The following is a 57,671-nucleotide window of genomic DNA, read 5'->3' as shown; positions in this document are numbered from 1 at the left end:
CCGCCACCGCCGTCCCCGGCCGGTCCTGTCACCGGTATCGGTGGCAAGTGCGTCGACGTCGCCGGGGCCGGCACCGCCGACGGCACCGCCATCCAGCTCTGGGACTGCAACGGCACCGCGGCCCAGCAGTGGACCGTGGCCACCGACGGGTCCCTGCGCGCCCTCGGCAAGTGCATGGACGTCACTGGCGCCGGGACAGCCGACGGCACCAGGATCCAGCTGTACTCGTGCAACGGCACCGGTGCTCAGCAGTGGAAGCCCCAGGCGAACGGCACGCTGGTGAACTCCGCGTCCGGAAAGTGCCTGGACGCCACCGGTCAGAGTTCCGCCAACGGCACCCGATTGCAGATCTGGACCTGCGCCGGCACCCCCAATCAGCTGTGGACGCTGCCGACATGAGCTGACGCGGCCGCGTGACCGGCGCGAGCCCACTTCGCGAGGAAGGGCGCCCAAGATTCCAAAGTGATGGTCGGCAGACGACGTCACAGGGGAGGATTGCCGACATGACGGATGAAGGCTCCTCCATCGACCCCACCAAGCCCAGTATCGCCCGCGTCTACGACTACCTGCTCGGCGGCAAGGACAACTACGCCGTGGACCGGGAGATCGGCGACGTGTTCAAACGTGACCTTCCCGGTTCGGTGGCAATCGCCTTCGCCAACCGAGCAGCCCTGATCCGGGCGGTCGGGGAGATCGCGACGACCACCGACGTACGGCAGTTCATCGACCTGGGCAGTGGTCTTCCGACCGCCGACAACGTCCACCAGGTCGCACAACGGCACGCTCCGGAGTCCCGGGTCGTGTACGTGGACATCGACCCCCAAGTGCTCGTCCACGGCCGAGCACTGTTGGAGGAGAACGACCGGACCCGGTTCGTCCCGGCCGACGTACGCAACCCCGAAGACGTCCGTACCCACCCGGACACCCTGGAACTGATCGACTTCGATCGCCCCGTCGCCGTCATGTTCAGCGCGATCCTTCACCACGTCAACGACGAGGAGGACCCAGCCGCAATCGTCCGCTACTGGCGCGACCACGTGCCGTCCGGCAGCTACTTCTTCGTCAGCCACTTCCGTTCCGGCAACAACCCGGAGACAGCGGAGGCCGAGGCAGTCCTCCAGCGGACTTTCGGCCGCGGCCGGTGGCGCACCGACGAGGAGATCGAATCCCTGCTGGACGGCCTGGAGGTCCTCGACCCCGGGATCGTCCCCGCGTCCCTGTGGCGTCCTGACGTGGTCGACAACCCGTGGAACAGCAGCGGCGAACGGGAGCTCACCGTCTGGGAACGTCTCATCGCCGCCGGACTGGCCCGGAAGGCCTAGTGCCGCAACAGGCGACGTTTGCGTCGCAGTACTCGGGCCCTATGGACCGACGGAACTCGGTGCGCTGACGACGAACACCCGCCCCGGCCCGGAGCCGGAAGCGGGTGCCGGTTTCCCCTGCGCGTCGCTCCTTCAGGCCTGAGCGAGCGGTTCGACATGTGCCACGGCGCCGGGCGCAGCACCCTGTAGCCGGGTGAGGTGTTCGATGACGCAGATCGCCAGCACCGCCGCGCCGATGGTGAGCGTCTCCGCCACCACGACGAAGGCGATCGCGGATGCCTGTCCCACCGCGAACGCCACTGCGCCCGTCACAAGATGCGCGACCCAGACCGCCCACCAGGCGTTCACCAAAGTCGCTTTGCTCGCCTTCTGCGACACGCCGGCACTCGCGCGCTCGACGTCCAGCACGAACCGGCGGGGGAACCACCAGTTGAGCACGGGGATGAACCACGCCACGACAGACCAGACACCGGACGCCCCGACAGTTGCACCGGTGAGAATCTGCGCGTTACGCCGACAACGTGCCAGCCACACAAGGAACAACACGGCTGCCGCCGTCATCGCGTAGACGAAGACCATCGACGCGAACCCCGACTCCTTCAGCGACGCGTCCGTGGCATGCACGACGTGAGCCCTGACGGCCGTGGCTCGGTACACGTCCGCCACGGCCGCCACCGCTATCGCGCACTGCGCGAAGCCGGCGTAGAGCCGGGGTGACTTCGCATCGGGTGTTGTCATGGTGGACATCCTTCTTCTCGTGGCGCCGACTGTGTGACAGTCGAGGAAGCGGACAGCTGGACAGATTCGGGCAGCCCTGGTCTCCCAGGGACGAAAGCACTGCTGCCGGCCACGGCCGGTACGGAGAGGCGCCGATGAGGACAGCGTCGTACCGCGTCACCGACCACCAGGAGGACCAACGCCACACAGAAGAAGCGTCACCACCAGGGCTCGCGCAAAGAATAAAGACACTCCCGGCCCAAGGCACCGAAACGACGGACACACGCCCCGGCCCGGAGCCGGAAGCTGGCTGCGGCATCCGCACCTACGATCGGCCCATGCGAGGGTGGAGGAAGAGCCTGGACTCGGCTGGTGTCCGAGAGCCGGGGTTGCGTGAGGACTACGACCGTCAGCGGCAGACGGTGCGACGCTTCCGGCGCACCGCGTACCTGGCGGCCAGGCTGTTGCTGCCACGGCGGTTGCTGCCGCATGTGGTGGCGGCGACCGCCGTGATGCACCACGGGGACAACCTTCTCGATACCGGTCCCCTGCCGCAGCGCGAGACAGCGTGGGCGTCCTGGGAGCGGCAGGTGCGCGAGGTGTTGCGGACGGGGTCGAGTGACGACCCGCTTCTCCGTGCGCTCGTGCACACCGCGTCCGCTCATCCGCAGCTGCGGGAGATCATGGAGACCTACCTGGCGACCGCCACAGCCGAACTGCATTTCGCGGGCTTCGCCACGGAGGCCGACTACCAGGCATATGTGGACGCCTACTCGTACCCCGCCTTCATGCTCGTCGCGGGACTGCTCGCACCGGAAGGTGACGACCTGCGGTACCAGGCCGCATGCCGGACCTTCATCGACGGCAGTCAGCGGCTCGACTTCGTCAACGACCTCGCCGAGGACGTGCGGGAAGGACGCGTTGGCATACCGGTCGACGCGATGGAACGGTTCGGGGTCACCATGGGCGACTTGACGGCCGGCATCGGCGGCTCGGCCCTGGAGGAACTGATTGCCGAGCAGGTCACCATCGCACGCGGCGCCTTGCTGGCGGCAAGGGAGCTCCCGGCGCTGACCCCTGCCGACGGCCGACGGCTCGCAGGTGCGCTGGTGGAGATGGAACTACTCACGGCGGAAGCGGTGCTCGCACGGGGCGCCGGGGTACTGCGCGGTTCGGCGAACCCGCCGCTGGGCAGGACGCTACGCGTCCTCGCGCGCCGGTACTGACCGACCCCGAAGGGGGGCGGTGTTCTAGGACCCCCGTCGGCCCCATGAGGGCATCGCGAACGGTCGCCCGTTGCAGCCATTACGCATCCCGATCGCCGATCGCCGCTTTTGACGAGATGAGTCGCTCGGCATACGTCACCTTTGACACGAAACGCAGCCAATGGATTGCGCCGGGTGACGGACAGCCGTCAAGGACAGGGTGAGCGGCACCCTGGAGGAGGAGAAGGTGTGACGGCGGGAGAGGGGGCGTGATGCGAACCAGCGACGAGATCTATCACTGGATCCGCTGGGACCCGCGGTTCGACCCGGCCCGGTTCGTGCTGGGGATCAGCCAGCGCGGGGATGCCTTCAAACGCATCCCACTGCCTTCCTTCGTGCCCGGAGGCGACATCCCCTGGCATCGGGTGGTGTTCATCGAAGCGGACGGCGAGGTGGTCTGGGACCGCGCCACGGGTGTGGACCGCATCGACGCGTCGGGCGCCGGCCGGGTGCGGGACCCGCGAGCGGACCCGAGCTCCGGCAGGGGCGATCCCGCCGGCGTCCTCGGCGTGTCCCCGACGACCCGCACGGCGGTGGCCTGGATCCCGCCCGCCGAGCTGTGGCCGCCGATCCAGGACATCCGCCGGGATTACGATCCGCAGATCCACCGCTGGCCGCCGCACGTCAATGTCCTCTTCGGCTTCGTGCCGGAGTCCGACTTCGAGCGGGCCGCCCCGCTGCTCGCCGCGGCGATGGCCGAGACGCCGGTCTTCACAGCCCGGCTGGACGGGGTGCGCACCTTCCGGCACAGGGCGTACTCCACCGTGTGGCTCGACCCCGCGGCGGGGGGCACGGCGCCGTGGGCGGACCTGCACAGCGCACTGCAGCAGCGGTTCCCGCACTGTCGTGGGCCCGCCAAGAACTTCACCCCACATCTTTCCCTGGGCCGGACCCGGGATCCGCAGCGAGTCAGCGCCGACTGCGCCACCCGGCTCGACGCCATGACGGTGACAGTCTGGGAACTCGTCCTGCTCTCACGCAGGGGTCACGGGCCGATGCGGCCACGTGCCACGGTCGCCCTGCGCACGGGCGAGGTCCGCTGGCTGCCCGCCCCCGGCGTCGAAGCGCCCGGCCCGGAGGACACGGCATGGCTCTCCGAGATCACCGACAGGTGAGGTCATGGCCAGGTGGGGCATGCGCCGTTCCACACTGACGGCCACAGCCTCGTCGGCCTGCAGGCGGGGATCGACCAGGATCCCGCACCATGCCGGTCAAAGCCGCCGCTGCTGCAGGTCTTCAGCCGGGCCCGTACCAGCCTCCCGCGCGCTCGGCTCAGCGCAACCGTGACCTCGGGCGCCGCCCGGCCCCCGTCAGTCCGGCGGGACGGCGTGGTCCGCTGCCGCCAACCAGCGCCGCCCGGCATCCAGGTGCCCGGAGGCCCGCGGAAGGTCGCCGAGCGGGCCGGACAGCGCCCCCAGGGCCAGGCCCAGAGCGGCGGTGGGCACGCCGCGGGCGTGGAGGAACGCCGCACCGAAGGAGAGATAGTCGGTGAGAACCCGCGGATCGTCGACGTAGATCGCCGCGGCCAGGACGTCCGGGAGACGGCCGAACTCCTCCAGAACGGCCTCGGCATGCTCCGCGCCGGGGTCGCACAGCGACGGGTACCGCTCGCGCAGTCGGGCGAACAGCCGCCGCAGCAATTCGGCCCGCTGCCGGACGATCCGGGAGTACTCCTCGTCGGCCAGGTGCTCCAGGGGCGCCGTTTCACGTGGGGTGTCGGGCCACCGTACGGCGAGCATGTCAGCAGCGGCGGCCGGATCGGGCAGGTACAGGTCGGCTCCCAGCGTGCGGGCCCAGACGCCTGCGGGTCCGAAGCCCGCCCCGCCCGCGAGCACCGGCACCCCGGCACGCCGAGAGCACTCGACGAGGCGGTGTGCGGCAGGCAGGCATACCGGGATCACGCACGACAGGGCCACCAGGTCGGGCCCCTGCCGGTGCAGGTGGGACACCAGGCGCGGGACGAGGACGTTGGCGCCCAGGAACGTCAGGTCGAAGCCGCGCAGCCGCAGCACCTCGGCGGCGATCCGCGCGGGCAGGGTGTGGTGCTCCCCCTCGACGCACCCGCACAGGACACGGCGGCCCGGCGCGGAGTTCCGAGGGCGAGATGCAGAGGCCTCGGCGGCCACGGCGCTCACCACGCGCTCGCTCACGTGGGTGGCGGCGTGCTCCTGCGCCACGCTCCACTGAGTGGACACCCACCGGGTGCCGACAGCGGCCTGTGCGGGGGCGATCAGACGGAGCAGGACCTCCTCCGCCGAGGCACCGGACCGCAGCAGGCTCAGGGCGAGGGCGGTCGCCCCCGTCTCATCGGCGTGGGCGAGGTGGTCGTCGAAGGCGGCGCGGACGCCCGGCGCCGCGACGCGAGCGCCAGTCACCGCGGGGCTCCGGCGGTGCCGGACGAACCGGGCGAGGCCTGCAGGACCAGCACCGCGATGTCGTCGTGGGCGCGTCCGGCCAGCCAGTGGGCGACGCGCATGTCGACCCGCTCGGCGACCGCGCCGGCAGGCATCCCCGCGCAGACCTCCAGGTCGTGTGCCAGCCGCTCGGCTCCGTACTCCTCGGCACCCTCGGGGCCGCCCCGCGCCTCGGTGACCCCGTCGCTGTACAGCAGGATCAGCTCCTCGGGCGCCAGGTGAACTCCGGCCTGGCCGAATTCCGGGCCGGGCAGGGCCCCGACCAGCATCCCGCCCACGTCCACAGCCTCCACGGCGCCACCGCGGCGCAGCACTAGCGGCGGCGGATGCCCCCCGCCGGCGAGGACGACGTCCAGGGCGCCTCCGGAGCCCGGGCGGGCGGTGCCGATGACCAAACTGGCGAATCGTCCCGAGTCCGCCTCGAGCAGCGACTGGTTGAGCACGTCGAGCACACGGAGCGGCCGGGACTCGACGAGGGCCAGGGTCCGCAGGCTCTGACGGACGTGCCCGGTGAGTACGGCCGCCTCGACGCCCTTGCCGCAGACGTCCCCCAGGACGAATTCCACCCCTCCGCCGTCGTCCCGAGCAGGTTCCACCTGGTAGAAGTCGCCGCCGAAGCCCAGTTCCCCCGGGGCGGGGCGGTAGGCGGCGCCCAGCCGCACCCCCGGCACATCGGGCAGGGGCGCCGGATCGAGGCCCGCCTGGAGCACGTCCGCAGTATGGGCCTGCTGGGCGTAGAGGGCGGCGGTCGACAGCGCCATACCGGCCCGGAAGGCGAAGTCGCCCACCACGGCGGCGTCCTCGGCGTTCCAGCCCCCGGCTTCGGCCGAGCGGAAGAGAACCAGGGCCCCCGCCGGGGCCTCGCTGCCCGGCAGTGCCGTCACGAGTGACTCCCCTCCCCCCTTGCCCGGGTCCGGCGGCGCCCCACGGAGCGCGGCGAACTGCCCCGGTGGGCAGACCGCGGGCCACGGCCACAGGCCCGACAGGGCCCGCCTCAGGGGCGGCACACGCTCGAGGGAGGACGCCGGCAACGCGCCCGACTCCGCCGCCCCCGGCGCGGCGCAGCGGTACCAGTCCGCGTGGCCTGCACGCGGCGGTAGTACGAGCAGCGCCGCGTCCGCCAAGGCCGGCACGGCGAGCTCCACCACGCCCCGGGCCGTGCGCCCGTGGTGCAAGGACGCCCCCAGCCGTCGGCCCGCCTCGCTCAGGAATGCCGTCCGTGACCGTTCGGCGCGCAACTCGACCTCGCAGCGGCGAACCTCGGTCTCGTCACGGATGAGCCACACCGGACAGTCCCCCACAGTGCTCCGGCGTCCGGCCAGCCGGCGGCCGAGGAACTCGGCGTCGAAGCGCGCCGCGGAGGAGACCACCGCCTGCCCGAGGGGTCCGGCCACCGCGAGATCCGGCACCTTCCCCGGCCGCAGGCCCGGGAAGTAGACGCCGGTCAGGCGGTTGCACCAGCGCACCACGCCGGAGGGGTCACAGACCACGACCGCCTGGTCGACGAGGTCGAACAAAACCTGCGACAGCTTCCGCCCGGGACGGCCCCGCTTCTCTCCGTCACCGCCGTGCACCGCCCGGCTGCGGGCTCGGGTGTGCGTCACCGGCCCCGTGCCTCGCGAGGACGGGCCCCGGCACAGCGCGGAAGGCCGGCGGCCTCGCCGGCCGGTGCACGAGCCGCACGCGCCGCCGCTTCACACCGTGACACCCTGGAAGTCCTTTACATCCGATTCCTCACCATACAACCCACACGTCCACCGGACACCGGCCGCAGGATCCCGTGGCCGACCACGGATCCGGACCCGGCACGGCGGTACGGCCCTGCCGGCTGCATCGCACGGTCGGCGAGGCCGGGGAGGGATGCACTGGGCTCAGCGATGGCGTCCAGAGGTCTCGTCGGCGGTGTCCGACATGCGCCCTGCCATCCTCAGCCGTCGAACGCCCGTGCCGCTTCGGGCTCGTTGCGGACCAGCGAGTCCCGGACTGCGGCGACGGCGCGGCGGAAGTCCTGGGTGAGTGCCAGGTCCGGCGTCGCGCCGTCCGTCCGGGCCGGACGACCCGCGCCTCCGTTGGCGATGGTCATCCGAACAGGCGCCGCTGGATCTCCCGCCGGTAGTCCTCCAGCGTCCTGTCGAGATGCGCGGCCGTGGCCTGGGCCGCCTCATCGGAGCGGCCGTCGCGAATGGCCCGGTAGATCGCCTCATGCTCCTCGACCGCGGACTGGGTGTTCTCACCGAGCGTGTCGTGGATCCCGATCGCGCTGGACTGCCGCTGCAGTCGTCGTGCGTCGCGCACAGCGCTGACCAGGAAGGTGTTGTGCGAGGCCGCGGCCACGGCCGCGTGGAAGTCGTCGTCCGCCTGGTTGAACACGTCGACCCGGCCATGGACGAACCCGTGCCGGCACTCCTGCATGGCGAGTTCGATCGTGCGCAGCTCGGCGGGCGTGGCGCGGGTGGCCGCGAGACTGCTGGCGGCCATCTCCTGAACCCTGCGGAACTCGAACAGCATGAGGACGTGGTCGAGGTCGACCGGCCGGAAGAAGCCGCCCCAGCGGCTGGTGACGAGCATGCCCTCGTCGTCCGCGACGAACAGTCCGCGGCCCTTGTGCGCCCGGACGCGGCCGAGCGCCGACAGGATCTTCACGGCCTCCCGAACGACGGCCCTGCTGGTGTTCAGCTGCTGGGCGAGATCGTTTTCCGTGGGCATCCGGTCGCCCGGCACCAGCCGCGCCTCGGCGATGAATTCGAGGATGCGCTCGGCCACGACTTCGTAACCGGGGCGGTAGTCACGCTGCTCGTCCGAGTCTTTCGCCGCTGCTGCCGCAGCGGGAGAGGCCTGCGCAGGCAGGGCCGCTGCGATCGCGGGCGTGTCGTTCATCTGTCCTGCCTCCGGGAGTGACTGCGACGAGTGCAACTGACCGCTGTAGAGCCGCGTGCATCATACCTCAGACGTCCAATGAGTCGTACTTATCTTCCGGAAAACCAAGACATGAATCAAAGCACTTATTGGACATATTGGTGAATAGATACACAACCCCATGCGGTCACTGTCCTGGCGTCCATAAATCCACCGCAAAAAAGCCGACCATGCCCCTTGACTGGCACCTTGATAAGGCGGCTAATTTCTTCCGCGGCGGCAGCAGCACAGCCGTCCTCACCACCCGACGCCCGACCGGGACGGCCCGGCGTCGCCCTCATCCACGCGCCGCCCTCCCGATCTGCTCGGGGCGCCTGCAAACCCAGTGGAGTCGCTCATGACCCTCAACAAGCCTCCGGCCGCCCAGGAAAGAGTGCCCAGCAGGCGGCGTTCGGCGTTGCTGGCCGGCTGCGCGGCCTCGGTGGTGATGCTGACCGTGGCCGGCTGCAGCGGCGGAAGCGCTACCGGTACGACCGTCAAGGACGGCTTCGCCCAAGCGGCCCAGAAGGACGGCGCGTTGACCGTCTGGGTGGACGCGACCCGTCTGGACGCCGCGAAGCTGTACCAGAAGCTCCACCCCGACGTGAAGATGGACATCGTCACCTACGACGGCGACGCCAACGGCTCGAACTACCTCCAGACCAAGGTCCAGCTCTTCAACCGCACCGGCAAGGGCTGGCCGGACGTCGTCTTCAGCTCCCAGAACAACGAGGCGACCTGGGCGGTCGACGCGGGCTTCGCGGCGCCTCTCAACAAGGGCCTGATCTCCTCCATGACCCTGGCCGAATTCGCCAAGGGCGCCAACGACGTCTGCACGGTCAACGGCACCGTCTACTGCCTGCGCAACGACCTCTCCCAGGCGGTGCTCTGGTACAACGCGCCGCTGCTGAAGAAGTTCGGCTACACGGTGCCCACCACCTGGGAGGAGTACCAGCAGCTCGGCGAGAAGGTGGCCAAGGAGCACCCCGGCTACCTCGTGGGCGACGCCGGCGACTCCTTCACCCCCGAGATCTACCTGTGGGCGAGCAAGTGCGGCGCCAACCACATCACCGGCCCCAAGTCCGTCTCCGTGAACACCACCAGCGAGAACTGCACCAAGATGGCCAAGCTCATGGACGTGCTCATCAAGGACAAGGCCATGTCCGTCAGCGGCGTCTTCAGCACCGACTTCGGGAAGAACGAGGCGGACAAGGTACTGCTCATGCCGGGTCCGGCCTGGTACGGCAGCGCGCTGTTCCAGGGCACGTTCAAGACGCCGGCCAAGCAGATCGCGGCGGCGCCCATCCCGCAGTGGAAGGGTGATCCCTCACCGACCACCGGCAACGTCGGCGGCGGCACCTGGCTGCTGTCCCAGCACTCCGCGCACATCAAGGCGGCCACCGACTTCCTGAAGTGGGTCACCACCGACAAGGCCTACCAGGGTTCGAAGGCGCCGGGCTTCCCGGCCTACGCGCCCGCTGCCGACACCTGGCTGAACGCGCAGAGCACCGCCGGCTACTTCAGCGGTGACCTGAGCGCGCTCAAGGATGCCTCCTCCCAGGTCTGGCCCGGATGGGGCTCCGGACAGTTCAGCCAGGAGGCGATCTGGGCGGCCACGGTCAAGCCCGGCCTGACCCAGGGCAAGAGCATCGTCTCGATGCTCCCCGCCTGGCAGGACGCCATCACCAAGTACGCCGAGTCCGACGGATACAAGGTCTCCAAGTGACGCTCACGCACACCTCGGCCGGCTCTGCCGCCCGGCGCCCTCGCGGCGCCGCCCGGCAGAGCCGGGCCGGCATGGCCTTCGTCGCCGCATACGTGATCCTGCTGATCGCCTTCGGCGTCCTTCCGACCGCCTACGCGGTCTACTTCGCCTTCACCGATGCCGGGGGCACGTTCACCGGCATCTCCAACTTCCTCACCACGGGGCACGACTTCCGCTTCATGGGCGCCGTGAGCCACATCGCCGTGTACCTCGTCTTCTGGCTGGCGTCACTGGTGGTGTTCGTGGTGGGCCTGGCGCTGCTGCTGCACCGTCTGGCATCCGGGACGGCCGGCAAGGCACTCCGCTTCCTCTACTACATCCCCGGAGCGCTCGCCGGCGCCGCGAGCGTGCTGGTGTGGCTGTTCATGCTCGACCCGACGGTGAGCCCGGTCAGTTCGCTGCTGAGCGCGCTCGGGTTCCACACCTTCGGCGAGGTCATCGCACCCGGCAACCTGCCCGTGCTGTTCACGATCATCGCGTTCTGGACCGGCGCGGGCGGCTGGATCGTCGTCATGTACGGCGCGCTCAACAACATTCCCACGGACGTCATGGAAGCCGCCCGCATCGACGGCGCGAACGCCTGGCAGACCGCCTGGCGGGTGCAGATCCCGATGCTCCGCAAGTGGATCGTGTACATGGTGATCCTGGCCTTCGCGGGCGGCGCGCAGCTCTTCGTCGAGCCGCAACTGCTCTCCCTCGCCAGCGTGGGCGTGGCCGGACGCGACTACTCGCTGAACCAGCTGACGTACGACTTCGCCTTCCAGATGAACAACATCAACGGCGCCGCGGCGGTCTCGGTGGAGCTCCTGGTCGTCAGCGTGTCGGCCGCCGCAGTCTTCGTCGCACGGTCGGGGTTCTTCGATGCCGAATAAGTCCTTTGCCACACCGGTCGCCGCCAGCCCACGTGCGGAGGGGGGATCAAGTGTCATGAGCCGAACGCAGCACCGGGCTCCGGAGCGGCGGCGCCCCCGTCCCCAGCCGCGCGTCGTCTCCCGGCTGCTGACCGGCAGCGTACTGACCGTGTTCGTGGTGTTCTTCGTACTGCCGGTGCTCTGGCTGCTCCTCGCGGCGACCAAGACCGACCAGCAACTGGTCCACGACAGCCCGCTCTCCATCGGATCCTGGCACGCCTTCATGGCCAACTGGCACGGGCTCACGGCGTTCCAGGACGACGCCATCCTGCTGTGGCTGCGCAACTCCGCGCTCTATGCCGTGATCTCGCTGGCCATCACGCTGTGTGTCGCCGTACCGGCGGGATACGCCCTGGCCATGACCGAGTTCCGCGGTCGGCGCATGCTGCTGATCTCGACCCTGGTCGTGATGCTCATGCCGAACGCCACGCTGGTGGTGCCGCTGTTCCTGGAGATCAACGCGGTGCACCTGATCGGCACGATGTGGTCGATCATCCTGCCGTACTCGTTCTACCCCTTCGGGGTGTACCTGACGTACATCTACTTCACCACCGCCGTACCGAAGGACCTGCTGGCAGCGGCACGCATGGACGGCTGCTCCGAGTTCGGCGTCTTCCGGCACATCGCGTTGCCGCTGGCGACGCCGGTCATCGCGCTCGTGGGCTTCTTCAGCTTCGTCGCCAACTGGACCAACTACTTCCTGCCGTACGTGATGCTCCCCGAGAGCAGCCAGATGCCGATCCAGGTGGGTGTCGGCAACCTGCTCAGCAGTGTGCCGTCGTTCAATCCGGCCGTCGGCGACGTGGCGATCCAGCGCCCGGAGTTGGCTCTGGCGACGCTGGTCGCCATCACACCCGTGCTGGTCGTCTTCCTCTTCGCCCAGCGCTTCCTGGTCAGCGGGATGCTCGCCGGCGCCACCAAGGAATGACGCCGGGCCCGTCCGCCCGGCCGTCGTGCCCGGTGTGCGCACTCCCGCCTTCCCTCCGAACGGAGATCCTTCCATGCCCTTCAGCTCTGCCGACCACACCTCGGCCGAAGACGCCCCGCCCTCCGGCCACCCGACCCCGCCGCCCGAGATCCAGGCGGGGGTGCCGCTGCTCGAAGCCCCCGGCTGGGCCGTGGCCCAGCGGGCCCTGTTCGATCTGCTCGACCACGCCTGGCGGCGCTTCGCCCGCGACTTCACCGGCCCGGACGGACGGCTGAACTACACGGGCCGGCTGACCACCCGTGACGGGGTGGACGACTTCTACGAGGTGTTCTTCAACTGGCCCCAGCTGTATCTCCTCGGCGGCGCCGACGATCTGCTGCCCGCCAGTGAGAAGCACTGGGAGGGCGTGACCCGGCAGCTCACCGAACTGGGCATGCTCCGTGACGAGTTCGAACGCGGCTACGACTGGTTCCACCAGGGCGAGAGCCTGCTCCTGCTCTACTTCCTCTGCATGGCCGCCCCCGACCGCTGGTCCGAACGCGCTCTGCGCTTCGCCGAGTTGTACGTCGATCCGGACAAGGGCAACTACGACCCCGAGCACCGCGTCATCACCCGCCCGCACAACGGCAGCGACCCCGACCGCCGGGGCCTGTTCGACGGCGACGTCTATCCGTGGCTGCCGAAGGAAGCGGAGACGTACGGCTTCCCGCTGGACTGGATACCCGAGGCGGACGGCGGCCCGTACCCGCTCTCGGAGGATCCGCGTCTCGGTGCGCAGATGCGGGACCGGATGGGCGTCGGCGACACGGCGGTCAACCTCGCTGCGGCCGGACTGGTCCTCAACGCCTGGATCCTCACCGGCGAGGACCGCTACCGCGACTGGATCGTCGAGTACGTGGGCGCGTGGCGGGAGCGCACACAGGCGAACGAGGGCCTCATCCCGGACAACGTCGGCCCGGACGGAGTCGTCGGCAGCCTGCTGGAGGGCCGCTGGTACGGCGGCCACTACGGCTGGTCCTGGCCGCACGGCTGGCACAGCGTGGGCCACGCGGCCTGCGTGGCGGCGCTCGCGGCGGCGACGGTCACCGGGGACGACGACTACCTCTCCATGGTCGCGACCTCACTCGACGCCCTCATCTGCCGCGGCAAGGTGATGCCGCACGCGGAGGCGGACTCCAGCCTCCCCTCCAAGTGGGTGGCCGAGCTCGGCCCGGACGTCCACACGCCCACACTCCACCTCCCGTTCCGCCACAACGATTCCGGCTGGTTCGACTACAACCCGGTCACCCCGCCGGTGCCGGTGGCTCTCTGGCACCACACGGCCTCCGACGCCGACCGCGCACGGCTGGAAGGGCTGCGCGAGGCCGACGGCATCGACTGGCGCACCGTGCGGCCGTTCCGCGCCAAGGAGGAGTCGGGACACGAGAAGGCGTGGTTCGCCTTCCTCGCCGGCGACGACCCCGACTACCCCGAGCGGATGCTCGCCGCCGCGCAGGCCCAGGTCCGCCATCGCCTGCGCCGCATCGACCGCTACCGCGACCTGGACGTGCCCGAGGCCGACATCCACGTGTGGCAGCTGTGCAACCCCGTGGTCACCGAGGCCCTCGTGCAGCTGACCTGGGGCGGTCCTCAGGTGCTCTACAACGGCGGCCTGCAGCAGGCACGGCTGCGGTACCACGACGCCGACGCCCGCCGCGCCGGCCTTCCCCCGGGCGTGGCCGCGCTGGTCACCTCGATCGACCCCGAGGCGACCACCGTGGAACTGGTGAACCTCTCCCCCGAGGCAGACCGCACGGTGATCGTCCAGGCCGGCGCCTTCGCCGAGCACACCATCTCCGCCGTCCGGTACACGAACTGCGCGGACGACGGCTGGATCGGGGACATGTACGACTACGGCCACACGGAACCGGTGGTCACCGAGACGGAGCAGTCCTGCGACAGCGCCTTCCTGACCGTCCACCTGCCCGCCTCCACCCGCATCCGGCTCACTCTCCGGCTTCGGCTGCGCACCAACACCCCCAGCTACCGGACGCCCTTCACCCCTCAGGAGCGTGCGTGATGAAACGCATCGCACAGACCATCAGGCTCCGGCCCGAACACCGCCGGGAGTACCTCGAACTCCACTCCGCCGTCTGGCCCGGCGTCGAAGCGGCTCTGCACCGGGCGCACATCCGCAACTACAGCATCTTCCTCCACGGTGACGCGCTGTTCGCCTACTTCGAGTACCACGGCGAGGACTTCGCGGCCGACATGGCGGCACTCGAGGCCGACCCCGAAACCCAGGAATGGTGGAAGCTCACCGATCCCTGTCAGGAGCCCTGGCCCGACCGGGGCGACTCACGCCAGTGGACGGAACTCACCGAGATCTGGCACCTGAGCCCGCCGGGCGACGACACCACGGCCTGACTCGGCCTGACTCGGCCCGAACCGTACCGACCCGACTTGGATTCCCCAGTGACCTCCACCGCTGCACTCGTCGACGCCCACCACCACCTGTGGGACCTCGCCCTGCGCCCGCAACCCTGGCTGGACGACCCCGCCGTGACATCGATCCGCCGCACCTTCACCCCCGATGATCTGCGCTCCACCGCCACCCACCCCATCGCGGGCCGTCGGCTGCACAGCACGGTGGTCGTGCAGTGCGTGGCGGACGTGCCCGAGACCGAGGACCTGCTCGCGCTCGCGGAGGAGGAGCCGCTGATCGGGGCCGTGGTCGGCTGGGCGGACCTGACGTCCCCGGCTGTCGGTGACGTGCTCGACGGGCTGCTCGCCGGGCCGGGCGGCACGTATCTGCGGTCCCTGCGCCACCTCGTCCAGGGCGAGACGGACGCGGGCTGGCTGCAACGGCCCGACGTCGAACGCGGGCTGGCGGCGGTGCGGGACCGGGGGCTCCGCTACGACGTGCTCATCCGCAGTCACCAACTCGACCAGGCGGTCCGACTGGCGGAACGCTTCCCCGACCTGCCCCAGGTACTCAACCACGCGGGCAAGCCGTCCATCGCCCGAGGCGAACTGGCCGACTGGGGACGCCAGGTGCGCCTGCTGGCCGGACACCCCCAGGTGGTCTGCAAGGTGTCGGGCCTGATCACCGAGGCCGACCACGGCACCTGGACCACCGCCGACATCCGCCCGGTCTGGGACGTCCTGCTCAGTTCCTTCGGCCCGGACAGGCTGATGTTCGGTTCGGACTGGCCGGTCGCGAACCTCGCGGGAGGCTGGAACCGCTGGGCCGCCACCGTGGACGAGTTGCTCACCGGCTGCGCCGAGAGCGACATCCAGGCACTCCTCGCCGGCACTGCGTCCGCCTTCTACGGCCTTCCCCGGCACGCCGAAGACACGGAGCCGCCCACCGGCGCCACACAGCACACCTGAGCCGTCGACCCCACCCTCACGACATCCGTGCCCACACCGATCTGCTGCTGACCATCGGCGTCCGCGCTGAAGGGATCCTGACGACACCATGACACTCGCTGTCCGCTACACGGCCGCCCGCACCCTGGACACAGCGGTCGTCGACGCCCCCGCCCCCGGTCCCGGGGAGGTGGAGCTGGCCCCCGCCTACGTGGGTATCTGCGGTACCGATCTGCACATCTTCCACGGTGACATGGATGCCCGGGTGGCTGCGCCGGCCGTCCTGGGACATGAGATGTCCGGCCGTATCGTCCGTGTCGGTCCGGAGGTGGAGGGCTGGCAGCCCGGGGACGCGGTGACGGTGATGCCGCTGCGCTGGGACGGTTCCTGCCCGGCCTGCCGCGCGGGCCATCAGCACATCTGCCAGCACCTCGACTTCATCGGCATCGACTCCCCGGGCGCGATGCAGCAGCGCTGGAGGGTGCCCGCTTCGACCCTCATTCCGCTGCCCGACGCCCTCCCCCTGGACCGGGCCGCACTCGTCGAGCCGACCGCGGTCGCCGTGCACGACGTGGGCCGGGCCCGGGTACGTGAGGGCGAGAAAGTCGTGGTGGTCGGCGGCGGTCCGGTCGGCGTACTGATCGCGCTGGTCGCGCAGGCCGCCGGGGCCGAGGTACGGGTGGTGGAGCTGAGCGCCCACCGCCGTTCCCTGGCGCAGGAGTTGGGGCTGGTCACCTGGGACCCGGCAGGCGTCGACGTGCCCGGGCTGGTCGGTGAGTGGACCGGGGAGGCGGGCGCGGACGTCGCCTTCGAGGTCTCCGGTGCCGCCGGCGGGGTGGACACCGCGGTCGAGGTCCTCGGAGTGCGGGGCCGGTTGTGCCTTGTCGCCATCCACTCCCGGCCGCGGGAGGTGAACCTGCACCGCTTCTTCTGGCGGGAACTCACCCTGGTAGGGGCCCGGTTGTACGAGCGCTCGGACTTCGAGAAGGCGGTTGCGCTGGTGGCCGAGGGGACGATTCCGGCCGAGCGGCTGATCAGCAGGGTCGTGCCGCTGACGCAGGCGCCGACCGCGTTCGAGGCGTTGGAGGGCGGCGGCGAAGTGATGAAGATCCTCGTCGACTGCACCACCGACATCGAGGGAGCCCGAGCGTGAACGCTTTCGACCTCACCGGGAAACTCGCCGTCGTCACCGGGGCCCGGCGCGGCATCGGCCGGGCCATGGCCGGGGCCCTCGCCGAGGCCGGCGCGGACGTCATCGGTGTCAGCGCCACCCTGGAGACATCCGGCAGCGACGTGGAGAAGGACGTCACCGCCGCGGGACGCACCTTCGAGGCGATCCGCACCGACTTCGCCGACCCCGACGCCGTACGGGCGCTGGGTGCGGAACTCGCGGGCCGTGAACGGCCGGTGGACATCCTGGTCAACAACGCGGGCACGATCCGGCGCGCCCCGGCCGCCGAACACTCCGACCGCGACTGGGAGCTGGTGCTTCAGGTCAACCTGAACGCGCAGTTCGCGCTGTCGCGTGCGGTGGGCGGGGCGATGGTGTCCCGTGGCCAGGGAAAAATCATCTTCACCGCGTCGCTGCTCAGCTTCCAGGGCGGCATCACCGTCCCCGGCTACACCGCCGCCAAGCACGGCATCGCCGGACTGACCAAGGCCCTGTCCAACGAGTGGGCCCCGCACGGCGTCAACGTCAACGCCATCGCCCCCGGTTACATCGCCACCGACAACACCCAAGCCCTCCAGGGCGACCCGGTGCGCAGCAAGGCGATCCTCGACCGCATCCCCGCCGGACGCTGGGGCAGCGCCGACGACCTGGCCGGCGCCACCGTCTTCCTCGCCTCGGACGCCGCCGCCTACGTTCACGGCACCGTCCTGCCCGTCGACGGCGGGTGGCTGGGTCGATGAGCGGCACCGACGTGGCGACCGTGCTGGCAGGGGCCCGGATCATGCCGGTACTGACCGTGCCCGAACCGGCCACCGCCGGGCCGCTGGCCGACGCGCTCGCGGCGGGCGGGGCGCGGTACGCGGAGGTCACCTTCCGCACCGCCGAGGCCGAGCAGGTGGTGAAGGCGATGGCGGCCCACGGCGGCCTGGCCGTCGGCGCAGGTACGGTCCTCACCGCCGAGCAGGCGGAGCGGGCGGTCGCGGCCGGGGCCCGCTTCGTCGTCTCGCCCGGTTTCGACGAGGACGTCGTCACCACGTGCCGCGAACTGGGGGTGCCCGTGGTGCCCGGCATCGCCACCGCCACCGAGCTGATGCGCGCCCTCTCAGCGGGCGTGGACACAGTGAAGCTGTTTCCCGCCGAGCCCCTCGGCGGCCTGCGCACGCTGCGCTCGCTCGCGGCCCCTTTCCCCCGGGTGCGCTTCGTGCCGACCGGCGGGATCGACGCCTCCTGCCTGACCTCCTACCTCGCCGAGCCCGCGGTCCTGGCCGTCGGCGGCAGTTGGATGGCCACCCCCACCCACGTGGCGAACGGCTACTACGACGAGATCCGCCGGCTCACCGCCGACGCCGTGGACAGGAGCACCACATGATCGACGTACTGGCCCTCGGCGAGGTCATGCTCCGCTTCGACCCCGGCGAGGGCCGGATCCGCACCTCCCGCACCTTCCAGGTCTGGGAAGGCGGCGGCGAGTACAACGTCGTACGAGGCTTGCGGCGCTGCTTCGGCCTGCGCACGGCCGTCGTGACCGCCCTCGCCGACAACGCGGTGGGCCGGCTCGTCGAGGAGCTGATCCTCCAAGGAGGCGTCGACACCTCACTGATCCGCTGGGCCCCCGACGACGGCATCGGCCGCACCGCCCGCAACGGCCTCAACTTCGTCGAACGCGGCTACGGCATCCGCGGCGCGCTCGGCGTCAGCGACCGCGCCCACACCGCCGTCTCCCAACTGCGCAAGGGCGACGTGGACTGGGACACCGTCTTCGCGGACGGGGTGCGCTGGTTCCACACCGGCGGCATCTTCGCCGGCCTGTCCGACACCACCGTGGACGTCGCCGACGAGGCCATGGCGGCGGCCCGACGGCACGGCGTGACCGTGTCCTACGACCCCAACTACCGGCCCAGCCTCTGGGCCGGCCGGGGCGGCGCGGACCGGGCCCGCGAGGTCGACCTGCGCCTCGCCCGGCACGCCGACGTCGTGGTGGGCGCCCTGGGCCTGGCCGGGACGCATCCGGGGCACGGGTGCATCGGCGCAGACGAGGTGGCCGACGTGCTCGCCTCGGTGTCCGACCTGCTGCCCGAGGCGAAGATACTGGCGACGACCCTGCGCGAGGTGCCCTCGGCCGGTGTCAACGACTGGTCCTCGGCCGCCTGGTCCGCCGAGACCGGCTTCGTCACCGGCCCCCGTATGACCGCGCTGCACGTCCTGGATCGCGTCGGCTCCGGCGACGGCTTCGCCGCCGGGCTCATCCACGGCGTGCTCACCGGCGCCTCTCTGGAGCGTGCCCTCGCCTACGGCACGGCCCACGGTGCCCTGGTCATGACCACTCCCGGCGACGTCTCCATGGCCTCTCTCGCCGAGGTCGAGGCGCTGATCGAGGGCGGCTCGGCCCATGTCAGACGCTGACCGGCGTTTCACCCCGCGCCCATAACCGAGGAGCACGTCATGCACCACCGGAGGATCGAGAAGACGTCGGTCGCCGTCACCGAGCTCGGCTTCGGGGCCTCGGTGATCGGCAACCTGTACCGCGTGACCTCCGCCCAGGACGCGTCGGCCGCCGTCGACGCCGCCTGGGACGCGGGCATCCGGTACTTCGACACCGCGCCGCACTACGGGCTCGGCCTCTCCGAACGCCGCCTCGGCGCCGCCCTGCGAAGTCGCCCGCGTGACGAGTACGTCGTCTCCTCCAAGGTCGGCCGCCTCCTCGTCCCCAACGAAGAGCCACGGGGCGTGGACACCGAGGGCTTCGTCGTACGCGACGACCTGCGCAGGCAGTGGGACTTCAGCCGCGACGGCGTACTCCGCTCCATCGAGGACTCCCTGCGCCGTACCGGCCTGGACCGGCTCGACATCGTCTACCTGCACGACCCCGACGACCACTGGCAGCAGGCTGCGGACGAGGCCATGCCCACGCTCGCCGACCTGCGCGGCCAGGGCGTGATCGGCGCGATCGGCGCCGGCATGAACCAGTCGGCCATGCTCGCCCGCTTCCTGCACGAGACCGCCGCCGACGTGGTGATGCTGGCCGGACGCTACACCCTCCTCGACCAGTCCGCGCTGGACGACGTACTGCCCGCCGCACAGCAGCACGGCAAGAGCGTCGTCGCGGTCGGCGTCTTCAACTCCGGCCTGCTCTCCGCGGACCGTCCGACGCCGGGCATGAAGTACGACTACCAGGACGCCCCGCCGGAACTGGTCCAACGAGCGCAGGCCATTGCCGAGGTCTGCGAGCGGCACGGCACCACCCTGCCCGCCGCCGCCATCGCCTTCCCCTCCACGCATCCCAGCGTCGTCAACGTCACCCTCGGCATGCGGACTTCGGAACAGGTGGAGCGGAACGTGGAACTCCACCGGAGCGCCCTCCCCGAGGCTCTCTGGGACGACCTCCGGAGCCAAGGGCTGATCAGGCCCGACGTCCCCACCGGAGGCGGCGCCCGGGGCGCGGCAGACCGCACGGCGCCCGACGACTCGCAAGGTGGTGAAGCTCACCGGCGCGCCTCGGCCTTGGAGACGCTCAGGGACGGGGCGTGATGAAGATCCGCGACAACCGCACCGCGAACACCCAGGGAGCCGCCCTATGAACGCCTGCTCGACCGTCCCAACCAGCAGGAGGGGCAGACGATGAAGCCAGTCAGGTCGCCCTTCCGCACGTTGTCAGCAGTGCTTGCGACGGCCCTCTCGGCCGTGCTGCTGACGTCCCTCACCACGCCGACCCCGGCCGCGGCCGCGACCCAGGCGACGTACTACGTCGCTCCCGACGGTGACGACGCCAACCCCGGGACGATCACAGCGCCGTTCAAGACCCTGCAGCACGCTCGGGACGTCGTGCGCAAAGTGAACAGCAACATGACCGGCGACATCGACGTATATCTCCGCGGCGGCAACTACCCGGTGAGCAGCACGATCGACTTCACGTCGGCCGATTCGGGCACGAACGGCCACCGTGTCGTGTACGCCGCCTACCCGGGCGAGAAGCCGGTCCTGAACGGCGGCGTCCAGGTGACCGGATGGACCCAGCACAGCGGGAACATCTGGCAGGCCCCGCTGAACCGCGACGACAAACTCCGCGCGCTCTACGTCAACGGCAAGCGCGCTGTGATGGCTTCCAAGACGATCACCTCGGCCGGATGTGACGGAACGACCTACAACGTCACGGCCGGCCAGGCTCCCTGGGCCTGGGAGTCGGGCCAGACGTGCGACGGAGCCAAGTACAGCCTCTCCGATCTGCCCGCCATCGCCCAGAACCAGGACGACGTCGAGATTCAGACGGCGACGACCTGGACCACGTCCATCGTGGGGGTTCGCCAGATCACCACGAGCTCGGACGGCCTCAACCGCGTGGCCAAGTTCCAGGAGCCGGGCGCGGCAATAGCCCAGTACGCGTACAACGGCAACTTCCACGCCGGCGGCACCCAGACGTTCATGAACGCGTACGAGTTCCTGGACAAGCCGGGCGAGTTCTACTTCGACAAGACGAACCACATCCTGTACTACTACAAGTCCAGCTCTGATGACATGACGACCGCTCAGGTCTGGGCCCCCGACAAAGTGTCGACTCTGATCCACATCGCGGGCACGTCCACGACCGACCACGCGCGGAACATCACGTTCTCCGGGCTCACGGTCGAGCACTCGGACTGGAATCTGGTCAACGTGGACGGCTCCGTCTTCCGACAGGGCCAGCAGGGCAACGTCAACTCGTTCGTGTACACGCACGGGAACTTCCACCAGTACTACTACCGCAACGTCGACATCGGTCCGGGCGCCATTCAGATCGAGAACGCCGACGGGATCACCCTGCAGGGCAACACGGTTCAGCACACCGGCGACGACGGAATCAACATGGTCAACGACGTGTCGAACACACAGTTGATCGGCAACTACACGAATGACATAGCCGGATCCGCCATCACCGTGGGCCACCCCCAGCACGTGTACATAGGGGACTACACCTCCACGAACAACGAGAAGTACCCGACCGACGTCGAGGGTGTCTGCAAGAACATCTCGATCACCGACAACTACATCTACGACAGCGCGGTGCTGTTCCAGGGGTCCAGCCCCATATCGGCGTACTTCACCGACACCCTGTCCGTGCAGCACAACCGCATCGAGAAGGCCCCGTGGGCGGGCATCACGCTCGGCTGGGGATGGTGGAATTTCAACGGGTCGGCGAACTCGGTCTCACCCGGCAATCCGACCACCACGGCGAGGAACAACACCATCAGCTACAACCAGATCATCGACACGATGCAGACCCTCGGCGACTCCGCTCCCATCTACACCCTGGGCAGCCAGCCGGGAACGGTGATCAGCAACAACTACATCCAGGGCGTTCCGGCCGGCCACAAGTACGGACTTCACCCCGATGAAGGCTCCGCCTACATCACCTTCGACAGGAACGTGCTGAACGTGGACCCGAATGTCTACTACGCCGTCAACTCCGGTACCTGGGGCTACCAACACGACCTGAACATCACCAACACCTACGGCACCGTCAACACGATCTACAGCAAGAACGTTCCGAACAGCGACATCCAGAACGTGCAGGCGTACTCGGACGGCGTGTGGCCGTCGCAGGCGTACAACATCGCCCTGAACGCCGGCCTGGAGGACGCGTACAAGAACCTCGTCCCCCAGAGCAACGTCGCCCTGCAGGACTACGTCCTGCCCGCGAGCACGTTCATCGGTCAGGGTCAGTCGTCCGTTCCCGTGCGCGGCACGGGCGACTCGACCCGGACTCTCTGGCTGGCCCCTTCCGGCACGACGACGTTCGCCGTCGGCCCCACGATGACCAAGGCAAGCGGAACCGCGTCGAGCATCGCTGTTCCTCCGACGGTCGGCGACTACCACCTCTACGTGGTGAACGCGCAGGGGAACACATCGGCCGCGTCGCAGTCGATCGTGCGGCAGCGATGGAACTACGTCGACGACAAGAACACCGCAATGACCTACAGCCCGAGCTGGTCGAACTGGAACGACCCGCAGGACTTCGACGGGTCCGAGAGTTTCACCAGCAAGGCGGGCAACTACGTCCAGTACTCGTTCACCGGAACCGGCATTCGGTACCTCAGCATGAAGCAGCCGAACATGGGGAAGGTGGACGTCTACATCGACGGCAGCCTCGTGCAGTCGGGCATCGACGCCTACGCCCCGTCGGTGACGAAGCAGGTGGTGCTGTTCGAGAAGACGGATCTCGCCGCCGGCCCGCACACGATCAAGGTCGTGTGCACGGGAACGAAGAACGTGTCCTCGTCCAACACCGTCTGCGCGCTGGACGCCTTCGCCAACATCTCGTTCCCCGCCACGAACGCGTTCTACAAGCTCCTGAACAAGAACAGCGGCATGGCGATCGATGTCGGGGGCGGATCCACCTCCGACGGAGCGGGCGTCATCCAGTGGAACGACAGTGGCGCGCAGAACCAGCACTGGCGGTTCGTCGCGGTGGGTGACGGCAGTTACGAGATCACCAGCCAGAACAGTGGCAAGCTGCTGGACGTCAACAACGGTGCCACCACGGACGGCGCGTCCATCATCCAGTGGCACGACGACAGCGGCGCGAACCAGCACTGGACACTCACCGCCGCCGGAAACGGGTACTACAAGATCACGAATGTGAACAGCCACATGGTGCTGGCGGTGCCCAGTTCGTCGACGTCAGCGGGCACCCAGCTCGTCCAGACGACGGACACGGGCACCGACAACCAGCTCTGGAAGGTGGTGAACGTCGGCTGATTCCGTACGCCGCCGCCGCGCCCCGCACACCCCGCCCAGCCGCCCCAGTCGGCTGCTGCCGGTGAAGCGAAGGGCTGAGAGCGGCGAAGGACCCGCGGGCGGTGCCGGCAACGCGAGCCGACACTGCCCGCGGGTGTGCCCGCGTACTGGTCGGCAGCGGAAGCGGGTGCCGTGCGACCATGCCTCCGCGAGTCACCGTCAGGGGGTTCGGGCCGCGGCGGTGGCGCGGAGGAGGCCCGCGAAGGTCACCGCGGCGGGGGTGAGCGAGTGGTCGGCCATGCGAACCAGGAGGATGCGGCGGACGGGGGCCGGCGGCTGGAGGGGCAGGACGTCGACGCCGGGTCGGATGCCCTCCAGGGCCAGGGTGGGGGCGAGGGCGACGCCGATGCCGGCGGCGACCATGGCCTGGGCTTCCTGGTAGTCGTGGGCCTCGTAGGCGATGTGGGGCTCGAAGCCGACGGCGCGGCAGCCGCGGACGAGGGCTTCGGCCACCGGGTGATGGTCGGCGCGGGTGATCCAGGGGTCGTGCGCGAAGTCGGCGAGTGAGGCGGCGTCGCGGCCGGCGAGTGGATGGCGGTCGCTGACGAGAAGGGCCGGCGGGTCATCGAGGAGGGGGGTGATGACGATGTCCTCCCGGTCGATTCGGCTCCAGTCGTAGTCCCACATCAGCGACATTTCGATCTCCCGGTTCTCCAGCATCGTCCAGAGTCCGGCGATGCGGGCGCTGCGGACGGTCAGCCGTACGTCGGGGTGGGCGTCCCTGAAGGCGATCACGGCCTGCGGGAGGAGCGAGGCGCCGACGGTGGGGAAGGTGCCGATGCGCAGTGTGCCCGCGCGCAGGCCGGCGTAGTCGGCGAGTTCGTTTTCCGCGGCCTGCAGTTCGCGTGCGATCCGTTGCCCTCGTTCGGCCAGTGCCCGTCCGGCGTCGGTGAGGGTGACGCCCCGGGCGTGGCGTTCCAGCAGGGGCTGGCCTGCCTCCGTTTCCAGGCGGCTGATCTGCTGCGACACCGCTGACGGGGTGTAGTTCAGGGCGCGGGCTGTGGCGGTCACCGAGCCGCGCCGGGCGACCTCCGTGAACAGCAGGATGCGCCGGACATCGAGCATGCCGCCACCTCCAGCGTTCACTTCACCTTAATAGCCATGCAGATTTCCGAGATTGTACTTCACGCTGGCGTAACCCACCGTGGAGGACACCACGCACGGCGAGGCCGTCGGTGGACTTCCCTTTCCACGTCTGTGAGGAGTCGGTTGTGCTGCGTCTGCAGGGCGAGATGATCCGCGGAGGAACCAGCAAGTGCTGGATCTTCGACCACCGCGACGTGGTCGCCACGGGCGTGGACGTCGATGCCGTGCTGCTCGCCGCCTTCAACGCCGCCGACCCCCGCCAGATCGACGGCGTGGGCGGCGCCTCCTCCACCACCTCCAAGGCCGCCGTCGTACAGGCGTCGGGCCGACCCGGCGTGGACGTCGAGTACGCCTTCGCACAGGTCGGGATCGGCGACGAGCGCGTGGAGTGGGCCGGCAACTGCGGCAACTGCGCCACCGCCGTGGCGCTGTACGCCCTCCACCACGATCTCGTGCCGATCGCGTCGGACACCACCACCGTCCGCATGCTCAACGTCAACACCGGGGCCCGCCTCACCGGCACGATCCCCACCCCTGCGGGCGTGGCCCCGGAGGAGGGCACGGCCGTGGTGCCGGGTACCTCGGCGCCGGGCGTGCCGGTCCTGCTCGGGTTTCAGGACCCGGCCGGCTCGACGACCGGCAGCGCTCTGCCGACCGGCCGGGCACTGGACGAGCTGACCGGCCCGGACGGTCCCGTCGAGGCATCCCTGGTGGATGCCGGCGCGCCGGCCGCGCTGTTCGAGGCCAAGGCGTTCGGTCTCGACGGCACGGAATCCCTCACCGCGTTCGCCGCCGCAGTGCCCGCGCTGACGCTGCTGCGTCGCCAGGCAGCGCTGGCCATGGGCCTGGCCCGCGAGGGCGATCCGGTCAGCCACGCGGTGCCGAAGGTGGGCATCGTGGCCCGACCTGGCCCCTATCGCACCACCCAGGGCACACTCGTCAACCAGGACGAGTACGACCTGGCCGTGCGCATGGTCTCCATGCACGCCCCGCACCCGGCGATCGGCCTGACCTCCGCCGTGGCCCTGGCCACGGCCGCCGCCACCCCTGGCACCCTCGCCCACCGCGTCGCCCGGCAGACCGCCGACGGCACGCTGCGCCTGGGCACCCCCGCCGGCGTGGTCACCACCCGAGCCGTCCCCGCACCGGACGGCGCGTCCCCCACGGTGCTGCTGCACCGCGCCGCCCGGCGTATCGCCCGAGCCGAACTCCTCGTTCCCGTCCTGGAAGGACGCCCCGCATGAGCCGCAACGACGCCGCCCCGGGTACCGTCACCGCACCACCGGGCCGCACCCGCCGGATGCTGTCCCACCTCTACGTCCAGTGCCTGATCGCCGTCCTCCTCGGCGCCGCCGTGGGCGGGCTGTGGCCGTCCGTCGGCGCCGACCTCAAGCCGCTCGGCGACGGCTTCATCGGGCTGGTGAAGATGTTCATCGCGCCGATCATCTTCTGCACGGTCGTCCACGGCATCGCCTCCATGGGCAACGCCCGCGCGGTCGGCCGCGTGAGCCTGAAGGCTCTGGTCTACTTCGAGGTGCTGACCACCGTGGCCATGGTGATCGGCCTGATCGTCGTCAACGTCGTCAAGCCGGGCAGCGGTCTGCACATCGACCTCTCGACCCTGTCCACCAAGGGCCTGCCGCCGGAGGCGACCACGGCCCACGAGGGCTTCGCCGAGTTCCTCCTCGCCATCATCCCGGCCACCCTGGTCAGCGCCCTGACCGGCAACGAGATCCTGCCGGTGCTGCTGGTGTCGGTACTGTTCGGCTTCGGCCTGCACGCCGGCGGGGAGGCCGGCCTGGGCATCGCCCGGGGCATCGAGAAGTTCTCCACGGTCCTGTTCACGCTCATCCGCTGGGTCATGCGGCTGGCCCCCGTCGGCGCGTTCGGCTCGATGGCCTTCACCATCGGCAAGTACGGCCTGGGCACCCTGCGCCACCTGGGCCTGCTGGTCGGCTCGTTCTGGCTGACCGCCCTCTTCTTCGTCCTGGTCGTCCTCGGGACCGTGATGCGCCTGAACGGACTGCGGCTGCTGCCCTTCTTGCGCTACATCAAGGAAGAGCTGCTGATCGTCCTGGGCACCTCCTCCACCGAGCCCGTCCTGCCGCGCATGATGGCCAAGCTCCAGCACGTGGGCGCCTCGAAACCGGTCGTCGGCATCACGCTGCCCGCCGGGTACTCATTCAACCTCGACGGCACCGCCATCTACCTGACCATGGGCTCGGTCTTCCTCGCGCAGGCCCTAGGCATCGACCTCAGCCTCACCCAGCAGCTGACCATGCTCGCCGTCATGCTGCTCACCTCCAAGGGCGCCGCAGGCGTCACCGGCTCCGGCTTCATCGCCCTGGCCGCCACTCTCAGCGCCGTCCCGCACGTCCCGGTCGCCGCCCTCGCGCTGATCTTCGGCATCGACCGGTTCATGTCCGAAGCCCGCGCCCTGACCAGTCTGGTCGGCAACGGTGTCGCCACCCTGGCCGTCGCCCGCTGGGAGGGCGAGCTCGACGAGGACCGCGCCAAGGCCGTCCTGCGCGGCGAGCTTCCCTACGCGCCTGCCCCCGCTCCTTCCGCGGTGCCGGCCGAGACCGGTCCGAAGGAGACACCCGCACCGACCCGCGACCCCGTCCCCGCCGCACGCTGACGTCGCAAGGGCGGGCCGGTCCGGAGCGTCTGCTCCGGACCGGCCCGCCTGGCCGCTGCCTCCGTCCTGTCGGATCACCTTGTCACTGGATCGTCCACGTCTGGTTGGGCTGGTTCAGCGCCATCCACTCGTCGATGGCGGCACCGCTGGTCGTCGAGTTGCCGCCGACCTCCATGACCTGCCCGGTCTCGAAGTTGCGGATGACCCACCCGCTGCCGGCCGGTTCGAAGTACCAGAGCTGGTTGTTGCCGCCGTTCCAGGTCCACTGGTCCAGCGCCGTTCCCCTCCTGTGATTCCCGTTGGGCACGTCGAGGACCTTGCCGCTGTTCCGATTGACGATCTTGTAGAGCTGGCCGGTGACCTGCACGATGTTCCACTGCTGGTTGGCGCCGCTGTTGCTCGGCCACTGGATGACGGATGCGCCGTCGGTGGTCTGGCCTTGGTACACGTCGGCCAGCTGGCCGCTGTTGACGTTCTTGAGCGTGTAGTACGTCGACGGGTTGACGTTCGGCGTGCCGACCGAGTCCTCCAGTGCACCGTTCGCCTGCTGCACGCTGAAGTCGGCGATGAAGAAGTAGGCGCCGTCGGTCTTGGCCACCCGGATGTACCGGAACCTCTGACGTACGTCGATGTTCCCCGTGAGCGTGGAACCGAGCGGCAGGGTCGTGGCGCCCTGGCGTCCCACCACGCTGTAGGTGGCGAACGTGGGGTCGTTGGAGGCCCGTATCTCGAAGTTGCTGCGTGTCTCGGGCTGGTCGATGTCCTGGCGGGTGGTGAAGGAGTACTGCCCCAGCTCGTACGCCTGTCCAAGGTCGACCTGCCACCACGCCGAGGAGTCGGTGCCGGTGGGCGACCAGCCGGTCGAGGCGTTGTTGTCGTCGGCCTTGTCCGGGGTCCAGCTGGAGCCGGTGACGGAGGAGGCGGAGGCAGGCTTGCCGTAGGCGAGGTTGAGCTTCGCCGCCAGCCCCTGGTATGCGGGCTCGAGGCCCGAGGCTTCCATGACCGAGGTGCCGGTCGTGGAGTTGCCGGACAGGGTGACGCTGGATCCGTTGCGGTTCTGGTTGATGAAGCCGTCGGTGTGCGACAGGACGTTGTTCGAGACCGTCAGGTCGTCCGACCCCTCGTCCAGGTAGATGCCGGCCACCGCCGAACCGCACGCCGCGGGGCCCCGCGTGACGTCGTGGATGTAGTTGTTGCCGATCACCGTGCCCGGGTCGTTCGACAGGTGGTAGATGCCGGCGGTGTCGCACAGCCGGTTCAGCACATTGCCGATCCGGTTGTAGCTGATGGTGTTGTTGCCCTCGGCGTTGGCCGCGGACTCCCAGCCCCATCCCAGGGAGATGCCGGCCCATGGGGCGTCGGTGATGTCGTTGTGGTTGATCGTGGTGCCGTTGACGAAGCCCGCGTTGATGCCGGCCGTGCCCAGGTAGTCCTCACCGATCCGGGTGATCAGGTTGTCGGTGACCGTGACGCCCTTGACGACCTCCCGGGGGTCCTCGCCGGCCGGGGAGGTCGGAGGGTTGTAGATGGTGTGCATCTCCACGGTGGGGTCGGAGAACTTGCCCACCATGATCCCGTTGCCCGAGACGTCGTGGATGAGGTTGCCGGTCACGCTGCTGTTGTGGACCCCGTGGTGCAGGTCGAGAGCAGTCGCGCCCATCTGGGTGAAGGTGTTGCCGGTGAACGAGACGCTGTCGGCGTCGGCGACGTAGACGCCGGCGGGAGGACGGTTGACGTACTGGTTGTTGTTCGCGTCGGCGGAGATGTTGTAATTGCCGCCCTGGGCGTTGAGCAGGCCGTTGTCGGTCGCTTCCATCCAGGTGGTCTGGGCGAAGGTGATGCCGGAGAACCGCAGGTTGTGAGCCGGGCTGTCGAGGCTGGTGCCCTGGACGTCGAAGAGTGTCCGGAGGGTCGGGGCCTGCACGAGGGCCGTCGACATGTCCTCCCCGGAGCGGGGCTTGTAGTACACCTTCTGGGCGGTGGTGTCGACGTAGAACTCGCCCGGTTCGTTGAGGAACTCGTGGGCGTTCTCGAAGTGGAAGGGCGATCCGTTGGCCAGGATCGGGTACGGGCGCGGGAACAGGATGCCCGCTTCGTGGTTCTGGATCGAGACGTTGGCCGTGCTGCCCGAGGTGGTGTACGACTTCAGGCGCAGGTAGCTCTCAGCCCACTGCAGTTCCAGGTTCATCTCGACCTGGCTGAAGTTGCCCCAGTTGGAGATCTGCGAGCTGAGAACCTTCAGCAGCTGGTTGGTCTTGTCGCTGCCCTGCAGCTGGAAGTCCGACCCGAGGTCGGGGTAGCGGGCACGGGTGGCGCGCACCCCGTTGACGTACATCTGCCGGAAGTTGAAGGTGCCCACCGGCGCCTGGTACTCGCCGTTGCCGACGGCGGTCCAACCGCTGATGGTCCTGCCGCTGGTCACGACGGGCGTCTCGCCGTTGTACGCCTGGTAGACCACGTTGTGGCCGTTGGTTCCGGAGTCGCCGGTGCCGAACGTGATCGGGCCGGCGAGGGTGTAGGTGCCTCCGCGCAGGTTCACCACGATGTCGTCGGACATGTTCGTGTCGATGGCGCGGACCGCGGCCTGGGCCGCCTGGATCGTCTTGAAGGCCGCGGCGGTGCTGGTACCCGAGTTGCTGTCACTGCCGTTGACGGGGTCGACGTAGAAGTTCGTCGTAGCCGCGTTGGCGGTCTGGGCGGGCAGCACGGTCGCGCAGACGACGACCACCGCCGCGAATGCCGCCCTCAGCCCCGCGCCGATGCGTAGGGGTCTCATATGTGGCGTCCCTCCATGGAGCCCCGCTGTATTATGAGTTGTATTTATCGAGGCAGGGGCGCGACGGTGTCAAGACGATGGGCAGCGCAATATTTTTCCTGACGCAACACGGAGAACAGGCTGCCACCACGGAGGGAACTGCGCCTCCGCCCACTCCAAGAGACATCAGCAGGTAGAGACGCCGCCTTGGATGACGGAGACCGATTTGAACGTATTGCACCCCGACCGCTCACGCACACGTCGCACGCAACGGCAGCATCCCAGATCGGCACACACGACCCGGAGATGAGTAGTACTCATTTTGATTGCAACTGGCTTTGAAGGCCGGGTTCCGGGACTCCTCACGTCGGCGCACACGTCAGTACACCTGCGTCCCGGCAAGACGTGACCCGGCGCGGACGAAGACGGGTATGCGCTCCAGCGGAGCGGCGACGGGCAGCGTCTTGCCGCCCTCGTGTTCCGTCCCGGTCGCGGTGTCGATCCAGCGGGCCCCGTGCGGCAGATGGACGGTCCGCTCGCGGGCGCCCGCCTCGATCACCGGTGCGACGAGCAGGTCGGGGCCGAGCATGTACTGGTCGTCGACGTCCCAGGCGGTCTCGTCGTCGGGGAAGTCGAAGAACAGCGGGCGCATGGGCGGGGCACCGGTGCGGTGGGCGGTCTCGGCGAGCCCATGGAGGTAGGGGCGCAGGCGTTCGCGCAGCAGGAGGTGGTCACGCAGGACCGGGTAGGCCTGCTCGCCGTACGACCAGACCTCGTTGGGGCCGCCGCTCATCCGCGCGCTGAAGGGCTGGTTCGGTTCGCGGTCGCCGTGCAGGCGCATGACCGGGCTGAACGTGCCGTACTGGAACCAGCGGATGAGCAGTTCCCGGTACCCCGGGTCGTCCGGGTTGCCGCCCAGGAAGCCGCCGATGTCGGTGTGCCACCAGGGGATGCCGCTCATGGCGACGTTGAGACCCGTGCGGACCTGGGCGGCCAGGGAGTCGAAGGTGGGCAGGATGTCCCCGGACCACAGCGCGACTCCGTGGCGCTGGCTGCCGGCCCAGGCCGAGCGGATCAGGCTCAGCGGCCGGTCGTCGCCGGTTGCGCGCAGTCCGTCGGCGACGGTGCGCGCATGCTCGTGGCCGTATGCGTTGCCGACCTGCGGACCCGGTCCGGCGTGGTAGACGGCTCGCGGCGCGAGGCTCGGCGGCAGGTCGGGTTCGCAGGCGTCGAACCAGAAGGCGGAGACGCCCAGTTGTGCGTAGTTGGCGCGGAGTTGCTCCCACAGCAGTTGCCGGGCGCGGGGGTGCGTCGCATCGTAGTACGCCATCGGCAGGTAGCGCTGGTCACCGCCGCGCGCCGGCCAGTGGTGGCGCAGCAGGCCGCCGTGGCTGTCGCGGACCAGGCCGCCGCAGGCGCGCAGGGCCTCGTAGTTGGCGCTGTCGTCCTGCAGGGTGGGCCAGACGGACACGACGAGCCGTACGCCGAGGGAGTCCAGCTCCTTGGTCATGGCAGCGGGGTCGGGCCAGTCCTCGGGGTCGAAGGACCAGTCGCCCATGCGTGTCCAGTGGAAGAAGTCGCAGACGATGACGGACAGCGGCAGGCCACGGCGGTGGTGTTCGCGGGCGACGCCGAGGAGTTCGTCCTGCGTGCGGTAGCGCAGCTTGGACTGCCAGAAGCCGCTCGCCCAGTCGGGCAGCAGGGGTGGGTGGCCGGTGGCGTCGGCGTAGGCGGCCATGATCTCGGCGGGTGTGTCGCCCGCGACGATCCAGTAGTCGACCTGGCGGGTCTGCTCGGCGACCCAGCGGGTGGCGTCCGCGGCGAGTTCGACGCGGCCGGTGGCGGGATTGTTCCACAGCAGTCCGTAGCCACGGGAGGAGTGCAGGAAGGGGATCGAGACGACGGTGTTGCGCTGGACCAGGTCGATGACGCGGCCCTTGTGGTCCAGGCTGCCGTGCGGCTGCTGGCCCAGGCCGTGGATGCGCTCGCCGTCGTAGCCTTCGAAGGTCTGCTCGGCGGTGTAGGTGCCGTCGCCGCGCGGGGTGTGGACGCGGGGGCCGGGACAGCCGTGGTACGGCCGCTTCTCGGCCAGCAGTTCGCGGGCCTCGTGCCCCTCCCCGGTACGCAGGAAGCGCAGTCGCCCGTGCCCGTCGGCCTCTACGGTGATGCGTCCGTTGACCAGGCGGGCTGTACCGTCCTCGCGGACGTGCGCCTCGGCCTTCCCCGCGCCCGGCACCGGCAGGTCGAGCGCCCAGCTCGGCCCGTCGTCGATGGTGTCGGCCGCCGCGCGTACCCGGACCGCGTGCAGGCCCCAGGGTTCGACGCGCAGCACCTCCCCCTGGGTGCGGCGCTCGATCCCGGCTTCGACGTGCTGGTACATGGGCGCGCGGTCCTTCCGATGAGGCATGCGGTTCGGTCCTGGGTCTCTCAGAGGGCTCCGGCCTCGACGTGCGGGTCGTCGGCGGGCGAGTCGAAGCGGAAGGAGGCGAGGCGGAAGGCGCCGTGCAGGGTCAGCCGCAGGTCGTGGACACCGTCGCCGGGGGCCGCGGTGTCGGCGGTTGCCGTGGTCCACGTGTAGCGGCTGCCCGTGACCGGTACGGCGATCTCCGTCAGAAGCCGGTCGCCGGCCCGGACCTCAAGGCGTGCTTCACCCGGCCCGGTGTCCTCGCACGCGACCTCCGCCTGGAAGCGGGCGGCCCCGGACAGGTCGACGGAGCGGAACAGCAGGGTCGCGGGGCGTGCGGGATCGGCCGGCGTGACCGCGTCGCCGGCGGTGCGGGTGGCGTCGACGAGGGTGACGTCCGTGTAGTCGTCGAAGTCGACGGCCAGGGTGCGCCGGTCGACGAGCGCGCGGGGCGCGGGTGGCGCGCCCGTCACCGTCAACGGTGCGGTGAGGGTGACGTGTTCCGCGGAACGGGCGACGAGGACCTCGTAGGCGCCGGGGTCCACGGTGAAGGTTCGTGTGGCGACGTCCCAGTGAGCGAGCTGTTCGGCGGGCAGCCGGAAGGCCAGCTGCCGGTTCTCGCCTGCTTCGAGCCGCACCTTGCGGAAGTCGGCGAGCTTCAGCCGGGGTGCCTCATAGCGGGCGTCCAGGGCACGGACGTACAGCTGGACCACCTCGCTTCCGGACCGCATTCCGGTGTTGGAGAGCGTCACCGTGACGTCGAGCGTGCCGTCCTGCGCCATCGTCGCCGTGGACAGCCGCAGGTCGTCGTGGGCGAAGTCGGTGTAGGACAGGCCGTGGCCGAACGGGTACAGGGGTGCCGTGCGGTGGTACTGGTAGGTCCAGCCCGCCTTGATGACGTCGTAGTCGAGGGGGTGCGGGAGCTCGTCGTCGCCCCGGTACCAGGTCTGCGGCAGCCGGCCCGCGGGGTCGGCCTCGCCGAGCAGTACGGCGGCCAGTGCCCGGCCTGTCTCCTGCCCGCCGTGGGACGTCCACACCACGGCGGGCAGGTGCTCGTCGGCCCAGTCGAGGGCGTAGGGGTAACTGCTCATGACGACCAGCGCCGTCTCCGGGCGGACCGCGGCGACCGCGCGCAGCAGCGCCTCCTGGGTCTCGGGCAGTGCGGTGCCCGAACGGTCCTCGGTCTCGCGGCCGTTGATGAGCGGGTGGTTGCCGAGGACGACGACCGCCACGTCGGCCGCCTCGGCGACGGCCTGGGCCTCGGCCGCGCCGTCCCGCAGCAGCTCCCGCTGCCAGCGTTCGGCGGCCTGCGGGGTCTCGGCGGTGACGCGGACGCGGCCGTCGGCGGGATCGACGGCCGCGTACCGGCCGGTGAAGACGTTGCGCAGAAGCACGATGTCGGCGTCGCCGGCCGGATCGGGCTCCAGGAAGAAAGTCTCGTTGATGAACCAGGTCTTGATGACCTCGTGGTCCGCGACGAGCGAGTCGTCGTCCTTGCGCGTGAGGTAGCGGCCGGTTGCGGTGTCGCGCAGGGTCAGGACACCGTTTCCCCACTCGGAGACGTCGAACGCGGTCCCGCCCAACGGGTCGCCCGTGGTGCGGGAACGCAGCGCGATCCGGTCGGCGCCCTCCACGGTGACGACGTCGCCGCCGCCTTCACCGAGCGCCGCGCGCAGCCCGGAGGCGATGCCGACCTGGTAGGGCAGGGTGCCGCTGTACCAGTCCTCGTACAGGACGTCGGCGAGCGGGCCGATGACGGCGATCCGCGGTGCGCGGTCCGCCTCGAGGGGCAGCAGGCCGTCGTTCCTGAGCAGCACCACCGAGTCGGTCGCGGCGCGCAGGGCGAGGGCGCGGTGCTCGGCGCAGTCGATCACCTCCGGACCGATGCCGGTGTACGGGTCGAGGTCCGCGTCGAACTCGCCGAGCCGGAAGCGGAGTTGCAGCTGGCGCCGTACCGCGCGGTCGATGTCCGCCTCGTCGATCAGGCCGCGCTCCAGAGCCTCGCGCAGTCGCCCGATCACGGTCGCGCTGTCCTCGTTCTGGTCGGTGAAACTGTCGATGCCGGCTTTCAGTGCCGCGGCGTGGCCCGAGGCGTGGTCGTCGAAGTAGTGCTCCTGATCGACCAGGTTGGACGGCGCCTCGGCGTCGCTGACGACGAACAGCTCATGTCCGGTGGACAGGGCCCAGCTGCGCAGTTCGGTCTCGATGAGCGGGCTGACGTGGCAGGGACGGCCGTTGACCAGGTTGTAGGCGGCCATCGCGCCGGTCGCCGCGCCCGAGGCGACGACGGGCCGGAAGGCGGCCAGGTCGTACTCCTGCAGGACGCGGGGGCGCAGGCCGGAGGAGGTGACGCAGCGGTCGTCCTCGTTGTTGTAGGCGAGGAAGTGCTTGAGCACCGCGGCCGCGCGCAGGTAGGTGGGGTGGCCGCCGGCCAGGCCCGCGCAGTAGGCCGTGCCCAGCCGCGCGGTGTGTACCGGGTCCTCGGAGTAGCCCTCCTCGTTGCGCCCCCATCGCGGGTCGCGCAGCAGGTTCACCACGGGGGCCCAGGCCTGGAGGCTGTTGGTGCCGATGCCGTTCGCCGTCGGGCGGTGGTGGTGGAAGGCGCGCAGTTCGGTGGAGACGGCCTCGGCGACCTGGTGGACCAGGTCCTCGTCCCAGGTCGCGCCCAGTCCCACGGCCTGCGGGAAGACCGTCGCCTCGCCGAGCCAGGACACGCCGTGCAGCGCCTCCGTGCCGGTGCGGAACGCGGCGATGCCGAGGCGCTCGACGGCCGGCGCGTACTGGTGCAGCAGCGCGATCCGCTCGTCGAGCGTGAGCCGGCCGAGCAGGTCGTCGACGCGCTTGTCGATCGGCAGCGCCGGGTCGCGGAACGGAAGCCGGGCGGCGGGCAGGGAGGGAGAACCCACGAGGAAGACCCCTAAGCAGGCTGGTTGCGGGCTGTCGAAGCGCTTCGACGCTCCCACCCGCTGCCGCAGACTGTCAACGACCTAGGCCAAAAGAAATTTCCTTGATGCCGCCCCTCTTGTTTCGCAGGAAAGGCCTCATTAACGTTTCGCCGCCAGGTGAAGCGCTTCGACAGTCGAAGAGGAAGGGTCGCCGCCTTGAGCAACGAGTTGAACCGCGGACGCCTCGTCGGCAAAGCAGTGTCAGCTCCTGCTTCGGCTCTGCCAACACACAGACGGCCCCGCTGTCGCTGCAGATGGCGGTGGTCGTCCTGACGCTCGTACCGCTGCTGATCGTCCACCCGTTCTTGCAGGCACTTCCGCACCGGTGTGCTCGCGGGCGCGATCAAGGGGGGAACCGGTCGCCCGCCCGCACCCCCGCCCTTTGACCGGGAGCGGCTCCCCCCGCCCATTCCCCGCTGCTGGAGCGGAGCCGCTCCCTCACCACCGTCTGGAAGGACACGGAGACACCAGCATGGTGACCATCGCCGACGTGGCCGGACACGCGGGTGTCTCGTCCAGCACGGTCAGCTACGCGCTCAACAGCAAGCGCCCCGTCTCCGCCTTCTCCGGACCGGCACAGGAACTCGGCGTGACGGTACGTGAGAGCAGTCGCCCAGCAGTTGCCAAGTCCCTTCGCTCCGAGGACCAGTCATGACCACCCGCAGCCTGACCGACCGCCTGGGCGGCCTCGCCTTCGGCGGCGACTACAACCCCGAACAGTGGGACGAGCCTGTGTGGAAGGAGGACGACGAGCTGATGCGCCGGGCCAGGGTCAACCTCGCCACGGTCGGCGTCTTCTCCTGGGCCATGCTGGAACCGGAGGAGGGCCGCTACGACTTCGCCTGGCTGGACGCCCACATCGACCGCCTGCACGCGAACGGCGTGGCCGTCGACCTCGCCACCCCCACCGCCTCCCCGCCCCCCTGGTTCACCCTGGCCCACCCCGACGCGCTGCCGGTCACCCCCGACGGCACCCGCCTCACCCACGGCAGCCGCGACACCTACTGCCTCACCGCGCCCGCCTACCGCAGCGCGGCCCGCCGCATCGCCTCCGCCCTGGCCGAACGATACGGCGACCACCCCGCCCTCGCGCTGTGGCACGTCCACAACGAGTACGCCACGCTCTGCTACTGCGACCACACCGCCGCGGCCTTCCGGGTGTGGCTGCGCGCCCGCCACGGCTCACTGGACGCCCTCAACGACGCTTGGGGGACGGCCTTCTGGAGCCAGCGCTACACCTCCTGGGAGCAAGTGCTGCCGCCGCGTACGACGCAGTGGCACAAGAACCCAGGCCAGGCACTGGACTTCCGCCGCTTCTGGTCCGACGAGATCATCGCCGCCTACCGCGAGCAGCGCGACGCCATCCGCGCGCACAGCGACCGGCCGGTGACGACCAACCTGATGCTCCCCGCCTACCAGAACATCGATCTGTGGGCCCTCGCCCGGGAGCTCGACGTGGTCAGCTCGGACCAGTACCCCGGCTCACCCGGCGTGGACGCCGCCGCCGACGCCGCCTTCCACGCCGACCGCACCCGCTCCCTGGCCGGCGGCCGCCCCTGGCTGCTGATGGAACAGGGCACCAATACCGTCTACGACCGCGACCGGGTCCTCGCCAAGGAGCCCGGGGACATCCTGCGCCACACCCTCGGCCACATCGGGCGCGGTTCGGAGGGCGCCCTCTTCTTCCAGTGGCGGCAGTCCCGGGCCGGCGCCGAGACGTGGCACTCGGCGATGGTCCCGCACACGGGGCCGGACAGCCGCATCTTCCGTGAGGTCACACAGGTCGGCGAGGCGGTCGCCCGGCTCGGCGAGCTGGCGGGATCGACGGTCACCGCCCCGGTGGCCGTCCTGCACGACTCGGACGCCTGGTGGGCGCTCGGCGTGGACGGCCTCCCCTCGGCGGACCTCGACTACCACGCGACACTCGGCCGGGCTCACCGGGCACTGTGGGACGCCGGAGTCACGGTCGACTTCGCCCACCCCGAACACGAATTGGGCCGCTACGCGCTCGTCATCGCGCCGGCCCTGTTCCTCCTCTCCGACGCGAGCGCCGAGAACCTGCGCCGTTACGTCGCCGACGGCGGAACCCTCCTCGTCCAGCACGCGAACGGATACGTCGACGACCGCATGCACGCCAGGCTCGGCGGCTACCCCGCCGCCCCCCTCCGCGAGGCGCTGGGCATCCGCGTCGAGGAGTACCGGCCGCTGCGGCGGGACGAGCGGATCACCCTGTCGGACGGATCGCAGGGCACCGTCTGGAGCGAGTCGCTGCGCTGCGAAGGCGCGGAGACGCTCGCCGCCTACACCCACGGCATGCTCGCCGGCAGCCCGGCGCTGACCCGTCACCGCTTCGGCACCGGGCAGAGCTGGTACCTGTCCACCCGTCTCGACGACGCCGACCACGCCGCCCTGGTCCGCCGTCTGCTCGACGAGGCCGGCATCGAGCCGGAGCTGCCCGGTCTGCCGCCCGGTGTCGAAGCCGTCGCGCGGCACGCGCCCGACGGCCGCCGCTGGCGCGTCCTGATCAACCACCGCCCCGAAACCGTGCCCCTGCCCGAGCCCGCCCACGACCTGCTCACGCGCAGCACGCCGTCCGAACTGCCGCCCGGCGGCTGCGCGGTGCTCCGCACGGCCTGACTCCCTGCCCGAGTCCGTCCCTTACCGCTGGGGCCTGCCCCCGCGCGTCTCACTCCCACCAGAAAGGCCACCATGACCAGCGCACCGCAGACCCTCCGCTGGGGCCACGCGGCCCTCGAGGTCGAGATCGACATCGGCGAGGACGGCACCGTCCGCCTCACCCGCATAGGCCTCCCCGGCGGGACACCACCCGAGCGGCGTTCCTGGCCTCCGCTGCCCCTGCTGGAGGTGACGGCCGCGGGGCACGGCCGTGCCTGGTCGAGCGGGCGTCTGATCGACTCGTACGTCGGCGGACGGCTGCGCCACCGCGCTCACCGTGTGACCCGCGACGGCGACTGGCATGTGCTGACCGTCGAACTCCGCGACCCTGAGACCGGGCTCGTCGCGGAGGTGACCTACCGCTCGCCGGACCGGGTGTCCGCGCTGCGCAGCGAGGTGGTCCTGCGCAACGACGGGGAGGCCACACTGCACCTGGAGTCGGTCTCCTCCCTCGTCGTGGGCTGCCTCGCGGACGGTCCGGAAGCCATCGGCGGCGCGGATCTGCTCTGGGCGGAGAACGACTGGGTCGCCGAATGCCGCTGGCAGCGCCGACCGATGCGGGTGACCTCGCCGGTGCTGAGCGACCGCGTCGTCTACGACAACGGCAAGGGCGAGTTCACGCTGACCGGGCGGGGCGTGTGGTCCAGCTGCGGCCGCCTGCCCATGGGCGGCCTCACCGACCGTCACTCGGGCCGCACCTGGCTGTGGCAGATCGAGCACAACGGCGGCGGCTGGCACTGGGAGTGCGGTGAACGCGACGAGCTCGCCTACCTGGCCCTGTTCGGCCCCACCGACACCCATCACGGCTGGCGCCATCCCCTGGAACCCGGCGGCGAGTTCCGCACCGTACCCGTCGCCCTCGCCTTCAGCGCCGACGGCGGCCCGGACAACGCGTTCGCCGCACTCACCCGTTACCGCCGTGCGATCCGCCGCCCGCACCCCGACCACCAGCAGCTCCCCGTCATCTTCAACGACTACATGAACTGCCTGATGGGCGACCCCACCACCGAGAAGCTGCTGCCGCTGGTCGACGCGGCGGCCGAGGCGGGCGCGGAGTACTTCGTCATCGACGCCGGCTGGTACGACGGCGAGAACGGCGGCTGGTGGGACAGCGTCGGCGTCTGGGAGCCGGCCGCCTCCCGTTTCCCCGGGGAGCGCGGGATCCACGAGGTGCTGGACCGCATCCGGGAGCGCGGCATGGTGCCCGGCCTGTGGTTGGAGCCGGAGGTGATCGGCGTACGCAGCCCCATGGCCAAGGCCCTGCCGGACGAGGCGTTCTTCCGCCGCGACGGCGTCCGCGTCACGGATACCGGCCGCCACCACCTGGACCTGCGCCATCCGGCCGCGCGCGCCCACCTGGACCAGGTCGTGGACCGCCTGGTCGGCGAGTGGGGCGTCGGCTACCTCAAGCTCGACCACAACATCGACCCCGGCTCCGGCACCAGCGCCCACCCCGGCGAGACCCCGGGCGCCGGCCTGCTCGGCCACAACCGCGCCCACCTCGACTGGCTCGACGGCATCCTGGACCGCTACCCGCACCTGGTGGTCGAGAACTGCTCCTCCGGCGGCATGCGGTGGGACCACGCACTGCTGTCGCGGCTGCAACTGCAGTCCACCAGCGACCAGCAGAACCTCCAGCTGTACGCACCGATCGCCGCCTCCGCGCCCACCGCCGTCACCCCCGAGCAGGGCGCCGTCTGGGCCTACCCGCTGCCGGAGGACTCCCTCGACGAGGTCGCCTTCACCATGGCCAACGCACTCCTCGGCCGCATCCACCTCTCCGGCCTGCTCCCGGACCTGCGGCCCGACGCCCGCGCCTTGGTCCACGAGGCCGTCACTGTCTACAAGGCCATCCGTGCCGACCTCCCTCAGGCCGTCCCCGCGTGGCCGCTCGGCCTGCCTGCCTGGGACGACCCGTGGCTCGCGGTGGCCCTGCGCACCCCGGCCACCACCTACCTCACCGTCTGGCGCCGCCCCGGCGCCGAGTCCACCATGGCTCTCCCCCTGCCTCACCTCCGCGACTCCGCCGCTCGCGTCGACGTCCTCTACCCCACCGCGAGCCAGGCCGTCGCCGCCTGGAACCCCGACACCGCCGACCTCACGCTGACGCTGCCCACAGCTCCGTCCGCCGTGCTGCTCCGCCTCACCCACACGGTGCCGCACGCACTCTGAGTCGCCCGGTGCCACATGACAACGATTCGATGATTCAAAGGACTTGACGGTATGCCAGACATGTCAGAAATGCAGCAGGACGCCGCCGTGACCAACCCCGTGGTACCCGGCTTCCACCCCGACCCCAGCGTCTGCCGCGTCGGAGACGACTACTACCTCGTCTGCTCCAGCTTCGAGTACTTCCCCGGCATCCCCGTCTTCCACAGCCGCGACCTGGTGAACTGGACGCAGATCGGCAACGCCCTGGACCGGCCGGCCCAACTCCGTCTCACCGCCGACACGCGGTCCTCGGGTGGCATCTACGCCCCCACGCTGCGCCACCACGACGGACGCTTCTGGCTGATCGTCACCAACGTGACCGAGGGCGCCGGCAACATGCTGTTCACAGCCACCGACCCGGCCGGGCCCTGGTCCGACCCGGTCCGACTGCCCGAGGTGAAGGGCATCGACCCGGATCTCGCCTGGGACGAGGACGGCACCTGCTGGTGCACGGTCGCCGGGGGCTCACAGGTCCGTATCGACCCGTACACCGGGGAGACGTTCGGGCCGCCGCACAAGGTCTGGGCCGGCACCCCCGGCGCCCAGGCTCCGGAGGCACCACATCTGTACCGCATCGGCGAGTACTGGTACCTGCTCATCGCCGAGGGCGGCACCGAGCGCGGCCACGCCGTCTCGATCGCCCGCGGGCGCACGCCCACCGGCCCGTTCGAGCCGTGCCCGACCAACCCGGTCCTCACCCACCGCGGCACCCACCGCCCCATCCAGAACACCGGTCACGCGGACCTGGTCCAGGGGCCCGACGGTTCGTGGTGGATGGTGTTGCTCGGCGTCCGGCCGCGTGGTGGCACGCCGGGCTGGCACGTGCTGGGCCGTGAGACCTTCCTGGCACCGGTGACCTGGGTGGACGGCTGGCCCGTCGTCGGCGAGGTGACCCCCGAACTGCCCGCGCCCGCCTGGCCGCTCGTCCCCGGCCCCGCCGAGGCCCCCCGGGACGACTTCGACCTCAGCGAGCTGCGGCCGCAGTGGATCTCCGTGCGCGACCGTCCGGAGGAGCACTGCACCACCAAGGAGCGGGCCGGATGGCTGACGCTCCGCGCCCGTGGCGCCTCACTGGACGAGCCGGACGTCGTGTTCGTCGGCCGCCGCCAGCAGCACCTGACCTGCCAGGTACGCGCATGCGTCGATCCGGCGGAAGGGCGCGGCGGCCTGGCCGTCCGGCTGGACGAGGAACACCACTACGAGGTCGAGGCGTCCGACGGGGAGGTGCGGGTGCTGGCCCGTGTCGGCACGCTGCGCACCGTCGTGGGATCCCGGTCCGTGCCCGCCGGGCCCGTGGTCCTCGGCGTCGGGATCTCCGGCACCCCACCGCGGGACTCCCGCACCGGGCCCGACACCGTCACGCTCGGCATCGAGGAGCCGGACGGCACGTTCACCGTGCTCGGCACGCTCGACGGCCGCTATCTGTCGACGGAGGTGGCCGGCGGATTCACCGGCCGGGTCATCGGCCTGTACGCCGCGGCCGGGACGGTCCACTTCGACTGGTTCGACTACGAGCCGCTCGGCCTCTGAAGCGGCGCCGCGAGCCGAGGCACCACGTCGCCTTCCGAAGACGACCCGCCCTCCCCCTCTACTGCCTGCCGCTCCATCCCCCACACACACACGGGCGGAACCCCGCTCGGCCAACACAGAGAGGTCAGAGATGAAGGGAACGCACCACCCCACCGGCCGGCGCAGAAGCGGCCTGGGCCGGCTGCTCGGCCTGCTGCTGGCGCTGGTCACCGCGATAGGGCTGACCGGCACCACCGCGTTCGCCGTACCGTCCCACAAGGACCCGTCCGCGGCGACGAAGAACATCGAGCTCAGTCCGATGAGCGCGGTGGCCGCAATGCAGCCCAGCTGGAACCTGGGCAACACCCTGGACGCCATCCCCGACGAGACGTCCTGGGGCAACCCACCGGCCACCAAGGCGCTGTTCGACACCATCAAGTCCCAGGGCTTCCGCAGCGTCCGCATCCCCGTCACCTGGAGCGGCCACCAGTCCTCCACCGCCCCCTACGCGATCGACGCGACATGGATGAGCCGCGTCAAGCAGGTGGTCGACTGGGCCCTGTCCGACGGTCTCTACGTCGTGATCAACGTCCATCACGATTCGTGGCAGTGGATCGCCGACATGCCCACCAACCACGACAACGTCCTGGCCCGCTTCAAGGCCACGTGGACCCAGATCGCGGCCGAGTTCAAGGACTCACCGAAGAGCCTCCTCTTCGAGAGCAACAACGAGCCGCAGTTCAACAACACCACCGACGCCCAGGGCATCCAGTACAACGACGAACTGAACACCGCGTTCCACACCGTGGTGCGGCAGTCCGGCGGCAACAACGCGACCCGTCTGCTCGTCCTGCCCAGCCTGCACACCAATTCCGGCCAGGTCTTCCTGGACGCCCTGGTGAGCGAGATGAAGTCGCTGAACGACCCCAACCTCGTGGCCACCGTGCACTACTACAGCTGGTACCCGTTCAGCGTGAACATCGCCGGCGGCACCCAGTTTGACGCCACCGCGCAGAAGGACATGACCGACAACTTCGCCCGGATCCGCGACACCCTCGTCTCCAAGGGAATCCCCGTCTACATGGGCGAGTACGGCCTGTTGAAGTACCCCGATTACCTCCAACCCGCGCCGCGTGTCGAACGTGGCGAGGCACTGAAGTACTTCGAGATGTTCGGCTACGAGGCCCGCATCTCAGGGGTGACCACGGCCTTGTGGGACGCGTACAACTTCCTGAACCGCTCCACGCTGCAGTGGCGTGAGCCCGAGCTGATCGACCAGATCAAGTCGAGCTGGACCACCCGCTCGGGGACCGCCTCCTCGGACCGTGTCTTCCTGGCGAAGTCGAGTGCGATCACCGCCAGGACACTCACCCTCAACCCGAACGGCACCAACTTCGAGGGTGTTTGGCAGGGCAGCACAAAGCTCGTCCGGGACCGGGACTACACCGTCTCCGGCAACCAGCTCACGCTCACCGCCACCGCGCTGACCCGGCTCGCGGGCGACCGCGCCTACGGGATCAATGCGACGATCGAGGCCCGCTTCTCCCGGGGCCTGCCCTGGAAGATCTTCGTGACCACGTATGACAGGCCGGTGCTCTCCAACGCGACCGGCGACACCAGCGGTCTCACCATCCCCACCCAGTACCGCGGTGACCAGCTGGCCACCATGGAGGCCAGGTACGCCGACGGCAGCAACGCCGGCCCGGTCAACTGGACTCCCTACCAGGAGTTCAACGCCTCGTTCAGCCCCGACTACCCCAACAACGGTCTCCTCCTCACCTCGGACTTCCTCAACGCGCTGCGTGACGACACCCAGGCGACGCTCGTCTTCCACTTCTGGAGCGGCGCCACCGTGACGTACCGCGTGACGAAGAACGGAGGCTCGGTGACGGGAACCGTCGCCTGACCTTCCTCGCCCCGGGTGTCCCCTGGCACCCGGGGCTCTCGTCCTGTCCGGTCAGCCCTTCGGCGGGTCCGTGCTCTCCCGGATGGTGAACGTGGTCGCTGTTCAGGGCCAGGGTCCACCGCTGGTTGCTGCCGCCGTTGTCGGACCACTGGTCGATCAGCGTGCCGTTGCCGGTTCCCGCGCCGACGGCGGCTTTGGCGCCGCGCCGGGGTGGAGCGCCGGGCAGGGTTCGGCGTGGTCAGGCGTTGCGCTTCTGGAACTGCTGGTTGCCGCCGGTGCCGCAGGGCCACTGGATGAGGCGCGTACCGTTGGCGGTGGACCCGTCCTTCACGTCCAGGCACTTGCCGCTGTGTCGGGCGACGAGGTGGTAGTAGCCGTTGCCCTGGTCCTGCAGCAGCCACTGCTGGTTGGTGCCGCCGTTGCAGCGGTACTGGTTCACGTCGGCCCCGTCCGCGGTGGACGCACCCGAGACGTCCATGCACTTGCCGCTGTGCTCGGCGATGACCTGGACGTAGCCGCCGCCGGCGTCGCTGAGCCGCCACTGCTGGTTGAGGCCGGTGCCGCAGTCCCACTGGAGGACGACCGCGCCGTCGGCGGCGGAGTTGTCCGAGACGTCGACGCACCTGCCGCTGTGCCGGGCGACGAGGTTGTAGTAGGGGCCGCCGCCCACGCCGGTGACCGTTCCGGCCGCCGTGTCGACGGCGATCTGCGGGTACCACGGCAGGTCCATGGTGGTGCTGGTGGGGAAGGTCAGGGACGGAGCATGGGGTTCCTCCGTGGAAGGCCGGCGCGTGAGGAAGGGGCCGGCGCTGGATTCGGCTCGGCACAGGCGGGTGGCTCTCCCTTTGAGGGAGCCTAGGAAAATGTTGGAACCTGTGCGTTTCTGCTGGAGCACGGTAGGGCCATGACAGGAGCCTCGTCAATGCTTCGGGCCGATCCGATCGTGAGTTCGCGGAGTCTGGTGGCTATCCAGACATCCGATGTGCACCGCGCCACCCACCTGTGCATTTTGCCGTCATCACGGACCGCCTGCGAGAAATGCGTGTCAAAGACCTAGACAGACACGTGGCAGACAGTTGTTAATCCATCCGATGTCTTGGATCCGGAACGGGGCAGGCAGCCAGCTCCCCCGGCCTCGGACCCACCGGCCGGACCCGTGCTGCCGTCAGGCTCAAGGTCGCCGACACCGGGCGGGCTTCAGTAGGATCGAACAGGAGGAACCAGAGGTGCCCGAATCCATCTCGCGCAGATCGGTTCTCGTCGGCATGGCGGCCATGACGACGGCCGCCGCGGTAGGAACCGTCTCGGTGGCGACGCCCGCGTACGCCGCGACCACCGCCCCACTGCCGCTCCCTCCCCTGCGGATCCCGCAGACCGACATGGGCGTCGAGCAGCAGCCCGACTCCAAGATCCAGTGGCTGCAGGACGCCAAGCTGGGCATGTTCATCCACTGGGGCGTGTACTCGGGCCCGGCCAAGGGCGAGTGGTGGATGCACAATGCGCCCATCACCCCGGCGGACTACCAGAAGTACGTCACCGACGCCACCAGCGAGCAGTTCACCGCGGACGCCTACGACCCGGCGGCCTGGGCGCAGTTGGCGAAGGACTTCGGCGCCAAGTACGTGACGCTGACCACGCGTCACCACGACGGTTTCGCCCTGTGGCCGCTGAACCACCCCAACAGTTGGAACTCCGGACAGGCCCCGCTGAACCGGGACTTCGTGAAGGACTACGTCGCGGCGGTACGGGCGGCCGGGTTGAAGGTGGGCCTGTACTACTCGCCGATCGACTGGCGCTACCCCGGCTACTACGACGTGTACGGCACGAACTGCGCGCCCAACCCCTGGAACTACACGACCGATCCCGCGCACAAGGAGAACGCGCGGATCATGAAGACCGAGGTGTACGAGTCCATCAAGGAACTGGTCACTCAGTACGGCGTCATCGACGACCTGTGGTGGGACGGCGGCTGGATCGCGGAACAGGGCACCGACGCCGACGGCGCGTTCTTCTGGGAACCCGGCCAGTACCGGGACCCGGCCAACCAGTGGCCGGTGGACGCCACCTATGGCGAGACCGACGCCGGTGGCAAGCCGCTCGGCCTGATGGGCATGGTGCGCAAGCACCAGCCCGACATCGTCGCCACCTCGCGCTCCGGCTGGATGGGCGACTACGCCAGCGACGAGGGCGGCTCCGTGCCCTCCGGGGCCATCCGCACCGGCAAGCTCGTCGAGAAGGTCTTCCCCGTCGGCACCACCTGGGGCTACAACTCCGACGGCAAGGTGATGAGTTACAGCACCGCCATGAACATCCTGGTCAACTGCTGGGTGCGGAACATCACCGCGATGGTCAACGTCGGCCCGGACCGCCACGGCACCGTCTCCGACGCCCAGGCGAGCCTTTTGCGGCAGATCGGCTCCTTCATGGCCGCCTGCGGCCAGTCGATCTACGGGACGCGCGGCGGCCCGTGGAATCCGGTCGACGGCCAGTACGGCTTCACCTGCAAGGACAACACCTTCTACGTCCACCTGCTGCCCGGCTACAGCGGCACCGCCTTCACCACCCCGCCGATCGGCGACGCCCAGGTCACCCGCGTCTTCGACGTGCGCTCCGGCAGCAACCTCTCCTACACCGCCGGCGCCGACGGCCGGGTCACCATCACCGGCATCGACCGCACGACCCACCCGCAGGACAGCGTCGTCGGCGTCACCCTGGACCGCTCCGTGCAGCCCGCCGACATCGCCGCCGGCAAGACCGCCTCCGCCGACAGCGAGGAGACCTCCAAGGGCAACACCGCCGCCAAGGCGGTCGACGGATCCACCGCCACCCGCTGGTGCGCCAACGACGGCAGCACCGGCCACTGGCTCAAGGTCGACCTCGGCTCGACCCGCTCCCTCACCGGCACCCGCATCGCCTGGGAGCTGGACAAGACCGACTACCGGTACAAGATCGAGGGCTCCACCGACAACACCACCTGGGCCACCCTCGTCGACAACACCGCCACCACCAGCACGAGCCAGGTCCAGGTGGCCGTGTTCCGGGCCCAGGCACGGTACGTCCGCGTCACCGTCACCGGGCTGCCCTCCGGTGCGTGGGCGTCCATCCGCAACCTGGAGGTGTACGAGCGGCCCTTCTCCGCGGACCTGGGCACCTACAAGCTGGTCAACCGAGGCAGCGGCAAGGTGATGGACGTCGCCAACGCCTCGATCGCCGACGGTGCCCAGGTCATCCAGTGGCCCTCGACGGGCGGCACCAACCAGCAGTGGAACCTCATGCCGAACACCGACGGCTCCCACCGGCTGGTCAACGTCAAGAGCGGCAAGGTCCTGGACAGCCCCGGCGGCTCCGCCCAGGGCGCGAACCTCGACCAGTGGACCGACACCGCCAGCGACAACCAGTGGTGGAAGCTCGTCCCCTCCACCACCAGCGGCTACTACCGGCTCGTCAACGTCCGCACCGGATGGTGCGCCGACGTCGCCAACGCCTCGACCGCCGACGGCGCCCAGGTCATCCAGTGGCCCACGACCGGCGGCGCCAACCAGGACTGGCAACTCCTCGCCCTGTGAACGTCGGCCCACGGGGCCGGGCCGCACGGCGGCACGGCCCCCTTCTCCCTGCGCTCCAGCCCGGTCAACGGGTTGCGCCGCCGACGGATCATGTGCCCGTTCGACGATGCGATCCGGAAGGTCACTCAGGCACGTCGACCCCGCAGCGCATGCCCCCCGCTGTGCCCTGCCCGACCTGTTGAGCGCGGTTCGGAGGGAGGTGTCTGTGCCCCTTGTCGCCGCAGGTGGCATTGCAACACCGGACACCGTCGCCGAAGCGCTTGCGACAGGGGCAGTGGCGGTCATGGTGGGCACCGTCCTGCTGCGCACCGACGAAGCCGGGACCTCGGCCCCCTACCGGGCCGCGCTCGCTGACCCGGCACGCCGTCAGACTGTGGTGACGCGGGGCGGGGCCGATGCAAGCCAGCCCTCCTGTCGCCCGCCTGGCTCAGCCAGTCCGGGCCGGTGTTCTGGACGACAGATTCGGGGGGTGTGTCGGGTGCCGAGCGTGTCGAAAAGAGGGTCGGGACTTGCGACGCCGGCGTAGTAGACGACGAGGGCCGTGACCGGGGGCTTCGAGCTGTGTGGATTGACAGCCGAGGGCGAGGTCGCGGCCTGGGTGACGAAAGTGCTCGGCGCCGCGGCGACGGGCACGGATCTCACACGCCGATCGGGGCCATCACCGCACCGACGTGCACTGGGAGCCCGGACCTATCAACTGCGAGGAATCAGGTCCCGGCACAAGTCCTCCTGGCCTTTGACTCCCCCGGCCCTGCCGCTTACGTTGCAGATAGTCGACCGGTCGACCAGTTGCGGCATCGGTCGTGGCAGTCCTCTGATCCGCTACGAAGGCAGAACACAGCATGCGTACCACCACCCTCGGCACCCACGGACCGCAGGTCGGCGTCATCGGCCTGGGCGCCATGGGGATGAGCTTCGCCTACGACATGGCCACCCCCCGCGACGAATCCACCTCTGTGTCCGTCGTCCACCAGGCCCTGGACCTGGGCGTGACCTTGATCGACACCGCCGACGTCTACGGTCCCTACACCAACGAGGAACTCGTCGGCCGGGCCCTGGCCGGCCACCGCGACCGCGCGGTGATCGCCACCAAAGTCGGCATGGAGTGCATCGACCCCACCGGCGGTCCCGGCGGTTCCCCGCTGGTCAAGCCCAACGGCCGACCCGAGCACGTCCGTGCCGCCATCGACGCAAGCCTGCGCCGCCTGGGCACCGACCATGTCGACCTCTACCAGCTCCACCGCGTCGACCCCGAGGTCCCGATCGAGGAGACCTGGGGCGCCCTGGCAGAGGCGGTCGCGGCCGGCAAGGCCCGGCACATCGGCCTGTCGGAGGTGAGCGTGGAGCAGATCAAGCGCGCCCAGGCCATCCACCCGGTCACCACGGTGCAGTCCGAGTTCTCCCTGTGGACCCGCGACGTCCAGGCCGAGGTCCTGCCCTACTGCGAGCAGCACGGCATCGGCCTCCTGCCGTACTCTCCGCTGGGCCGCGGCTTCCTCGCCGGCCGCTTCGCCTCCTTCGACGAACTGCCCCAGAACGACCAGCGACGGCGACTGCCGCGCTTCCAGCAGGACAACCTGCAAGCCAACCTCGACATCGCAACCAAGGTCAGTGAAGTCGCCGAACGGATCGGCGCCACTCCTGCGCAGGTCGCCCTCGCCTGGCTCGTCGCCCAGGGCCCGCACGTCGTCCCCATCCCCGGCACCAAGACCCCGAAATACCTCGCCGACAACGCGGGCGCCGCAGACGTCCAGCTCTCTCCGGCCGACCTGGCAGACCTCGACGCCATCCCGGCCCCCACCGGCGCCCGGTACTGACCCCACCACACCGGCACCAGGGCCCGCGCGGGACACCCCTCACAAAGCGAAACCGACGCCGGGGGCTTCCACGACGGCCTGCGGCTGGCCGCCCTCATCGTCGTGCTGTCAACCGCGGCCAACCAGCTGCTGCGCGGTGTCAGCCAACGCGTACACCTCGGCAACGGCCGCCCCCGGGTTTCCGATCGGCAACAGCCCGGCGCGCCGAACACGTTGACGTCGAATTGCCGACGCAGGTCGTCCATGCCGGACTCTTCGACGGTGCCCTCCAGGCCGTACCACATGGCCGACGATCACGGTGTGCCCGGTCGGGACCGTCGGCCCGCGGTGGCCGCGCAATCCCGCCGTCGACGCCTGGCAGACCGGCCGATCCAGGCGTACATCGGTTCTTCCGACGCGCGGCCGCCCGCCGGTAGAACCAGCCAGGCCACCCACTGGCCCGCCGACGACACGGCCCACGACCACCACCTTCGGCGTTCCGGTTCTGGCCGGACGCCTCACAGAGCGGAGTAGGACGATGCGAGAGTTCCTGGTCGAAATCACCACGACCATCCCTGATGGCACCAGCCAGGACGAGATCGACCGGCGGCGAGCCGCCGAAGCCGTCCGAGCCCGGGAACTGGCCGCCACCGGCAATCTCGCGCGGCTGTGGCGCCCGGTCGGAGAGCTGCGCAGCATCGGCATCTGGCGGGCCGACGACGAGGGCGAGCTCCACGAGAAGGTCCTGGGCACCCTGCCGCTGCGCCCGTGGATGACGCTCACCGTCACCACGCTCGGACCCCACCCCAACGACCCGGGCCGCAATGACGACACCCGGTGACAGCGCCGCTCCTCGGTCCACACCACCACCGCCGGTCCGCGTCGGCGGCGGTGAGTCGAGCCCCCGGCGAAAACCCGGCGGCACACAAGTACTCGGCGATGACGAGCGGCCCTCCTCGAGGGCACCTGCCCCGGTCCGGACAGGAACGGAGCTGAAGGGACACACGTCCTCTTCACCCATTGACCACGCCCAGCTCAACGGCTCAGCCGCTCAGTTGCGGTCGTCCCGCAGCAGGGCGGCCGCCTCGGCCGCCTGGGCCGTGACACGGGCGGCCGCGCGAGCCGCTCGTCCCGTCACCCGCCAGGCGAGCATGCTCAGCGCAGTGGCCGGAGCGGGCGGAAAGACGCCGAGCTGACCCAGCATGGCGATGTCGTCGCGCACCGCCTCATGACCCGCCACCTTGCCATCGCGGAGGTCGAGCACGTGGATCTGTTCGAAGTCGATTTCACGCCCCGTGGGGGGTATGGCCTGGTCGAGGACACCATCGCGGAATCGGACGAACGCGCCGGTGTGGCGGCCCTGCATACGCAGCCGGACCCAGACCTGGTGGTCGTGGGCGACGATGCCGAGGACGGGGAAACGCAGGTCGCTGAACGCCGACCGCATCCAAGCCCCGGAGGCGAGGACTCCCGCCGGTCCGGGAAGCGCGCAGGCCGGGGGTGAGACGGCCGCTTCGCGGTTGTGGAAGTCTTCGCCCACCACGTCGACGGCCAGTGCGGGATCTCCCGTCTCGAGGATCCGGAAAAGTCCGTGGGCCAGCTCCGTGGCGTCCATTCCCATTGCGTCCATGCCTCTCACCCCAAATTGAGGTTACATGGTACCTAATGAATAGGCCTGCAATGAAGTGACGCGCATTAAGATGACCCCATGCCCTCCAAGCGCCCCTATGCCTCCCCGTTGCGCGAGCAGGCGGCTGCGCGAACGCGCGAACTGATCCTCCGGCGGGCCACCGAGCTGTTCGCCGAGCGTGGCTACGGGCGGGTCACCGTCGCGGACATCGCTTCGGCCGCCGGTGTCGCGGCGAAGACCGTCTTCGCCAGCGTCGGGAGCAAGGGCGACATCCTGGACCACATCGTCGATCAGGGCGTGGTCTCCTCCGGTTACGAGCAGGCGATGACGGGACTACTGGCCCTGCAGACCTCGGAGTCGGTCTTGCAGGCGCTCGCCCATGGCACTCGTGTGGGCAACGAGGGTCAGTTCACGGTGCACGAGGCGATCCACAAGGCACTACCCGTTCACGAAAACGGGGAGGTCCTGTGGGAGCGCGCGACCGCGGCCTACCGGGACGCGCTGTACGCCGCGGCCCGACACTTGCACTCCTTGGACCCACCACCGTCGTTCCCGGTGGACGAGACAGCGGACCTTTTGTGGTTCTGGTTCGGCCCCACAGGTTGGCGCACGCTGGTGGTCGAGAACGGCTGGTCGTGGGACCGCGCCGAGGATGTCCTCTATCGCACGGCCATCGCCGCCCTCCGCTGACACGAGGCCGATGGCAGGCCGGGCGAATTCGATGGATCGAAGATCGAGGCGCACGGCGCACGGCACACGGCACGCGATGACGCATTGTTCCCCAGAAGTCGCGGCGGCGGCCCTCGTGGACGTTCCAGCGGTAGGTCTCGTGGTCGGGGTCGCCGGTGTGGTAGTCGGAGGTGTAGATCTCCATCCGGTGGCCGTCGGGGTCACGAGGCAGAGGTAGAAGGCGTTGGAAGACGCCGTGCCGGCCGGGCCCGCGTTCCATGTGGTGCTGCCGACCGATCGAGCCGAACAGGTCGGCGGTGCGCACGACTTGGTGGGATTCGCGGGTGACCACGCCCAGGTGGTGCAGGCGGGGGCCGGCGCCGCCGGTGAAGGCGACGTCGTCCGTCGAGGCCGCCCGTGTCGGTGTCGCCACTGGACCGCCGGCCTGCTCGTCCTCGGACGGGTGAAGGTCCGGGCGTCCCAGGAGAACGTCACTTCGTCGAGAGTTTCCGCAGAACGCAGGCTGGGACGTCCCGCAATCACCCCAAATCTGCTCAGCCGCTCGGCTACGCAGATCGCGGCTTGCAACCTCGGTGATGCAAGCGAGCGGCGCCGGTCGCGCGCCGCCACACCATGGCAAGGAAGGTGAACCTTGAAGGCACGCAACAGCATCGCCGCCGCAGGCGCAATCGCCGCTTTCACATTCGGGGCAGGAGTTGCCCTCTCCAGCCCGGCACAGGCTCATCAGCCACTCACGTCGGCCGCAACCTCGGCAGTGGCAGGCAACCCACTCGGCGCGACGAGGACATCACTCGACGGAACCCTGTCTCCGGCAGCTCCGAACACCAGCAGCGGCACCACGAAGCCGGCCGGCAGCTGGCTCGGGAAGTGCCACCCCTACCACAAGGCCGGCACGAAATGGGCCGGTGGATGGTGCGACGGCAACGGTCCCAACTGGCAGTACTGGGGGTACGTCAACTGTTCCGGAAACACCCGTTACTTCGGCCCACACCGCTGGGCGGGTGACCGGCGCGGCTCCTACGCCACATGCCCAGCAGGCCGGTCCTACAAGTCCGGTGGTGTCTACTCCGGCTGGGTCCGGTAGTCGCGCCGTCTGACAGCGGCACAACTGCGGTGTCCGAGTTCCGCCTCCGTGCGCTCCGCGCGGGGACGGAACTCACGATCACTCGCGCGCGACGCAAAGGTGTCCAGGTGACCCACTGATTGATCACTCGACAAAGCTGGTGATGCGAGCCCATCCCACGGTGACCTCTTGCAACGCCCGAGCCGTGAAAGCTCCTGCGAGGAGAACCGCAACCGAGTGGACGCCGGCCCGGGGATCCATCTCAGCGGGGCCGGCGGCGGCTCGTGGCGACTGCAGCGGCGCCAGGGCCAGTGGGATCTCCTCGAGCCTGACCCGGCGAGCGTGTTCAGATCCGCCGACGAGATCGCCCGGTGGGACCCTCCACGAGTACGAACGTGCGCCTGAAACAGGCCGGATGATGCATCGGCCCCCTCAGAGGTCCCGGCGTGACCGGATCCCCCGCGTCTCCCCGGGCACAAGGTCACGTTTCGGCATCCCCGTACGCACCTCTAGGCCGTACCGACTGGTCGGTACTAGCCTCTGCGCACACCTCCCTCGAACACAGAGACCCGGGATTCGGCCCACCAGGCCGAACAGCGCTCGCGCCTCGCCGCGCCGCAAGACGTGCACTGCCCGCACCCACCGCACCGGGCCCTCGGGCCCAAACCAGGAGCCGCCGCATGACTGCCATGCCCGCTTCGCCCGACGACACGCAACTAGAACCGACCGACACCGGCACGCCGGAAACAGACGGCCGCGCCGCCCGGCTGTGGCGTCGCGAGTTGAACCACTACCCCGTCACCTCACACCGCCTGGCGTACCTGGCGATCGTGGTGTTGACCACCGTGGTCCTGTACTACGCCCTCTACGTGCAGTACGCGGTCGCCACGTCGATCATCACGCACTTCCACATGACCTACAGCTATTTCGTGTGGGTATCCGTCATCGGCAACGCGGTCGGCGCGTTCGCCTCGCTCGTGGCGGGCCTCGCCGACCGCTGGGGCCGGGCCAACATGGTGGTCTACGGTCTTCTCATCGCCGCCCTGCTCAGCCTCCTCGCCCTGCCCAACGCCCCGGACAAGGGCACCTACCTGGTGCTCTTCGCCTGCCTCAGCTTCATCGAGGGCATCGTGCTCGTGGCCACGCCGGCACTGATCCGGGACTTCTCCCCACAACTCGGCCGAGCCACCGCAATGGGCTACTGGACCATGGGCCCGGTCATCGGGAGCCTGGTCGTCACCGTCGTCACCAGCAGCACCCTGTCCTTCGCCGGCTGGCAGGACGAGCTGCGCTACTCCGGCTGGGCCGGGCTTGCCGTCTTCGTTCTGGCGCTTGTGGGGCTGCGCGAGCTGTCGCCCCGGCTGCGTGATCAGATCATGGTCAGCCTCCGCGACCGTGCGCTGGTCGAAGCGCGGGCCAAGGGCATGAATCCGAGGACCGCGGCAGAGGGTCACTGGCGGCAGATGCTGCGGCTGGACGTCGTCGGCTCGGCCACCGCTGTCAGCCTCTTCCTCCTGCTCTACTTCGGCGCCGTGGGAAACTTCGTCGTCTATTTCGCCGCGACCTTCGGCTACAGCGAGCAGCGCACCAACGGGCTGGCCAACTGGTACTGGGCGGCCAACGCGGTCGCGCTGGTGGCGGCCGGGCTGGTCTCCGACAAGCTGAAGGTGCGCAAGCCGTTCATGGCCGCCGGAGCCGTCGGTTCGATCGCGGTCACCACGCTCTTCGCCCTGCACGCCACAGAGCAGCGCACCGGTTACTACACCTTTGCCGCACTGTTCGTCGCCATCGGTGTGTTCACCGGCGTCACCTACGCACCCTGGATGGCGAGCTTCACCGAGACCGTCGAGAAACACAACCCGGCCGCCACGGCGACCGGCCTGGCCGTGTGGGGATGGATCATCCGGGCGGTGGTCGCGATCTCCACAGCGTTCGTCCCGGTCGTGGTCACGTCGGCCACGCCACTGGTCGAGCATGGTGCCCAGGTGAAGGCCGCGAGCGTCCAGGCCGTCCCCGCTCTGGCCGTCATCGACGCGCACCCGCGGCTTTTCGCCGAACTCGAGGCGTACCCTCCGACCGCGGTCCCGCCCGCGCTGACCGCTCGGGCGATGCGAGAGGTCGGGGCCGACGATCTCGCCACCGTGCGCAAGGCCCAGCCGCAGTTGGCGCTGCTGCAACGCTACGGACCCCAGGTGAAGAGCGCCGCGGCCCAGGGGCCGGAACAGTGGCGCACCTGGTGGCTGATCTGTGTGGCCGGACAAGTGTTCTTCCTGCCGTTCATCTTCGTCATGGCCGGCCGTTGGAGCCCGCGGAAGGCACGCGAGGAGGCAGTGGAGCACCAGCGCACCGTGGAGCGTGAACTGGCGGCCCTCGCCGAAGAGGGCGACTGATCCCACGGCCACCCTCCGGCCTGGGTGGGCAGCGCAAGGGCTGCCCACCCAGGCCGCGGCTCGGCGATCGCGCCGTGCGCACGCCGCTCGGCCGGAACCCGTACGAGCACGGTCAGAGGTCCGCCTCGCCGACGGTCCCAGCCGAAGCCGGCTGTGCCGGCACCACCCGCAGGTGCCTACTGCGTCAACGTGTGCCAGACCCACCAGGTCGAGCACGAGACGCTGCTCGCCGAGGAAGACCTCGACCCGCTCGACGCAGCCCTCGCTTCCCGCGAGCCGGTCGGCCGTGCTCGGTTCGCGCACGACGGCGACGGCACCCGGTGGCAGTGCCTCCGACACTGTCCCGGTGAGCACCCGACCGACCGCGATGAACTCCGCGGTGTCGCTGCCGAATTCACGGGCCTCGACGCTGATCCGCACGCCGACGGCGACGCGCGGTCACCCGCTCACCGGTCCGGGCCGCTTCCCGCCGGCGCCAGGACGGACAGCACCGCATCCCCGTCCTCCGGACGGCCGACCGTCAGCCGTATGCCCTCCGCGGGCCAGTGACGGATGTGGATCCGCGCGGTGTTGAGCGCGTGCACCGTCCGGTCGGTGCCGGTGTCCGGCCCGGCGGCGAGCCAGAGGAAGTTGGCTTGGCTGGGCAGGACGGGCAGCCCGTACCTCGCGAGCCGGCGGTGCAGGCGTTCCCGTTCGCAGATGACGTCGTCCACGCGTGCGGTGAGCTCCTCGCCGGCCTCCAACGTGGCCTCGACCGCGGCGGCGGCAACCGCGTTGATGCCGTAGGGCAGTTGCTGCTCCCGTATGCGTGCCACCAGACGGGGGTCGCCCAGGCCGTAGCCCACCCGCAGCGCGGCCAGTCCATAGGCCTTGGAGAAGGTCCGCAGCACGAGGAGGTTCGGCCGACCGGCCAGCAGGGGGAGGCTGTCGGGAGCGGCGGGATGGCGCACGAACTCGATGTACGCCTCGTCCAGCAGCACGGTGACACGCTCCGGTACGCGGGCGAGGAACTCAGCGAGCTCAGACGCGGTGACGAGGCTGCCTGTCGGGTTGTGCGGATTGCAGACCACCACCACGCTGGTGGTCGCGTCGATCGCCCCGGCCAGGGCTGCCAGGTTCTGTCGCCCGTCGGGCAGCAGTGGCACTGGAACCGGCTCGGCGCCCGCCATGGTGGCCAGCATCGGATAGGCGTCGAACCCGGGCCAGGCGTACACCATGCGGTCGCCCGGCCGGACCACGGCCTGGAGGAGTTGGAGCGCCACGCCCACCGAGCCGCTGCCGACCGCGACGGCGTCGCCGTCCACACCGCACCAGCCGGCGATCCGCCGGGCCAGTCGGTCGGGGTGGAACGGTGGGTACCGGTGGGCCCGGTCGGCGGTCGCCCGGATCGCCTTCCGCACGGACGGCAGCGGTGGGTAAGGGCTTTCGTTGAGTCCCAGCAGGCGCGGGGACGGGAACACCGCGGTCACCGTCCCTGCCCCCAGCGGATCGCGGCGGCGCCCGCGTAGTCCCCGGCGTGGGCGAATCCGGCCAGCACCACCAGGTCGCCCTCCCGGATCCGCTGGGAGCGGATCGCGTCGTCGAGTGTGATGGGCATCGCGGCGCCGAAGAGGTTGCCGCACCGGTCGAAGGTGTCGGGGTGGCGTTCGACGGGCAGGCCCAGGGCGTCACGCCAGTTGCGCAAGAAGGTGCGGTTGGGCTGGTTGGTGATCAGGGAGTCGATGTCGGTGGTCTTCCCTCCCAGGCGACGGAACAGGTCTCGTACGACCTGCGGCACCAGGCGGTTGCCCCGCTGAAGCACGTTGGTGACTCCGCTCTCGGTGAAGCCGATGTGGACTTGGGCTTCACCGGCCTCCCAGTACTTGCGCCCGTCGTGGCGCACCATGGTCATGTCGCCGGCATGGGCGGCGATGTGCCGACTCTGGATCCCGAGGACAGGGGCGTGTGCGGAGGTTGTCACATAGCCGACTCCGCAGCCGTCGCCCGGGATGGCGGCCTGGGACAGACCGCGCACCTGCGACTGCGTGAACAACTGGCCCGCGGCGCTCTGTGCGTTGCAGATCAGGGCCGTGCGGGCGTCGCCGTGGAGCAGGATCTGCCGAGCCAGGTCGAGCATGTGCACGAAGGAGGCACAGCCGGCGTTGGCCACATCGATCAGCCACCGGGGCGCCAGACCCAGCCGGCGCGCCACTTCGGTGCCGGCGCCCACGAAGGGCTGGTCCGGCAGTTGGCTGTGCACGAGCAGGACGTCGACGCGGCGGATCGCCGCGCGGCCTTGTCGTTCGATCAGCGGCTGGACGGCACGCTCGATCATGTCCGCGTTGGTCTCGCCGGGGGCCACGTGGTGGCGTGCCGGGGGGACCTTGAACATGGGGCTGTGGCGCAGCTTGTCCTCCGCCGCCGGGTGCTGGGTGAAGAAGTCGGCGGGTACGGGATCGCCGGGCAGGTAGGTGGAGACGTCGGTCAGACTCACTGACGTCATCGGGCCACCTGCTTGGCCGGGGAGGTGCTGACGGGAAGACCGTTGCGGTGCCGGTGCTCGAGAATCGCCTTGAGATTGTGCATTTCGAGGGTGTGACCGGCGTAGAACAGGTCCCAGTACTCACCCACCCAGCGCCGGTCGGGGTGCGGTGCCAGGTCCGGGTGAGGATTGCGGCGGTAGTACGGGTGGCGGCAGTTGGTCCAGGTGATCAACGATCCGGAGCGGCCGAGGACGAGGGCGGCCGGAACCACCCTCATCAGGTAGACCATCCACAGCTCGTCGCCCTGGTCCCAGGCACAGTGGTAGTCGACGGTCATCGCGCCGGGGTGGGCCTCCGTCCGGCAGTAGATCCGGGTGCCTTTCTCCAGCAGGTCGTGACCCGACCACAGCCCCGGTGCGCCCGCGGGCTCGAAC

General features: G+C 69.8%; 43 protein-coding genes (2 of these 43 running past the window's edge). 29 read left to right on the top strand and 14 right to left on the bottom strand.

Going from position 1 to position 57,671, the window contains the following annotated elements; genetic code table 11:
• Positions 1-399, top strand: the 3' portion of a protein-coding gene (locus N8I84_RS33160; protein WP_263234960.1) for an RICIN domain-containing protein. 39 nt of this gene lie to the left of the window's left edge; the window shows 399 of its 438 coding nt (coding positions 40-438); its start codon lies off the left edge, out of view; the stop codon is at positions 397-399.
• 104 nt (positions 400-503) lie between these two features.
• Positions 504-1,322, top strand: a complete 819-nt coding sequence (locus N8I84_RS33155; protein WP_263233122.1) for an SAM-dependent methyltransferase — start codon at positions 504-506, stop codon at positions 1,320-1,322.
• Positions 1,323-1,454: 132 nt separating this feature from the next.
• Here the strand turns inward: N8I84_RS33155 and N8I84_RS33150 are convergent, their stop codons facing one another.
• A complete protein-coding gene (locus N8I84_RS33150) occupies positions 1,455-2,060 on the bottom strand; it encodes a DUF4328 domain-containing protein (RefSeq protein ID WP_263233121.1) in 606 nt (201 codons plus the stop codon).
• Positions 2,061-2,377: 317 nt separating this feature from the next.
• On the opposite strand from N8I84_RS33150, the gene N8I84_RS33145 reads away from it, so the two are divergent.
• Both N8I84_RS33145 and N8I84_RS33140 read left to right on the top strand, forming a co-directional pair.
• A complete protein-coding gene (locus tag N8I84_RS33145) occupies positions 2,378-3,265 on the top strand; it encodes a squalene/phytoene synthase family protein (protein WP_263233119.1) in 888 nt (295 codons plus the stop codon).
• Between the two features lie 251 nt (positions 3,266-3,516).
• On the top strand, positions 3,517-4,419 hold the full coding sequence (locus N8I84_RS33140) for an RNA repair domain-containing protein (RefSeq protein WP_263233118.1): 903 nt from the start codon (positions 3,517-3,519) through the stop codon (positions 4,417-4,419).
• Positions 4,420-4,614: 195 nt separating this feature from the next.
• Here the strand turns inward: N8I84_RS33140 and N8I84_RS33135 are convergent, their stop codons facing one another.
• From N8I84_RS33135 to N8I84_RS33120, 4 genes are all read right to left on the bottom strand, one after another.
• The gene (locus N8I84_RS33135) at positions 4,615-5,679 is read right to left on the bottom strand and encodes a cobalamin B12-binding domain-containing protein (protein WP_263233116.1); all 1,065 of its coding nucleotides are present in this window, start codon (positions 5,677-5,679) and stop codon (positions 4,615-4,617) included.
• On the bottom strand, positions 5,676-7,322 hold the full coding sequence (locus N8I84_RS33130; protein ID WP_263233115.1) for a PP2C family protein-serine/threonine phosphatase: 1,647 nt from the start codon (positions 7,320-7,322) through the stop codon (positions 5,676-5,678). The genes N8I84_RS33135 and N8I84_RS33130 overlap by 4 nt, the downstream gene beginning before the upstream one ends.
• Positions 7,323-7,645: 323 nt before the next feature.
• On the bottom strand, positions 7,646-7,801 hold the full coding sequence (locus tag N8I84_RS33125; protein WP_263233113.1) for a hypothetical protein: 156 nt from the start codon (positions 7,799-7,801) through the stop codon (positions 7,646-7,648).
• The gene (locus tag N8I84_RS33120) at positions 7,798-8,595 is read right to left on the bottom strand and encodes a FadR/GntR family transcriptional regulator (RefSeq protein WP_263233111.1); all 798 of its coding nucleotides are present in this window, start codon (positions 8,593-8,595) and stop codon (positions 7,798-7,800) included. The genes N8I84_RS33125 and N8I84_RS33120 overlap by 4 nt, the downstream gene beginning before the upstream one ends.
• 376 nt (positions 8,596-8,971) lie before the next feature.
• Between N8I84_RS33120 and N8I84_RS33115 the strand changes: the two genes are divergently transcribed.
• The 12 genes from N8I84_RS33115 (at position 8,972) to N8I84_RS33060 (ending at position 23,471) form a co-directional block, all read left to right on the top strand.
• On the top strand, positions 8,972-10,339 hold the full coding sequence (locus N8I84_RS33115; protein ID WP_263233110.1) for an ABC transporter substrate-binding protein: 1,368 nt from the start codon (positions 8,972-8,974) through the stop codon (positions 10,337-10,339).
• Positions 10,336-11,250, top strand: coding sequence for a carbohydrate ABC transporter permease (locus tag N8I84_RS33110; RefSeq protein WP_263233109.1), 915 nt, complete (start codon positions 10,336-10,338; stop codon positions 11,248-11,250). The genes N8I84_RS33115 and N8I84_RS33110 overlap by 4 nt, the downstream gene beginning before the upstream one ends.
• 55 nt (positions 11,251-11,305) lie before the next feature.
• Entirely contained in the window at positions 11,306-12,217 is a 912-nt protein-coding gene (locus tag N8I84_RS33105; protein WP_263233108.1) for a carbohydrate ABC transporter permease, read from the top strand.
• Positions 12,218-12,290: 73 nt separating this feature from the next.
• On the top strand, positions 12,291-14,276 hold the full coding sequence (locus N8I84_RS33100) for a hypothetical protein (protein WP_263233106.1): 1,986 nt from the start codon (positions 12,291-12,293) through the stop codon (positions 14,274-14,276).
• Positions 14,276-14,623: an L-rhamnose mutarotase gene (locus tag N8I84_RS33095; protein ID WP_263233105.1), complete on the top strand. Its 348-nt coding sequence runs from the start codon at positions 14,276-14,278 to the stop codon at positions 14,621-14,623. The genes N8I84_RS33100 and N8I84_RS33095 overlap by 1 nt, the downstream gene beginning before the upstream one ends.
• A gap of 48 nt (positions 14,624-14,671) precedes the next feature.
• Positions 14,672-15,589 (top strand): amidohydrolase family protein, encoded by a 918-nt coding sequence (locus N8I84_RS33090; RefSeq protein ID WP_263233103.1) that lies wholly within the window; start codon positions 14,672-14,674, stop codon positions 15,587-15,589.
• Between the two features lie 88 nt (positions 15,590-15,677).
• Positions 15,678-16,721, top strand: coding sequence for a zinc-dependent alcohol dehydrogenase (locus tag N8I84_RS33085; protein WP_263233101.1), 1,044 nt, complete (start codon positions 15,678-15,680; stop codon positions 16,719-16,721).
• The gene (locus N8I84_RS33080) at positions 16,718-17,479 is read left to right on the top strand and encodes an SDR family oxidoreductase (RefSeq protein ID WP_263233100.1); all 762 of its coding nucleotides are present in this window, start codon (positions 16,718-16,720) and stop codon (positions 17,477-17,479) included. The genes N8I84_RS33085 and N8I84_RS33080 overlap by 4 nt, the downstream gene beginning before the upstream one ends.
• Positions 17,476-18,108, top strand: coding sequence for a bifunctional 4-hydroxy-2-oxoglutarate aldolase/2-dehydro-3-deoxy-phosphogluconate aldolase (locus tag N8I84_RS33075; RefSeq protein WP_263233098.1), 633 nt, complete (start codon positions 17,476-17,478; stop codon positions 18,106-18,108). Before N8I84_RS33080 ends, N8I84_RS33075 begins: the two co-directional genes overlap by 4 nt.
• Positions 18,105-19,142: a sugar kinase gene (locus tag N8I84_RS33070; RefSeq protein WP_263233096.1), complete on the top strand. Its 1,038-nt coding sequence runs from the start codon at positions 18,105-18,107 to the stop codon at positions 19,140-19,142. The genes N8I84_RS33075 and N8I84_RS33070 overlap by 4 nt, the downstream gene beginning before the upstream one ends.
• A 39-nt stretch (positions 19,143-19,181) precedes the next feature.
• Positions 19,182-20,267: an aldo/keto reductase gene (locus N8I84_RS33065; protein ID WP_263233095.1), complete on the top strand. Its 1,086-nt coding sequence runs from the start codon at positions 19,182-19,184 to the stop codon at positions 20,265-20,267.
• Positions 20,268-20,357: 90 nt separating this feature from the next.
• Positions 20,358-23,471 carry an RICIN domain-containing protein gene (locus N8I84_RS33060; protein WP_263233094.1) on the top strand — a complete coding sequence of 1,038 codons (3,114 nt, stop codon included), beginning with the start codon at positions 20,358-20,360 and terminating at the stop codon, positions 23,469-23,471.
• Positions 23,472-23,669: 198 nt separating this feature from the next.
• On the opposite strand, the gene N8I84_RS33055 is transcribed toward N8I84_RS33060, so the two are convergent.
• Entirely contained in the window at positions 23,670-24,575 is a 906-nt protein-coding gene (locus N8I84_RS33055) for a LysR family transcriptional regulator (protein WP_263233093.1), read from the bottom strand.
• Positions 24,576-24,721: 146 nt separating this feature from the next.
• Between N8I84_RS33055 and N8I84_RS33050 the strand changes: the two genes are divergently transcribed.
• Together N8I84_RS33050 and N8I84_RS33045 are read left to right on the top strand one after the other, a co-directional pair.
• Positions 24,722-25,840, top strand: a complete 1,119-nt coding sequence (locus N8I84_RS33050; protein ID WP_263233091.1) for a PrpF domain-containing protein — start codon at positions 24,722-24,724, stop codon at positions 25,838-25,840.
• Positions 25,837-27,234, top strand: a complete 1,398-nt coding sequence (locus N8I84_RS33045; protein ID WP_263233089.1) for a dicarboxylate/amino acid:cation symporter — start codon at positions 25,837-25,839, stop codon at positions 27,232-27,234. The genes N8I84_RS33050 and N8I84_RS33045 overlap by 4 nt, the downstream gene beginning before the upstream one ends.
• A gap of 82 nt (positions 27,235-27,316) precedes the next feature.
• Here N8I84_RS33045 and N8I84_RS33040 read toward each other — a convergent pair whose 3' ends face one another.
• The 3 genes from N8I84_RS33040 to N8I84_RS33030 all read right to left on the bottom strand — a co-directional run bounded on the left by N8I84_RS33040 (position 27,317) and on the right by N8I84_RS33030 (position 35,299).
• Positions 27,317-30,010, bottom strand: coding sequence for an RICIN domain-containing protein (locus tag N8I84_RS33040; protein WP_263233087.1), 2,694 nt, complete (start codon positions 30,008-30,010; stop codon positions 27,317-27,319).
• Positions 30,011-30,368: 358 nt separating this feature from the next.
• The gene (locus N8I84_RS33035) at positions 30,369-32,369 is read right to left on the bottom strand and encodes a glycoside hydrolase family 31 protein (protein ID WP_263233085.1); all 2,001 of its coding nucleotides are present in this window, start codon (positions 32,367-32,369) and stop codon (positions 30,369-30,371) included.
• Between the two features lie 47 nt (positions 32,370-32,416).
• The gene (locus N8I84_RS33030; protein ID WP_263233084.1) at positions 32,417-35,299 is read right to left on the bottom strand and encodes a glycoside hydrolase family 3 protein; all 2,883 of its coding nucleotides are present in this window, start codon (positions 35,297-35,299) and stop codon (positions 32,417-32,419) included.
• A 511-nt stretch (positions 35,300-35,810) separates the two neighbouring features.
• Between N8I84_RS33030 and N8I84_RS43215 the strand changes: the two genes are divergently transcribed.
• The 5 genes from N8I84_RS43215 to N8I84_RS33005 all read left to right on the top strand — a co-directional run bounded on the left by N8I84_RS43215 (position 35,811) and on the right by N8I84_RS33005 (position 43,640).
• On the top strand, positions 35,811-35,993 hold the full coding sequence (locus tag N8I84_RS43215; protein ID WP_390898973.1) for a LacI family DNA-binding transcriptional regulator: 183 nt from the start codon (positions 35,811-35,813) through the stop codon (positions 35,991-35,993).
• On the top strand, positions 35,990-37,975 hold the full coding sequence (locus tag N8I84_RS33020) for a beta-galactosidase (RefSeq protein ID WP_263233082.1): 1,986 nt from the start codon (positions 35,990-35,992) through the stop codon (positions 37,973-37,975). The genes N8I84_RS43215 and N8I84_RS33020 overlap by 4 nt, the downstream gene beginning before the upstream one ends.
• A gap of 72 nt (positions 37,976-38,047) precedes the next feature.
• Positions 38,048-40,186, top strand: a complete 2,139-nt coding sequence (locus N8I84_RS33015; protein ID WP_263233080.1) for a glycoside hydrolase family 36 protein — start codon at positions 38,048-38,050, stop codon at positions 40,184-40,186.
• Between the two features lie 60 nt (positions 40,187-40,246).
• The gene (locus tag N8I84_RS33010) at positions 40,247-41,755 is read left to right on the top strand and encodes a glycoside hydrolase family 43 protein (RefSeq protein ID WP_263234959.1); all 1,509 of its coding nucleotides are present in this window, start codon (positions 40,247-40,249) and stop codon (positions 41,753-41,755) included.
• 130 nt (positions 41,756-41,885) lie between these two features.
• Positions 41,886-43,640, top strand: coding sequence for a cellulase family glycosylhydrolase (locus N8I84_RS33005; RefSeq protein WP_263233079.1), 1,755 nt, complete (start codon positions 41,886-41,888; stop codon positions 43,638-43,640).
• A 238-nt stretch (positions 43,641-43,878) separates the two neighbouring features.
• Here N8I84_RS33005 and N8I84_RS33000 read toward each other — a convergent pair whose 3' ends face one another.
• Positions 43,879-44,370: an RICIN domain-containing protein gene (locus tag N8I84_RS33000; protein ID WP_263233078.1), complete on the bottom strand. Its 492-nt coding sequence runs from the start codon at positions 44,368-44,370 to the stop codon at positions 43,879-43,881.
• Between the two features lie 496 nt (positions 44,371-44,866).
• Here N8I84_RS33000 and N8I84_RS32995 point away from each other — a divergent pair, with 496 nt between their 5' ends.
• The 4 genes from N8I84_RS32995 to N8I84_RS32980 all read left to right on the top strand — a co-directional run bounded on the left by N8I84_RS32995 (position 44,867) and on the right by N8I84_RS32980 (position 49,843).
• Positions 44,867-47,206, top strand: coding sequence for an alpha-L-fucosidase (locus N8I84_RS32995; protein WP_263233077.1), 2,340 nt, complete (start codon positions 44,867-44,869; stop codon positions 47,204-47,206).
• Positions 47,207-47,312: 106 nt separating this feature from the next.
• Complete coding sequence (locus tag N8I84_RS32990; protein ID WP_263233076.1) at positions 47,313-47,732, top strand: nitronate monooxygenase; 420 nt, start codon at positions 47,313-47,315, stop codon at positions 47,730-47,732.
• A 316-nt stretch (positions 47,733-48,048) separates the two neighbouring features.
• Positions 48,049-49,023: an aldo/keto reductase gene (locus N8I84_RS32985; protein WP_263233075.1), complete on the top strand. Its 975-nt coding sequence runs from the start codon at positions 48,049-48,051 to the stop codon at positions 49,021-49,023.
• A gap of 517 nt (positions 49,024-49,540) precedes the next feature.
• The gene (locus N8I84_RS32980) at positions 49,541-49,843 is read left to right on the top strand and encodes a muconolactone Delta-isomerase family protein (protein ID WP_263233074.1); all 303 of its coding nucleotides are present in this window, start codon (positions 49,541-49,543) and stop codon (positions 49,841-49,843) included.
• 210 nt (positions 49,844-50,053) lie between these two features.
• On the opposite strand, the gene N8I84_RS32975 is transcribed toward N8I84_RS32980, so the two are convergent.
• Positions 50,054-50,632 carry an ester cyclase gene (locus tag N8I84_RS32975; RefSeq protein ID WP_263233073.1) on the bottom strand — a complete coding sequence of 193 codons (579 nt, stop codon included), beginning with the start codon at positions 50,630-50,632 and terminating at the stop codon, positions 50,054-50,056.
• Positions 50,633-50,710: 78 nt separating this feature from the next.
• On the opposite strand from N8I84_RS32975, the gene N8I84_RS32970 reads away from it, so the two are divergent.
• Together N8I84_RS32970 and N8I84_RS32965 are read left to right on the top strand one after the other, a co-directional pair.
• Complete coding sequence (locus tag N8I84_RS32970) at positions 50,711-51,322, top strand: TetR/AcrR family transcriptional regulator (protein WP_263233072.1); 612 nt, start codon at positions 50,711-50,713, stop codon at positions 51,320-51,322.
• A 1,743-nt stretch (positions 51,323-53,065) separates the two neighbouring features.
• Complete coding sequence (locus N8I84_RS32965; protein WP_263233071.1) at positions 53,066-54,775, top strand: MFS transporter; 1,710 nt, start codon at positions 53,066-53,068, stop codon at positions 54,773-54,775.
• Between the two features lie 446 nt (positions 54,776-55,221).
• On the opposite strand, the gene N8I84_RS32960 is transcribed toward N8I84_RS32965, so the two are convergent.
• The 3 genes in view from N8I84_RS32960 to N8I84_RS32950 are tightly spaced (at most 5 nt apart) and all read right to left on the bottom strand, a layout consistent with a single transcriptional unit that may run on beyond the window.
• Complete coding sequence (locus tag N8I84_RS32960; RefSeq protein ID WP_263234958.1) at positions 55,222-56,235, bottom strand: aminotransferase class I/II-fold pyridoxal phosphate-dependent enzyme; 1,014 nt, start codon at positions 56,233-56,235, stop codon at positions 55,222-55,224.
• A gap of 5 nt (positions 56,236-56,240) precedes the next feature.
• Positions 56,241-57,257 carry a 3-oxoacyl-ACP synthase III family protein gene (locus tag N8I84_RS32955; RefSeq protein ID WP_263233070.1) on the bottom strand — a complete coding sequence of 339 codons (1,017 nt, stop codon included), beginning with the start codon at positions 57,255-57,257 and terminating at the stop codon, positions 56,241-56,243.
• Positions 57,254-57,671, bottom strand: the 3' portion of a protein-coding gene (locus N8I84_RS32950; protein WP_263233069.1) for an SRPBCC family protein. 233 nt of this gene lie beyond the right edge of the window; only the last 418 of its 651 coding nucleotides appear in the window; the start codon falls outside the window, past its right edge — the gene reads right to left on this strand; the stop codon is at positions 57,254-57,256. The genes N8I84_RS32955 and N8I84_RS32950 overlap by 4 nt, the downstream gene beginning before the upstream one ends.

Origin of the sequence: Streptomyces cynarae, from assembly GCF_025642135.1 — a bacterium.
Classification (GTDB): Bacteria; Actinomycetota; Actinomycetes; order Streptomycetales; family Streptomycetaceae; genus Streptomyces; species Streptomyces cynarae.
Note: the sequence above shows the minus strand (reverse complement) of the source record. Positions and strands in the feature narration are given on the sequence as shown.

What these genes read in the sequence shown, in the direction of transcription:
- N8I84_RS33150 (WP_263233121.1), bottom strand. Translation starts at nt 2,060, where the DNA reads ATGACAACACCCGATGCGAAGTCACCCCGGCTCTACGCCGGCTTCGCG.
- N8I84_RS33020 (WP_263233082.1), top strand. Translation starts at nt 35,990, where the DNA reads ATGACCACCCGCAGCCTGACCGACCGCCTGGGCGGCCTCGCCTTCGGC.
- N8I84_RS32970 (WP_263233072.1), top strand. Translation starts at nt 50,711, where the DNA reads ATGCCCTCCAAGCGCCCCTATGCCTCCCCGTTGCGCGAGCAGGCGGCT.
- N8I84_RS32985 (WP_263233075.1), top strand. Translation starts at nt 48,049, where the DNA reads ATGCGTACCACCACCCTCGGCACCCACGGACCGCAGGTCGGCGTCATC.
- N8I84_RS33010 (WP_263234959.1), top strand. Translation starts at nt 40,247, where the DNA reads ATGTCAGAAATGCAGCAGGACGCCGCCGTGACCAACCCCGTGGTACCC.
- N8I84_RS33065 (WP_263233095.1), top strand. Translation starts at nt 19,182, where the DNA reads ATGCACCACCGGAGGATCGAGAAGACGTCGGTCGCCGTCACCGAGCTC.
- N8I84_RS33035 (WP_263233085.1), bottom strand. Translation starts at nt 32,369, where the DNA reads ATGTACCAGCACGTCGAAGCCGGGATCGAGCGCCGCACCCAGGGGGAG.
- N8I84_RS33120 (WP_263233111.1), bottom strand. Translation starts at nt 8,595, where the DNA reads ATGAACGACACGCCCGCGATCGCAGCGGCCCTGCCTGCGCAGGCCTCT.
- N8I84_RS33125 (WP_263233113.1), bottom strand. Translation starts at nt 7,801, where the DNA reads ATGACCATCGCCAACGGAGGCGCGGGTCGTCCGGCCCGGACGGACGGC.
- N8I84_RS33040 (WP_263233087.1), bottom strand. Translation starts at nt 30,010, where the DNA reads ATGAGACCCCTACGCATCGGCGCGGGGCTGAGGGCGGCATTCGCGGCG.
- N8I84_RS33105 (WP_263233108.1), top strand. Translation starts at nt 11,306, where the DNA reads ATGAGCCGAACGCAGCACCGGGCTCCGGAGCGGCGGCGCCCCCGTCCC.
- N8I84_RS43215 (WP_390898973.1), top strand. Translation starts at nt 35,811, where the DNA reads ATGGTGACCATCGCCGACGTGGCCGGACACGCGGGTGTCTCGTCCAGC.
- N8I84_RS33070 (WP_263233096.1), top strand. Translation starts at nt 18,105, where the DNA reads ATGATCGACGTACTGGCCCTCGGCGAGGTCATGCTCCGCTTCGACCCC.
- N8I84_RS33085 (WP_263233101.1), top strand. Translation starts at nt 15,678, where the DNA reads ATGACACTCGCTGTCCGCTACACGGCCGCCCGCACCCTGGACACAGCG.
- N8I84_RS33000 (WP_263233078.1), bottom strand. Translation starts at nt 44,370, where the DNA reads ATGGACCTGCCGTGGTACCCGCAGATCGCCGTCGACACGGCGGCCGGA.
- N8I84_RS33100 (WP_263233106.1), top strand. Translation starts at nt 12,291, where the DNA reads ATGCCCTTCAGCTCTGCCGACCACACCTCGGCCGAAGACGCCCCGCCC.
- N8I84_RS33115 (WP_263233110.1), top strand. Translation starts at nt 8,972, where the DNA reads ATGACCCTCAACAAGCCTCCGGCCGCCCAGGAAAGAGTGCCCAGCAGG.
- N8I84_RS33015 (WP_263233080.1), top strand. Translation starts at nt 38,048, where the DNA reads ATGACCAGCGCACCGCAGACCCTCCGCTGGGGCCACGCGGCCCTCGAG.
- N8I84_RS33055 (WP_263233093.1), bottom strand. Translation starts at nt 24,575, where the DNA reads ATGCTCGATGTCCGGCGCATCCTGCTGTTCACGGAGGTCGCCCGGCGC.
- N8I84_RS32980 (WP_263233074.1), top strand. Translation starts at nt 49,541, where the DNA reads ATGCGAGAGTTCCTGGTCGAAATCACCACGACCATCCCTGATGGCACC.
- N8I84_RS32965 (WP_263233071.1), top strand. Translation starts at nt 53,066, where the DNA reads ATGACTGCCATGCCCGCTTCGCCCGACGACACGCAACTAGAACCGACC.
- N8I84_RS33140 (WP_263233118.1), top strand. Translation starts at nt 3,517, where the DNA reads ATGCGAACCAGCGACGAGATCTATCACTGGATCCGCTGGGACCCGCGG.
- N8I84_RS32990 (WP_263233076.1), top strand. Translation starts at nt 47,313, where the DNA reads ATGCGATCCGGAAGGTCACTCAGGCACGTCGACCCCGCAGCGCATGCC.
- N8I84_RS33145 (WP_263233119.1), top strand. Translation starts at nt 2,378, where the DNA reads ATGCGAGGGTGGAGGAAGAGCCTGGACTCGGCTGGTGTCCGAGAGCCG.
- N8I84_RS33005 (WP_263233079.1), top strand. Translation starts at nt 41,886, where the DNA reads ATGAAGGGAACGCACCACCCCACCGGCCGGCGCAGAAGCGGCCTGGGC.
- N8I84_RS33095 (WP_263233105.1), top strand. Translation starts at nt 14,276, where the DNA reads ATGAAACGCATCGCACAGACCATCAGGCTCCGGCCCGAACACCGCCGG.
- N8I84_RS33155 (WP_263233122.1), top strand. Translation starts at nt 504, where the DNA reads ATGACGGATGAAGGCTCCTCCATCGACCCCACCAAGCCCAGTATCGCC.
- N8I84_RS33075 (WP_263233098.1), top strand. Translation starts at nt 17,476, where the DNA reads ATGAGCGGCACCGACGTGGCGACCGTGCTGGCAGGGGCCCGGATCATG.
- N8I84_RS32955 (WP_263233070.1), bottom strand. Translation starts at nt 57,257, where the DNA reads ATGACGTCAGTGAGTCTGACCGACGTCTCCACCTACCTGCCCGGCGAT.
- N8I84_RS33045 (WP_263233089.1), top strand. Translation starts at nt 25,837, where the DNA reads ATGAGCCGCAACGACGCCGCCCCGGGTACCGTCACCGCACCACCGGGC.
- N8I84_RS33060 (WP_263233094.1), top strand. Translation starts at nt 20,358, where the DNA reads ATGAAGCCAGTCAGGTCGCCCTTCCGCACGTTGTCAGCAGTGCTTGCG.
- N8I84_RS32975 (WP_263233073.1), bottom strand. Translation starts at nt 50,632, where the DNA reads ATGGACGCAATGGGAATGGACGCCACGGAGCTGGCCCACGGACTTTTC.